The sequence below is a fragment of the Escherichia sp. 93.0816 genome (genome assembly GCF_013368855.2).
Taxonomy (GTDB): domain Bacteria; phylum Pseudomonadota; class Gammaproteobacteria; order Enterobacterales; family Enterobacteriaceae; genus Escherichia; species Escherichia ruysiae.
Genome location: NZ_JABWNC020000015.1, coordinates 1 through 57464 on the forward strand (window position 1 = coordinate 1; position 57464 = coordinate 57464).

The window sequence follows — 57464 nt, forward strand, 5'->3', positions numbered from 1 at the left end:
ATATATAACATCTATTCTTTTACTGGTATTTTATCTATAATTTTCTTTTATTTGGTGTTCAATACAGTATTTAAAAAAAGTGAAATTTCCTTCAACCATGTGATTTCAAAAGGTAAATTAAAAAGAATATCCAACATTACATTAATTCTATTTGTCGCTTTATTTGTTCTTCTTTCTTCAACGTCAGAAATAGGCATTTCCGGATGGTTAATGAATCCAAGGGACGGCTATCAAAACTATCGAGAAGGTAATGGATTTTTATATGCTTTTTCTTTAAGTACGCTTTCAGTATCTTATTTTACTAGAGCGTTAGCTTTACGTTCAGAAATGAAATTATTTATATGTGCTATATTATATTGTGTCTTGGTATTTTTTCTAGGCTCAAAAACTTTTATTCTTTCATTCGCGATTTTTTATCTTGCAGTGTTAAGCCTCAATCAATCTAAGTTTTTAAAATTTGGACTCATTTTAGTTACGCCTCTGGCAGCATGTGCCATTCTTTATAATTTGTTTTTAGCTATTGGTAATATGAATGTTGATGTCGTGTTGTCTTATTTTGATCAATATCAAAATAGTATTTATTTGCTTCAGGATCTTGATAAAGGCGTAGTTAGATTATTTAATGGTACAGTTTATTTCAGTCAATTTTGGTCTTATATACCGAGAAGTTTGTTTCCAGAGAAACCATTTGTGTATGGCTTCCTTCATGTAAATGAAATATATTATCCAGGTGCTGCGGAATCTGGTCATACTCCAGCCTTTTCAAAGGGGATGGATAATTTTGTTGATTATGGATATGTAGGATTGGTAATTTTAACATTCCTGACACCTATGAATATATTTTATGGCTATATTTTTGCTAAACTCAAAGTTTTCAATAAAAACGTAATGACAAACTCTGCTTCGTATTTGCTACTTTCTTTAATTCTTATTTCACCTTCATTTGGCACGTATTTTACTGGGCCTGCATATGTGTTGTTACTAATCTTCTTTATGATATTGTTCGTTCTAATCGAACGTATTACCTTACGGGGGCGATAATGGTAACTATTGATGGAATTATTTATAACCTCCAATCATTTGGTGGAATAAGTGTATATTTTAATGAGTTGATCCAGGGAATGGCGAAGTCAAACTACCAGGCTGAAATTTTGTTGTATAAAAATAAAGAGTTTGAGTTCGATACAAATAACTTAAAGTTACAATATCGTACGCCAAGAGTTTTAGAAAGATATAAAAATGTTTCTGATGTTAAAGGTGGCGTTTTTCACTCAAGTTATTATCGAGTACATAAAAATCCTTATTTAAATGTAAAAAATGTCACAACTGTTCATGATTTTACATATGAAAAATATAGAGGAGGAATGTCAAAATTCATTCATACACTTCAAAAATATCATGCTATCAAAAATAGTGATATCGTAATTTGTATTTCAAACAACACAGCCAGGGATTTACTCAAGTACTGTCCAATTAGTGAAGACAAAATTAGAGTGATTTATAATGGTGTATCTTCATCATATAAACATCTATCCAACCTATTGGATATAAGAGTCAATAACTCAGTCTTATTTGTCGGTGCTAGAGAGGGTTATAAAAATTTCGTTCTTGCAGTAAAAGCTGTGGGGAAGTTACATGACTTAAAGCTTACGATAGTAGGTGGAGGAGTACTTAAAAAATATGAAAAAGAACTCCTTGAGAAATATTTAAAAAACAGATATGAACATTTTTCTTTTTTGAGTAATGAAGATTTAAATATACAGTATAACACTGCATATGCTCTTGTTTATCCCTCCAGTTATGAGGGCTTTGGAATACCTGTCATAGAAGCTATGCAGGCCGGATGTCCAGTTATTTGTGCGAATACATCTTCATTGCCAGAAGTAGGGGGAGATGCGCCTATTTATATTGATGATATTAATGAGTTCACTTTAAAAGAAGCTTTAGAATTAGTTAATTTAAAAAGAAATGATATGGTCGAAAGAGGTTTACTTCAGGCGCGAAAATTTTCATGGTCAAAATGTGTTAACGAAACAATTAATGTTTATAACGAATTAAATATTTAGGAATATAAGATGATTAAAATGAAGAAAAAAGTTGCATTTATCACTGGCGTAACTGGGCAAGATGGTTCATATCTTGCCGAATTTCTCATTGAAAAAGGTTATGAAGTACATGGTATAAAACGGCGAGCATCGTCATTTAACACTGATAGAATTGATCATATTTATCAATCCCGATTCGTAGATGAGCCTAATTTTATATTACATTATGGAGATTTAACCGATACATCAAATCTGATCCGTTTAATTCAGGAGATTCAACCAGATGAAATTTATAACCTTGGTGCACAATCTCATGTAGCTGTGTCATTTGAGTCACCAGAATATACAGCAGATGTAGATGCAATAGGGACGTTGCGATTATTGGAAGCAATACGAATCTGTGGGTTGGAGAAAAAAACACGTTTCTATCAAGCATCTACTTCAGAACTTTTTGGTTTAGTTCAAGAGATTCCTCAACGTGAAACTACCCCATTCTATCCGCGTTCGCCATACGCTGTAGCGAAAATGTATGCTTATTGGATAACAGTTAACTACCGTGAGTCTTATGGCATATATGCGTGTAATGGAATTCTTTTTAACCATGAATCGCCACGCCGTGGAGAAACATTTGTCACTCGTAAGATTACTCGTGCAATAGCTAATATTTCACAGGGGATCGAACAATGCCTATATTTGGGTAATCTAGATTCGTTGCGTGACTGGGGACATGCTAAAGATTATGTTCGCATGCAATGGATGATGCTTCAGCAAGATCATCCAGAGGATTTCGTCATTGCCACAGGTAAACAGATTTCTGTGCGTGAATTTGTCCGTATGGCAGCTAAAGAAGTCGGTCTCGAACTTGAATTCTCTGGTGAAGGTGTGGATGAGATAGCTACAGTAGTAAATAAAATTTCCGATTGTGCTATTGGTGTAAATGTTGGGGATGTTATAGTTCGGGTTGATCCTCGTTATTTCCGTCCTGCTGAAGTTGAAACCCTCTTAGGTGATCCTGCAAAAGCAAAAAATATATTAGGATGGGAGCCAGAGATTACAGTTGAAGAGATGTGCGCGGAAATGGTTGCAAGCGATTTGTTAAAAGCAAAACAACATGCACTTCTTAAAAGCCATGGCTATGATGTTTCGGTTTCTCTGGAGCGTTAATACATGATAAAGAAAAGAGTTTATGTCGCAGGGCATCAAGGTATGGTGGGTTCTGCAATCTGTAGGCAATTATCAGTACGTAATGATATTGAATTAATTGTTAAAACACATAAAGAACTCGATTTGACGATTCAGGAAGATGTTAAACATTTTTTTGAAGAGGAATGTATTGATCAAGTTTATCTTGCCGCAGCAAAAGTTGGTGGGATCTATGCTAACAATACTTTTCCGGCAGAATTCATCTATCAGAATCTCATGATAGAGAGTAATATTATTCATTCAGCTCATAAAGTTGGAATTCAAAAATTACTATTCTTAGGTTCTAGCTGTATATATCCTAAGTTCGCAGATCAACCAATGAAAGAATCTGCGCTTTTAACTGGCATACTTGAACCAACAAATGAGCCGTACGCCATCGCAAAAATTGCGGGAATAAAATTATGTGAATCTTACAATCGGCAATATGGGCGTGATTATCGGAGCATAATGCCAACTAATTTGTATGGTATTAATGATAATTTTCATCCTGAAAATTCGCATGTTATTCCTGCCCTCATGCGTCGATTCCATGAGGCAAAAGAAAGCGGTGCACCAGAAGTTATTGTCTGGGGAACGGGAACTCCAATGCGTGAATTTTTATATGTTGATGATATGGCTGCAGCTTCGGTTTATGTTATGGAACTTGAAGACAAAATTTATCAAGAACATACACAGCCAATGCTATCCCATATTAATGTAGGCACAGGTGTTGATTGTTCTATACGTGAAATGGCTGAAACAATGGCCTCTGTAGTTGGCTATCAAGGGAAAATTGTTTTTGATGCTACAAAACCAGATGGTACACCACGTAAATTAATGGACGTTACTCGCTTAAAAAATTTAGGTTGGGAATATCGCTATAATTTACATGAAGGTTTATCATTGACATATCAATGGTTTCTCGAAAATAAAAATACTTTCCGAGGCTAATTGTGACTAAGAGATTAGAATTTGAGTTATTTAAAACAATAGTTGAGCATACTCCTCTAATCTCGATTGATCTCATAATTAGAAATGAGAAAGGTGAGGTGCTGCTTGGGCAGCGCCTGAATCGCCCTGCGAAAAATTATTGGTTTGTACCTGGTGGGCGAATTTTTAAGGATGAGTCATTCGAGATAGCTTTTAAAAGGATAACATTTGAAGAATTAGGCTACCAAATCAGTCTTGATCAGGCGAATTTTCTTGGGGTGTATGAACATTTCTATAATGATAATGTTTCTGGGACCGATTTTTCTACTCACTACATAGTGCATGGATACGAAACCCAACTTAATCCTCAGCAAATTCGACTACCAACGGCCCAGCATAATTCCTACAAGTGGTTTGATGTAGAAGCCTTACTTCATAGCACTATTGTTCATCAGTATACCAAAAATTATTTTATTCCAAGGTAATAAATATGCTACTTCCCGTTGTCATGGCCGGTGGTTCTGGGACCAGATTATGGCCTCTCTCACGTACACTTTATCCGAAACAGTTCCTGTCCTTAAATAGCCGGTTAACTATGTTGCAAGAGACTTTGCGACGGCTTGAAAAGGTTGAACACACTCCTGCTTTGATTATTTGTAATGAATCACATCGTTTTATCGTTGCTGAACAATTGCGTAAAGTAGGTTTAAAGCATAGTGGAATTTTGCTTGAGCCTGTTGGACGCAACACTGCACCTGCCGTTGCGCTTGCGGCACTTCAGGCAATGGTAACTGGAGAGGATCCTATACTCTTGGTTCTTGCTGCTGACCATGAAATTCAGGATGAAGAAAGTTTTATTGCAGCAGTTTTGGCTGCTAAGGATTTCGCGACGCAAGGTAAGTTGGTTACCTTTGGCATAGTTCCAACTGCTCCAGAGACCGGGTATGGTTATATTAAGTCAGGTGATTCACTTGGTGGGCAAGGTTATAAAGTCGCAGCTTTTGTTGAAAAGCCAGGGCTAGAATTAGCTCAGCGGTATTTGTCAGATGGTGGCTATCTTTGGAATAGTGGAATGTTTATGTTCAGAGCATCTGTCTTTATTGATGAACTGAAAAAATTCCGCCCAGATATTTTAGAGAGTTGCCAACAATCCTTAGCTTCCTCGACACAAGATTTAGATTTTATCCGCTTGGATAACTCTTCTTTTTCTTGCTGCCCTGAAGAGTCAATTGACTATGCCGTTATGGAAAAAACATCTGAAGCTGTCGTCGTTCCGTTAAATGCGCAATGGAGTGATGTTGGGTCATGGTCTGCGTTATGGGAAATAAGCTCAAAAGATCAAAGCGGTAATGCCATTCGTGGTGACGTACTGGTCGAAGATGCGACAGATAGTTATCTTTATTCGCAGCATAGACTTATTGGTGCAGTGGGCATAAAGGATTTGGTTGTCGTTGAAACGAAAGATGCTGTATTGGTTGCACATAAAGACAAAGTTCAGCAAGTTAAGAATATAGTTGCACAACTTAAAAAGAATAATCGAACAGAATATTTACAGCATCGGGAAATTTTTCGTCCTTGGGGTAGTCATGATACTATTGCTGAAGGGGAACGATTCCAGGTAAAGCATGTGATTGTATTACCTGGACACATTACGGCTAAACAGATCCATTATCATCGTACTGAACATTGGGTGGTTGTATCGGGGACAGCTAAAGTTCATCTTGAGGATAAGACCTATCTTGTTTCAGAAAATGAATCAACATATATTCCTGTTGGCGTTCCACATTCAATTGAAAATCCTGGCAAGATCCCACTTGAAATAATTGAAGTTAGATCCGGAGTCTACCTGGAAGAGGATGATGTTATAAGAGTTTCTTCATCAGGGGTTGGATACTAATGAGGATTTCTATTATTACAGCAACCTATAATAGTGAAAAAACTCTGCTTGATACATTGCTCTCTCTGGAAAAACAAACGCATCCAGATATAGAGTATATAATTATAGATGGGGCCTCTAACGATAATACAATTGAGCTAATTAAAAGTAATTGTACAAGAGTTTCAAAAATCATTTGCGAACCAGATAAAGGTATTTACGATGCACTGAATAAAGGTATTCAGGTAGCTACTGGTGATGTTATTGGATTTTTACATTCTGATGACTTACTTGCTTATGATGATGTTATTGCAGATATAGCAAAAACATTTGAAAATTCGGGGTGTGATGCTGTTTATGGTGATCTGGAATACGTTTCTCAGAATGATACGGCTAAACGTATTAGATTATGGAAAAGTGGCACGTTTAGCCGTGTGAGAATGAAATTAGGTTGGATGCCACCTCATCCATCATTTTATATGAAACGTGATTGTTATAATAAATTTGGTGATTTTTCATTAGATTATCGAATTTCTGCTGATTATGACTCATTATTGCGTTATATTCTAAAACAACGAGTTTCGGTAGCTTATTTACCTAAAGTATTAGTGAAGATGCGTGTTGGCGGAATTAGTAATCGCTCAATATCTTCAATGGTTAATAAGTCAATGGAAGATATTCGTGTTATGAGGAATAATGGTATTATCTGGCCATTAGCCTTAGCGTATAAAAATCTTTCAAAACTCCCTCAATTTATTAAAAAGTAATCATCATGTTAAATGCTAATAAAGTTATTGATCAAAGCAACATTGCTTTCGGCACTAGTGGTGCGCGCGGTTTAGTCGTTGATTTTACCCATGATGTATGTGCTGCGTTCACCCATGCTTTCCTTTCAGTTGTACAAAATAAATCTAACTTTAATACGGTTGCCTTAGCAATCGATAACCGTCCCAGTAGTTATAAAATTGCACAGGCATGCGCATATGCAATAAAACAACATGGGTTCAACGTTGAATATCATGGTGTCATTCCTACACCAGCGTTGGCATATTATTCGATGCAGAAAGGCATACCATGCATTATGGTTACCGGAAGTCATATCCCATTTGATCGCAATGGATTGAAATTCTATCGACCAGATGGAGAAATTACAAAAGAAGATGAAGTTGCGATAGCAAATAGTCAATATACGTTTTCTCCTGTAACTACATTACCTCATTTGGAAACTAGCTCTCAAGGTGCTAATTCATACATAACACGATATGTATCATTATTTGATAAAAATATTCTAAAAGGCAAAAAAATCGGTATTTACGAACACTCTAGTGCCGGTAGGGATTTATATGCCCCATTATTTAGTCAATTAGGTGCTGAAGTCGTATCTTTGGGCAGAAGTGATGAATTTGTTCCCATTGATACAGAGGCAGTTAGTGAGGAAGATCGAGTAAGAGCGCGTGAATGGTCGGAGAAATTTAAGCTGGACGCTATCTTTTCCACCGATGGAGATGGTGACCGACCGCTTGTAGCAGATGAAAAAGGTGAGTGGTTAAGAGGTGATATCCTGGGGCTTCTAACTGCTGATGCTTTAAAAATTCAGGCATTAGCGATTCCAGTCAGTTGTAATACCGCAGTTGAGCTATCAAACAAATTCACATGTATTCAACGTACAAAAATCGGTTCCCCGTATGTTATTGCTGCGTTTGAAGAACTTAAGAATCGATACGACGCTATTGCTGGTTTTGAGGCCAATGGTGGTTTTCTTCTGGCATCAGACCTGTTGATTAATGGAAAAACGTTAAAGGCGTTACCAACCCGCGACGCGATATTACCTGTATTAATGTTATTAACGACAGCCAGTAAAAGTAAAATATCAACATTAGTTGAAAGTCTTCCTCAGCGTTTTACTTGGTCCGATCGTGTAAAAGATTTCCCAAGCGTTGAAAGCAAAAAAATAATTAATGATGCGATTTCAGCGCCCGATGCTTTTTTAAATAAGTTGGGATTTTCAACACTGACTTGCATTGATATTGATGAAACAGATGGTGCAAGATTTACACTTTCAAACGGTGCTGTTATTCATCTTCGCCCATCAGGTAATGCGCCTGAGCTTCGTTGCTATACTGAAGCTAATGATGAGAGTCAGGCGAAAACATATGTCAATACAGTATTAAGTAATATTGTTCTTTTACGTAACTGACATAATCTTATGTAACAATGTATGCAAACGAGGGTATGCTCAACACTTAACAACCAACAGATATAAACAGTTTGTTGGGATAACTATGATATACAGCACTACACACATATATGTAACTTGAGTTAACATCTGTTTCATATTTCAAGCCGCGCAACCCCGCGGTGACCACCCCTGACAGGAGTAAACAATGTCAAAGCAACAGATTGGCGTCGTCGGTATGGCTGTGATGGGGCGCAACCTTGCGCTCAACATCGAAAGCCGTGGTTATACCGTCTCTATTTTCAACCGTTCCCGTGAAAAGACGGAAGAAGTTATTGCTGAAAATCCAGGCAAAAAACTGGTTCCTTACTATACGGTGAAAGAGTTTGTTGAATCTCTTGAAACGCCTCGTCGCATCCTGTTAATGGTGAAAGCAGGTGCAGGCACGGATGCTGCTATTGATTCCCTGAAACCATACCTCGATAAGGGCGACATCATCATTGATGGTGGTAATACTTTCTTCCAGGACACCATTCGTCGCAACCGTGAGCTTTCCGCAGAAGGTTTTAATTTCATCGGTACTGGTGTTTCCGGCGGTGAAGAGGGCGCGCTGAAAGGGCCTTCCATCATGCCTGGTGGTCAGAAAGAAGCCTATGAACTGGTTGCGCCAATCCTCACCAAAATTGCTGCCGTAGCTGAAGATGGTGAACCGTGTGTTACCTATATTGGTGCCGACGGTGCAGGTCACTACGTAAAAATGGTTCACAACGGTATTGAATACGGCGATATGCAGCTGATTGCGGAAGCCTATTCTCTGCTGAAAGGTGGCCTGAACCTTTCCAACGAAGAGCTGGCTCAGACTTTCACCGAGTGGAATAACGGTGAGCTGAGCAGCTATCTGATCGACATCACTAAAGATATCTTCACCAAAAAAGATGAAGACGGTAACTACCTGGTCGATGTGATTCTGGATGAGGCAGCTAACAAAGGTACTGGTAAGTGGACCAGCCAGAGTGCGCTGGATCTCGGTGAACCTCTGTCACTGATCACTGAATCAGTGTTTGCACGTTACATCTCTTCTCTCAAAGAGCAGCGTGTTGCGGCGTCTAAAGTACTGTCCGGTCCGCAAGCACAGCCAGCAGGCGATAAAGCTGAGTTCATTGAGAAAGTTCGTCGTGCGCTTTATCTGGGTAAGATTGTTTCTTACGCTCAGGGCTTCTCACAGCTACGTGCCGCGTCTGAAGAGTACAACTGGGATCTGAACTATGGTGAAATCGCGAAGATCTTCCGTGCTGGCTGTATCATCCGCGCTCAGTTCCTGCAGAAAATCACTGATGCTTACGCTGAAAATCCGAAGATCGCTAACCTGCTGCTGGCTCCTTACTTCAAACAAATTGCCGACGACTACCAGCAAGCTCTGCGTGATGTTGTAGCTTATGCGGTGCAAAACGGTATTCCGGTTCCAACCTTTGCCGCTGCGGTTGCCTATTACGACAGCTACCGTGCTGCAGTATTGCCTGCGAACCTGATTCAGGCACAGCGTGACTATTTCGGTGCACATACTTATAAACGCATTGATAAAGAAGGTGTATTCCACACCGAATGGTTGGATTAATCTGATTTAATCAGTAATAAACTAAGGCCCGGCATTTATCGCTGGGCTTTTTTTTGCCATAAATCTTATAGACTAAATTTCATTGCTTAATATTAACTTAATAAATATTAGCTATTTTTATAAAGAAAATCTGAATTGTTTTTCGTTGCGTTGACCACTCATCACCGTAGCGTTAAAACTTTTAACTCTTATCAGGATGCTAAAAACATCATGATTCATAGTTAAGTTAATTCTGAGAGCATGAAATGAAAATCACCATTTCCGGTACCGGTTATGTAGGCCTTTCAAATGGGCTTTTAATCGCACAAAATCATGAAGTTGTCGCATTAGATATTTTACCGTCACGAGTCGCAATGCTGAATGATAGGATATCTCCTATTGTTGACAAAGAGATTCAGCAGTATTTGCAATCAGGTAAAATATGCTTTAATGCCACTTTAGATAAAAATGAAGCTTACCGGAATACAGATTATGTGATTATCGCAACTCCGACTGACTATGATCCTAAAACTAATTATTTCAATACATCCAGCGTAGAATCAGTAATTAAAGATGTAACAGAGATAAATCCCCAGGCGGTAATGGTTATCAAATCCACGGTTCCGGTAGGTTTTACCGCCGCTATGCATAAGAAATACCACACCGAAAATATTATTTTCTCCCCCGAATTCCTTCGCGAAGGTAAAGCCCTTTACGATAATCTTCATCCTTCTCGTATCGTGATCGGCGAACGTTCTGAACGTGCAGAGCGTTTTGCCGCGTTATTACAGGAAGGGGCAATCAAACAAAATATTCCAACCCTGTTTACTGATTCAACAGAAGCTGAAGCAATTAAACTTTTTGCTAATACCTATCTCGCGATGCGTGTGGCGTACTTTAATGAATTGGATAGCTATGCAGAAAGTTTAGGACTGAACACACGTCAAATTATTGAAGGCGTTTGTCTTGATCCACGCATCGGCAACCACTACAACAATCCATCATTTGGTTACGGTGGCTACTGTCTACCGAAAGATACCAAGCAGCTGTTGGCAAACTATCAGTCTGTTCCCAATAATATTATCTCTGCCATCGTTGAGGCTAACCGTACCCGGAAAGACTTCATCGCCGATGCTATCTTGTCGCGCAAACCTAAAGTAGTTGGAATATATCGTCTGATAATGAAGAGCGGTTCGGATAACTTCCGCGCTTCGTCCATTCAGGGGATTATGAAACGGATCAAAGCTAAGGGTGTTGAAGTTATCATTTATGAACCAGTGATGAAGGAAGAATCGTTCTTCAACTCGCGACTGGAACGTGACCTTACAACGTTTAAGCAACAGGCTGATGTCATCATTTCTAATCGTATGTCTGAAGAGCTTAAGGATGTAGCAAATAAGGTCTATACCCGTGATCTTTTCGGTAGTGACTAACCTATTGTTACTATGATGGTTTTCTGTACGCACGTCATTTAATGCTCGTGGAGTAATTCAGTATTTTTATTGTTACTCCTATGGCATTCATACAGATTATCGCTAAACTATGGCGACCTGAAATTTTCCGTCTGTTAGGGTAATGATGAGAGTTGAAAATAATAATATTCCTGGGCATAACCATGACCCGGAACAGATTGATTTAATTGATTTACTGATGCAGTTGTGGCGTGGGAAGGTGACAATCTTCATCACTGTTATTGTGGCAATCGCTCTGGCTATCGGATATCTGGCGGTCGCGAAAGAGAAATGGACGTCGACAGCCATTGTTACTCAGCCAGATGTGGGGCAAATTGCTGGCTATAACAATGCCATGAATGTTATCTATGGTCCGGCTGCACCGAAAGTGTCGGATTTACAGGAGGCGTTAATTGGTCGCTTCAGTTCTGCCTTCTCTGCATTAGCCGAAACGCTGGATAATCAGGAAGAACCAGAAAAACTGACCATTGAACCTTCTGTTAAAAATCAGCCGTTGCCGTTAGCTGTTTCTTATGTCGGGCAAACTGCGGCGGACGCACAGAAGAAGCTGGCTGAATATATTCAACAGGTTGATGACCAGGTGAATAAAGAGCTGGAAAAGGACCTGAAAGATAATATTTCTTTGGGTATGAAAACCCTGAAAGACTCTTTGAAAACGCAAGAAGTGGTGGCACAGGAGCAAAAAGATCTGCGTATCCGCCAGATTCAGGAAGCGTTGCAATATGCGAATCAGGCGCAGTTGGCAAAGCCACAGATTCAACAGACCGAAGACGTAACGCAGGATACGTTGTTCCTTCTGGGGAGTGATGCACTGGAATCGATGATCAAGCATGAAGCGACCCGTCCGCTGGTTTTCTCTCCTGGCTACTACCAGACTCGTCAAAACCTTTTGGATATCGAAAGCCTGAAGGTTGATGATCTTGATATAAATGCCTACCGTTACGTTATGAAACCCACACTGCCAATTCGTCGCGATAGCCCGAAAAAGGCCATCACACTGATTCTGGCTGTGCTGCTGGGCGGTATGGTTGGAGCGGGGATTGTGCTTGGGCGTAATGCGCTGCGTAATTACAACGCGAAATAATCTTTTTAGCTTTAAAGAAAACGGGCAGGGTGGTGACACTATGCCCGTTTTTTGTTGCCGGATGCGACAAAAACATCACATCCAGTCAGCCCCAATTCACTGATGCCGCTTGCGTAAGTTCTCAATTATCGTCGTTAAATCCAGATCCTGATCCTGCAACAATACCAGCAGGTGATACATCAAATCAGATGCTTCGTTGGTCAGTTCAAAGCGGTCATGTACCGTCGCGGCCAGTGCGGTTTCCACGCCTTCTTCGCCAACTTTTTGTGCGATACGCTTGGTGCCGCTGGCATACAGTTTGGCGGTGTAGGAGGTTTCCGGATCGGCAGATTTGCGCTCGGCGAGCAGTTGTTCCAGTTGATACAGGAACAGCCACTGGTGAGCGGTATCGCCGAAGCAGCTATTTGTGCCTTTGTGGCAGGTTGGGCCGATTGGATTCGCCAGCACCAGCAGGGTGTCGTTGTCGCAGTCCGGTGCAATGCTCACTACGTTGAGGAAATTGCCCGACGTTTCGCCTTTGGTCCACAGTCGCTGTTTAGTGCGCGAGAAGAAGGTAACTTTGCCGCTTTCGATGGTTTTATCCAGAGCTTCCGGGTTCATGTAGCCCAGCATTAACACTTCGCCGGATACCGCGTGTTGCACAATTACTGGCATCATCCCGTCGGTTTTTTCCCAGTCCAGTTCGCGGCGTTGTTGTTCTGTTAACATATCCTGATCTCCACGCCCTGTGTTGCCAGGTACGCTTTTAATTCACCAATATTGATTATTTGTTTGTGGAACACGGAAGCCGCCAGCGCGCCGTCAACGTCGGCATCGCGGAAGGCTTCGAGGAAGTGTTCCATGGTGCCTGCGCCACCGGAGGCAATCAGCGGTACGTGACAGACTTCACGTACTTTTTTCAGTTGCTCGAGATCGTAACCGTTACGCACACCGTCCTGATTCATCATATTAAGAACGATTTCTCCGGCACCGCGTTTTTGTACTTCCTCTACCCAGTCGAGCGTTTCCCATTGAGTGACGCGGGTGCGGTTTTCATCGCCGGTATATTGATTAACGTGATACTTGCCGGTTTCTGCGTCGTACCAGGTATCAATGCCTACCACAATACACTGCACGCCAAAACGATCTGCCAGACGGGTGATCAATGTCGGATCTGCCAGCGCAGGGGAGTTGATGGATATTTTATCCGCACCAAAAGAAAGAATTTTGGCAGCGTCATCCAGGGACTTAATCCCGCCAGCTACGCAGAAGGGAATATCGATCACTTCCGCCACGCGAGATACCCAGCTTTTATCTACCACACGCCCATCGCTGGAAGCGGTGATATCGTAGAACACCAGCTCGTCAGCGCCTTCTTCGGCGTAGCGTTTTGCCAGCGGCACAATATCGCCAATGATTTCATGGTTGCGAAACTGTACGCCTTTCACCACCTGACCATCACGAACGTCGAGACATGGAATTATGCGTTTTGCCAGCATGCGATGGCCTCCTTCACGGTGAATTTACCTTCCAGTAATGCCCGACCAACTATTACGCCGCGCACACCAGTACCACGCAGGGCAGCGACATCATCAATGTCGCCAATGCCGCCGGAGGACTGAAACGCCACCTGCGGATATCTGGCGCATACTTCTTCATATAAAGAGACGTTTGAGCCTGCCAGCGTGCCGTCGCGCGAGATATCGGTACACAGCACATGTTTCAGGCCGACGGGCAGATAGGTTTCCACCAGTTGTTCCAGTGAAACGCCCGAGTTCTCTTGCCAGCCGCTCACTGCCACCTGTTTGCTGCCTTGCTCGTCAATGCGTACATCCAGCGCCAGCACCAGCGCATCGGCACCGAAGCGTTCAAACCAGCCTTTCACCATTTCGGGTGATTTCACTGCGGTGGAGCCGACTACGACGCGCGCAACGCCTGCTTCCAGTAATGCTGCCACGTCTTCTTCGCTACGCACGCCGCCGCCAACCTGCACAGGAACGTTAACGCCAGCGACCAGCGTTTTAATCAGGGGAATTTGGCGTTTAGCCGGATCTTTTGCCCCGGTCAGATCCACCAGGTGCAGCACTTCGGCACCCTGCGCGGCGTAATCCTGTAAGCGCGGCAGCGGGTCGTTACCGTAATCGCGTTGTTTGCCGTAATCGCCCTGATGGAGACGCACCACGGTGCCGTCGATTAAATCTAATGCTGGAATAATCATTACATCTCCAGGAAGTTTTTCAGCAACTTAGCGCCAGCGGTACCAGAACGCTCCGGGTGGAACTGCACGCCGTAGAAATTATCTTTTTGCACCGCAGCGGTGAACGGTTCGCCGTAGTTACACTGGGCGATGGTCCACGGATTGACCGGCATTGCGTAGCTGTGAACAAAGTAAAAGTACGCGCCGTCTTCAATTCCCTGAAAAAGACGGTTGCCCGCCTGCGGGTAAACGCGATTCCAGCCCATATGCGGCAGCGGCAGACCAAAGTCGGTCATTTTCGGTACATCTTCGTCGATGATGCCCAGTAAATCGACGCCGTTGCTCTCTTCGCTGCGTCGCCCCAGCAGTTGCATCCCTAAGCAGATGCCCAGCACCGGTTGGGTACAGGCCTTGATGAGATCAAACAGCTCGCGCTCGCGTACCTGGTCCATCGCCGCTTGCGCAGTGCCAACGCCAGGTAAAAACAGTTTATCGGCCAGCAACACCACGTCCGGGTCACGGCTGACTTTTGGTTCATAGCCGTGACGCGCAATGGCTGACTTCACTGAGTTCAGGTTGGCGCAGCCGGTATCAAGGATCACCACGTTCATCACAGCACTCCTTTCGACGAGGGCAGGGTGTCGCCTTCCACGCGGATGGCCTGGCGCAGGGTGCGACCGAAGGCTTTGAACAGGCTCTCTACACGGTGGTGATCGTTTTTACCTTTGGTTTTCAGGTGCAACGTCACGCCCATGGTATAAGAGAGCGAACGGAAGAAGTGTTCGATCATTTCGGTGCTGAGATCGCCCACGCGCTGGTAGGTAAACTCGGCTTTGTATTCCAGGTGCGGGCGACCAGAGATATCCAGCGCGCAGCGGGCAAGGCATTCATCCATCGGCAGGACAAAACCAAAGCGGCAAATACCGCGTTTGTCACCAAGAGCAATTTTTAATGCTTCGCCCAGCGCCAGGCCGGTATCTTCGACGGTGTGGTGATCGTCGATATAGAGGTCGCCTTTAACGTTGATTTCCATGCGGAAGCCGCCATGGGTGGCAATCTGATCCAGCATGTGATCAAAGAAGCCAACGCCGGTGTTAATCTTGCTGCCGCCTTCGCGATCCAGCCACACCTGAACGTCAATCTGCGTCTCTTTGGTGTTGCGTACTACGTGAGCGTAACGATCGCGTCTGGTGAGTTGTTCGCCAATCATCGGCCAGTTCAGGGTTTCGCGGTCGTAGCGTAAGCCATTAATACCCATGTTTTCTGCGAGTTGAATATCGGTCGCGCGATCGCCAATCACATAACTGTTGGCGCGATCTATCGCCTGTTCAGCGAGATAACGCTCCACCAGTTTTACTTTCGGCTTACGGCAGTCGCATTCATCGGCGGGCAGGTGCGGGCAAATCAGCACTTCATCAAACTGTACGCCTTGCGAGGTGAAGATCTGCATCATCAGGTTGTGCGGACCATCGAAATCTGCCTGCGGGAAGCTTTGTGTCCCCAGACCATCCTGATTAGTGATCATCACCAGTTTATAGCCCGCTTTTTGCAGCTTCAGCAGTTCCGGGATCACGCCTGGTTCAAAGGCGAGTTTGTCAAAACGGTCCACCTGAAAATCACTCGGCGGCTCGCTAATCAGGGTTCCATCGCGATCGATAAAAAGATACTTCTGACTCATCAAACTTGCTCCGCACGTAAGGCGTCAATGACGCGCTGGCTTTCTTCACGGGTTCCGACGGTAATTCGCAGGCAGCCGCTTAAAGAGGGTTGTTTATTCTGATCACGTAAGATAATGCCCTGATCCCACAAAGATTTAAACACCGCGCTGGAGGCTTTAAAGCGCGCCAGAATGTAGTTGGTTTCGGAGTCGAAAACCTGCTCCACGCAGGGGATTTCTTTCAGAGCGGCAATCAGATATTCGCGTTCTGCAATAATTTGCGCCACCCGCTCACGCATGGCGAGAATTCCCTGCGGGCTTAACGCCTGTGCGGCAATGTCGGCAACCGGCGTCGAGAGCGGGTAGGGGGCGATCACTTTCATTAACAGGTTGATGACTTCTTCGTTTGCCAGCGTAAACCCGCAACGAAGACCCGCCAGAGCGAAGGCTTTCGAAAGGGTACGCAAAATAGCCAGATGCGGATATTCCGCCAGCCAGCCCGCCAGCGATGCCTGCGGACAAAATTCAATATAGGCTTCATCAGCAACCACAATTGCCTTACCGCGAGTTAACTCCAGCAACGTGCGAAAATCCTGCGGGTTGATCAGTTGCCCGGTTGGGTTGTTGGGGCTGCAAACGTAGACCACTTTCACGCCGTCCAGCTTGTCGGAAATCCCCTGCAAATCCAGTTGCCAGTTTTCCAGCGTCGGCACCGTGCGGCACTCGACGCCAATGGTTTCGGCGCTGACGCTGTACATGCCGTACGTTGGCGGGCAGTAGAGGATGGCGTCTTTGCCCGGTTCGCAAAAGGCGCGAATCAGCAGTTCAATACCTTCGTCCGCGCCACGGCTAACCAGCACCTGTTCCGGTTTCACGCCTGCATACTGTGCATAATTTTCAATGACCGCTTTCGGCTGACATTCCGGGTAACGGTTGAGCGTTTGTTGCGTAAGCTGAAACTCCACAGCTGTAGGATATTCGTTGGCGTTCAGCCAGACATCGCCGTTACCGCCCAGACGACGCGCCGACTGATACGGCGTCAGGTTGCGGACGTTTTCACGCGCTAAATCGGTAATAGTCACGGTGCTCATGCTTGCTCCTTAAGGGCGTTAACACGCAAAGTAACGGCATTTTTGTGGGCACTCAGGCGTTCGGCGGCAGCCAGTGTTTCAATGGTTGAAGCCAGCGCGGAAAAACCTTCTTTTGACAGTTCCTGCACGGTCATACGCTTCTGGAAATCCGCCAGGCCGAGACTGGAACAGGTGGCGGTGTAACCGTAAGTCGGCAGCACGTGATTGGTGCCGGAGGCGTAGTCGCCCGCCGATTCCGGTGACCAGTCACCAAGAAATACCGAGCCGGCACTGGTGATGCTATCGACCAGTTCACGGGCGTTGCGGGTCTGAATGATCAGGTGCTCCGGGCCGTACTGGTTGGAGATCGCCACGCACTGCGCTAAATCGGTGGTCACAATCAGGCGGCTGGCGCTCAGTGCCTGGCGGGCGGTTTCAGCACGCGGCAGTTCTGCCAACTGGCGTTCGACGGCTTCGGCAACGCGACGCGCCATATCAACATCGGACGTCAGTAAAATCACCTGTGAATCCGGGCCGTGTTCTGCCTGGGAGAGCAAATCAGAGGCGACAAAATCCGGTGTTGCGCCGCTGTCAGCAATCACCAGCACTTCCGACGGGCCTGCGGGCATATCGATCGCCGCACCGTCCAGACGCTGGCTCACCAGGCGTTTCGCTTCGGTGACAAAGGCGTTACCAGGCCCGAAGATTTTGTCCACTTTCGGCACGGATTCCGTACCGAACGCCAGCGCGGCAATGGCCTGCGCTCCACCGACGTTAAACACGTCCTGCACGCCACACAGCTGCGCCGCGTAGAGGATCTCATCGGCAATCGGTGGCGGTGAGCACAGTACAACTTTATTACAGCCTGCAATACGCGCCGGAGTCGCCAGCATTAATACGGTTGAGAAGAGCGGGGCAGAGCCGCCAGGAATATACAAACCAACCGAAGCAACCGGGCGGGTGACCTGCTGGCAACGCACGCCTGGCTGAGTTTCAACATCTACCGGCGACAGTTTTTGCGCAGTGTGGAAGGTTTCAATATTCTTTACTGCCACTGCCATCGCCTGTTTCAGCTCGTCGCTCAGGCGTTCGCAGGCGTCGGCAATTTCCTCAGCAGTTACTTTCAGTGCGGTAACCGTGGTTTTATCAAACTTCGCGCTGTATTCCCGCAGGGCATCATCGCCGCGTGCTTTCACGTTATCTAAAATTTCACGGACGGTACAGGTAATGCTTTCAGAGGCGGAGATCGCCGGGCGCATTAACAGCTGGCGTTGTTGTTCCGCAGTACAGCTATTCCAGTCAATGATTGTGTTAAAGCTCATGGCTATTACTCCATCATCTTCTCAATTGGCAGAACCAGAATCGAGCTGGCGCCCAGCTCCTTCAATTTTTCCATGGTTTCCCAGAACAGAGTTTCGCTACTGACCATGTGCATCGCTACGCGCTGTTGATCACCCGCCAGCGGCAGAATAGTCGGGCGTTCGGCACCTGGCAGCAGGGCGATGACATCATCCAGACGTTCGGTCGGTGTGTGCATCATGATGTATTTTGATTCGCGCGCCTGGATCACTCCCTGAATACGGGTTAGCAGTTTGTCGATCAGTTGCTGTTTGGATTCTTCCATTTCGCCATCGCGCTGGATCAGGCAGGCTTTCGAGCGGTAGATAACTTCGACTTCGCGCAGGCCGTTAGCTTCCAGCGTGGCACCGGTGGAAACCAGATCGCAAATCGCATCCGCCAGTCCGGCGCGCGGAGCCACTTCGACAGAACCGTTCAGTAAGCAGGATTTAAAAGAGATACCTTTCTGGTCGAGATAACGTTTGAGCAGGTGAGGATAAGAGGTGGCAATACGTTTACCGTTTAAGGAGAGCGGGCCGTCCCAGGCTTCATCAACTGGCGTTGCCAGCGAAAGGCGGCAGCCGCCGAAATCGAGACGACGCAGGGTAAAGTAGCGCGGATCTTCACCCTGGGCGCGGCGGTTAAGCAACTCTTCTTCCAGTACGTTTTCGCCAATAATCCCGAGGTCAACTACGCCGTCCATTACCAGACCGGGAATGTCGTCGTCACGCACCCGCAGAATGTCAATCGGCATGTTTTCTGCCATCGCGATCAGGCGCTGGGTGTGAAGATTAATTTTAATGCCACAGCGCGCCAGCAATTCGCGTGAATCATCACTTAAACGCCCTGATTTCTGCATAGCTATGCGTAAACGAGTGTTGTCTGTCATTTTCTTCTTCCTCTTTAAACCTGTCTGAATCGTTATCAACCGCGCAATAAAAAAGCCCCCGGAAGATGATCTTCCGGGGGCTTTCTCATGCGTTCATGCACCACTGGAAGATCTGAATGTCTTCCAGCACACATCGCCTGAAAGACTAGTCAGGATGATGGTGATGATGGTGGTGTTTAAATTGAACGCGTGTCATAAAATTCTCTGTGAATGTTTATTCAACTGATGCCTTTTAACCTAAACCACTTTCACCTTAGAAAGCAAGGGCTTTTTTATATATTTTGTGACGATAGATTTGTTTAATGAATGAGCGGGGAAAGGAGGGGGCCAGGAGTGGCTACGTTAAAAAAGTAATCGTGAAAATATGTCTTTAAAACCCTCAAGAACATTGTGTTCTGTAACTAAAGTGGGCTTTGTTCCTGCCGGATGCGGCGTGAATGCCTTATCTGGTCTACAAATGTTGCCTAAATTCAATATATTGATGTTTTTGTAGGACTGATAAGCGGAGCGCATCAGGCAATTGTATATTTGCTAACAGTTTCGATTTCATTCATAGAATGAATTGTCAGTTTTGATACGCTGGCGTAGCCTTATAGATCTAAGGTGTATCAGGAGAAAACGGATGAAAAAGGTCGCAATTGTCGGGTTAGGGTGGTTAGGTATGCCGCTGGCGATGTCACTTTCAGCGCGCGGCTGGCAGGTCACCGGGAGTAAAACCACACAAGATGGCGTCGAAGCGGCCCGAATGAGCGGGATTGATAGCTATCTGCTTCGCATGGAGCCTGAGTTAGTTTGTGATTCTGACGATCTGGATGCCCTGATGGATGCCGATGCGCTGGTCATTACGCTTCCTGCACGTCGCAGTGGCCCCGGCGATGAGTTCTATTTACAAGCTGTGCAAGAGCTGGTGGATAGTGCGCTGGCTCATCGTATTCCCCGCATTATTTTTACCAGCTCAACGTCTGTCTATGGCGATGCACAAGGCACTGTGAAAGAAACTACCCCGCGTAATCCAGTGACCAACAGTGGACGAGTATTAGAAGAACTCGAAGACTGGCTGCACAATTTACCCGGTACTTCAGTCGATATTCTGCGTCTTGCGGGTCTGGTCGGACCAGGGCGCCATCCCGGACGCTTCTTTGCCGGAAAAACCGCGCCTGACGGTGAGCACGGTGTTAATTTAGTCCACCAGGAAGATGTTATTGGCGCTATCACCCTGTTGTTACAGGCACCTAAAGGCGGACACATCTATAATATATGTGCGCCAGCTCACCCTGCGCGCAATGTTTTCTATCCACAGATGGCTCGTTTACTGGGGCTGGAACCCCCGCAGTTCAGAAACAGTCTGGACAGCGGTAAGGGTAAAATTATTGATGGCAGTCGGATTTGCAATGAACTGGGATTTGAATACCAGTATCCCGATCCGCTGGTAATGCCGCTGGAGTAAACGATCACGCCAGCAGGACGCCGCATACACTGCAAGGGGGCGTGTATGAAACCACTGCTGGATGTGTTGATGATCCTCGATGCCTTAGAAAAGGAAGGCAGTTTTGCGGCGGCGTCGGCCAAACTCTACAAGACGCCGTCCGCTCTGAGTTATACCGTTCACAAGCTGGAAAGCGACCTTAATATTCAATTACTCGATCGTAGCGGACACCGCGCTAAATTCACCCGTACCGGAAAAATGCTATTAGAGAAAGGGCGGGAAATACTCCACACTGTTCATGAACTGGAAAAACAGGCGATCAAACTTCATGAAGGGTGGGAAAACGAGCTGGTGATTGGAGTAGACGACACTTTCCCTTTTTCTCTGCTTGCGCCGCTCATTGAAGTCTTTTATCAACATCACAGCGTAACGCGGTTGAAATTTATCAATGGCGTGCTCGGTGGTTCTTGGGAGGCGCTGACTCAGGGGAGGGCGGATATTATTGTCGGCGCGATGCATGAGCCGCCGTCCTCCAGCGAATTTGGCTTTTCTCGTCTGGGTGATCTGGAGCAAGTTTTCGCTGTGGCACCCCATCATCCATTAGCACTGGAAGAAGAACCGTTAAATCGACGAATTATTAAACGATACCGGGCAATAGTGGTAGGCGACACGGCACAGGCAGCCGCGTCCACAGCCTCGCAAATACTCGACGAACAAGAAGCCATAACCGTATTCGATTTTAAAACCAAGCTGGAGCTACAAATCAGCGGTCTTGGTTGTGGCTATTTACCCCGCTATCTGGCGCAACGTTTTCTCGATAGTGGCGCGTTAATTGAGAAGAAAGTGGTCGCCCAGACTCTTTTTGAACCGGTCTGGATTGGCTGGAACGAACAGACCGCAGGGCTTGCCAGCGCGTGGTGGCGGGATGAGATTTTAGCAAATAGTGCGATTGCTGGTGTTTATGCAAAATCTGATGACGGAAAATCAGCCATTTAAATAAAAAATTTTATGACAAGCCTCTCATTCTCTTGTCATTTACCCCCCATTTAGGCACAATGCGCCGCTGTCAAAAAATGACTAAAAACCGACGTTTTATCCGCGTCGGTTATTTTTTGCTTCAAACCAATCATTCATACCAAGAGGCCGGGCTTCGTACCGGATAGATATTTACTAAAAATCGACAGTTGTTGTCGCTGAGGAATCCAAAAAAATGGGGCAATTTTTTGCTTACGCGACGGTTTTCACCGTAAAGGAGAATGACCATGTCGCATAACGTTACTCCAAACACCTCTCGCGTGGAATTGCGTAAAACGCTTACGTTAGTTCCGGTTGTAATGATGGGTCTTGCCTATATGCAGCCGATGACGCTGTTTGATACTTTTGGTATCGTTTCAGGCCTCACGGATGGTCATGTGCCGACAGCCTATGCGTTCGCATTAATTGCGATCCTGTTTACGGCTCTGAGCTACGGGAAGCTGGTTCGCCGCTATCCTTCAGCTGGCTCTGCATACACTTACGCCCAGAAATCCATTAGCCCGACCGTTGGCTTTATGGTGGGTTGGTCTTCTCTGCTCGACTATTTGTTCGCGCCGATGATCAACATTCTGTTGGCGAAAATCTATTTTGAAGCCCTGGTGCCTTCCATCCCATCGTGGATGTTTGTGGTGGCGCTGGTGGCCTTTATGACCGCCTTTAACCTGCGTAGTCTGAAATCCGTAGCGAACTTCAACACGGTAATCGTAGTGTTGCAGGTTGTGCTGATCGCGGTGATTCTGGGCATGGTAGTTTACGGCGTATTTGAAGGTGAAGGCGCTGGTACGCTGGCGAGCACCCGTCCGTTCTGGTCTGGCGATGCGCATGTTATCCCAATGATTACCGGTGCGACGATCCTGTGCTTCTCCTTTACAGGTTTTGACGGCATCAGCAACCTGTCGGAAGAAACCAAAGATGCAGAGCGCGTGATCCCGCGTGCGATTTTCCTGACCGCGCTGATCGGCGGCATGATCTTCATCTTTGCAACTTACTTTCTGCAGCTGTACTTCCCGGATATCTCTCGCTTTAAAGATCCGGATGCGTCACAGCCTGAAATCATGCTGTACGTTGCGGGTAAAGCGTTCCAGGTTGGCGCGCTGATCTTCTCCACCATTACCGTACTGGCGTCCGGTATGGCGGCGCACGCAGGCGTAGCGCGTCTGATGTACGTAATGGGTCGTGACGGCGTGTTCCCGAAAAGCTTCTTCGGTTATGTACACCCGAAATGGCGTACCCCGGCGATGAACATTATCCTGGTTGGCGCGATTGCTCTGCTGGCAATCAACTTTGACCTGGTAATGGCAACGGCGCTGATTAACTTTGGTGCGCTGGTAGCATTTACCTTCGTTAACCTGTCGGTCATTTCGCAGTTCTGGATCCGTGAGAAGCGTAACAAAACGCTGAAAGATCACTTCCAGTATCTGTTCCTGCCGATGTGTGGTGCTCTGACTGTAGGTGCGCTGTGGGTTAACCTGGAAGAAAGCTCAATGGTTCTGGGGCTGATCTGGGCGGCAATCGGTCTGATTTATCTGGCTTGCGTGACGAAGAGCTTCCGCAACCCGGTTCCGCAGTACGAAGACGTTGCATAATCCTATCAAGCCGGATGGCATAACCATCCGGTAAGTCACTAAAAACCGGAGTTTATCGCTCCGGTTTTTTCTTTTCAGACGATCTCTTCCGCGTACTGCCAAAGCGCCTTTAACAGCGACACTTTCTCTTTATCATCGGCATATTGTTGTGCCAGCATTTGCAATTCATCAGCATAACCTTGCAAAAACTCTGGCGTGAAGACCTGACGACGGTGCTCCAGCCAGCGTTGCTGCTCGGCGTAATCCAGCGTTCCCGGAAAGTTACGCGCACGATAATTGAACAATAGCTTCTCAATGCGTTTATCGACAAAGGTGATATCCAGTGCTGGTAAATTACGCGGCTCGGTTTCCAGTACAATTTTCATTGCTGCGCGATCGGCGTCGCTGAAAAAGCCGTTATAAAGCTGGGCATCCACGTTATCTGAAGGCGTAAACGGTTCGGCTTCAGCGAATATCGCCACCACTTTTTCACGCACTTGCGGATTTTCACGCAGAATTTTCAGGTTATCGAGACAATGCTGGCGATTAATGCCCAGCCGATCGGCATCTTCCGGGCGAAGCGTATTCGCCTGTGCTAATACCGGACATTTATTAATATGCACCAGCTTAACCGGAACGGCGGCGTTATCGCCCAGATCGGCTTTCGCGGTATACAGGCGCTCGCGCAGCGTGTCGCTATCCAGTTCCAGCAATGGCGAAATATCTCCTGCTAAATCCATCATAATCATGGCATTGCGATTTTCAGGATGCCATGCCAGCGGCGCAACCCAACTGGTATTGCCGCGCCATGCACCAAACATACCGGAAACGTGTACCAGTGGTTTCATCTGTGGCACATCAATCAACGCCATCAATTTGTGCTTGTTGCGATGGCTGTAGAGATAATCAAACAGGCGTGGCTGACGCGTTTTCACCAGTTTTGCCATCGCAATAGTAGCGTACACATCGGCCATCGCATCGTGGGCGTTGCTATGTTCAATACCATTCGCTTTGGTTAAATGTTCAAGGCGAAAACTCGGTAGACCGTCATCATTTTCAGGCCAGTTAATCCCCTCTGGACGCAGGGCATAACAGGCACGCATGACGTCCAGCAGATCCCAGCGAGAGTTATCATGCTGCCAACTCCAGGCGTAGGGATCGTAGAAATTACGATAAAAAACGTTGCGTGTGACTTCGTCATCGAAACGTACATTGTTGTAGCCCAGAATACAGGTCTTCGGTACGGTAAAAAGCGAATGAATGCGAGCGGCAAACGCGGCTTCGTTTTCTCCTTTCGCCCGCGCTTCCTGCGGGGTAATACCAGTGATTAATACTGCTCCTGGCTGGGGTAAATAATCATCCGCAGGCTTGCAATAAAAAACCTCTGGTTCGCCGATGATATTGAATTCGCTATCGGTGCGAATGGCAGCGAACTGCGCAGGGCGATCTAACGCAGGGTGCGTGCCAAAGGTTTCATAATCGTGAAACAAAAAGGTAGATTGTTGCTTACCGTCATTCATCATTAGGTTAAATCCGTTATTTCTGCTGTGTGTCAGAGTATCAAATATCACCGTGCTAATCAGCTTTAGAGCGACAATTTGGCAGAGAGTAGCAACTGATAATGTCAGATTAAAAATGAGATAACTGTCACATTTTCTTGCACTTTATTCCAGCCAGTTCATCAGGATTTCCGTAAAAAGAACTGCTATTTGAAACTCCTGAGGATTTGCTGTTGAAACGCCGTCTTATTATTGCTGCTTCTTTGTTCGTTTTTAATTTATCGTCTGGTTTTGCGGCGGAAAATATTCCCTTTTCACCCCAGCCTCCAGAGATTCATGCGGGGTCATGGGTCTTGATGGATTACACAACCGGTCAGATCCTCACGGCGGGTAATGAGCATCAACAACGCAATCCTGCCAGCCTGACTAAGCTGATGACTGGCTATGTTGTTGATCGTGCAATCGATAGCCATCGCATTACGCCAGACGATATTGTCACTGTAGGACGCGATGCGTGGGCGAAAGATAATCCGGTATTTGTCGGGTCTTCACTGATGTTTTTGAAAGCGGGCGATCGCGTATCGGTACGTGATTTAAGCCGTGGTTTAATTGTGGACTCCGGAAATGACGCTTGTGTTGCACTGGCTGATTATATTGCCGGTGGGCAACGGCAGTTTGTCGATATGATGAACAATTATGCTGAGAGGTTGCATCTTCAGGATACGCATTTTGAAACAGTGCATGGTCTGGATGCACCCGGTCAGCACAGTTCGGCCTATGATTTAGCCGTGCTTTCTCGCGCTATCATCCACGGCGAGCCTGAGTTTTATCATATGTACAGCGAAAAAAGCCTCACCTGGAACGGTATCACCCAGCAAAACCGTAACGGATTATTGTGGGATAAAACCATGAATGTTGACGGCCTGAAAACCGGACATACTTCCGGTGCCGGGTTTAATCTCATTGCTTCGGCGGTGGATGGTCAGCGTCGTCTCATTGCGGTGGTGATGGGGGCTGACAGCGCAAAAGGTCGCGAAGAAGAAGCAAGGAAGCTGCTGCGTTGGGGGCAACAGAACTTTACTACGGTGCAAATTTTGCACCGGGGGAAAAAGGTTGGCACAGAACGAATCTGGTATGGCGATAAAGAAAACATCGCTCTGGGAACGGAACAAGAGTTCTGGATGGTGCTGCCAAAAGCGGAGATTCCTAATATCAAAGCAAAATATACCCTTGATGGTAAAGAACTGACCGCGCCAATTAGCGCCCATAAGCGGGTAGGGGAAATTGAACTTTATGACCGCGATAAACAGGTGGCGCACTGGCCGTTGGTCACCCTGGAATCTGTCGGGAAAGGCGGTGTGTTTTCCCGGCTGAGTGATTATTTCGAGCATAAAGCCTGACCTTTCTTACGCCGCAGACTGGCAGGAGTGCGAGTCTGCTCGCATAATCAACACTCATTCCTTGTGGTTTTTATATTACAAAGCATACTGTATATAAAACCAGTATAAGTGGAGGCGTCATGAACTACGAGATTAAGCAGGAAGATAAACGTACCGTTGCAGGTTTCCATCTCGTTGGCCCGTGGGAACAAACGGTAAAGCAAGGTTTTGAGCAGTTGATGATGTGGGTTGATAACAAAAATATTGTTCCGAAGGAGTGGGTGGCGGTCTATTACGATAATCCAGATGAAACACCTGCCGAAAAGTTACGTTGTGACACCGTAGTTTCGGTGGCAGATAATTTCACACTTCCCGAAAACAGTGAGGGCGTCATCCTTACAGAAATTTCGGGTGGTCAGTATGCGGTGGCGGTAGCTCGCGTAGTGGGTGATGATTTTGCGAAACCCTGGTATCAGTTCTTTAACAGCCTCTTGCAGGACAGTGCTTACGAAATGTTACCAAAGCCCTGCTTTGAGGTTTATCTGAACAATGGCGCGCAAGATGGTTATTGGGATATCGAAATGTATGTCGCGGTGCAGCCAAAACGGCGTTGATGAATGACGTCGGGTCAGAGGTTAACCTGATTGCCACGCTGTTTTTCGTTATGTAAAAGAGTAAGATCCGTCTTCAGTTTTCTGACAACCAAACCGGGAACGTCCGCTATTCCCGGTTTGCCGGACAGATTTGTTACATAGCGTTATTGCACCAGGTTTGTCAGATTGCATTATGATCGTTTTTTCCCTCTTTCACGGAGTGCCCGCGTGCGTGCCGATAAGTCCTTAAGCCCGTTCGAAATTCGAGTCTACCGTCATTACCGCATTGTTCATGGTACTCGGGTTGCGCTGGCGTTCTTGCTCACCTTTCTCATCATTCGCCTGTTTACTATCCCGGAAAGCACCTGGCCGTTGGTCACTATGGTAGTGATCATGGGACCAATTTCGTTCTGGGGTAATGTCGTCCCTCGTGCGTTTGAACGTATTGGCGGTACGGTGTTTGGCTCGATTTTAGGTCTTATTGCACTGCGACTGGAGTTAATCTCTTTACCGCTGATGTTAGTCTGGTGCGCGGCTGCCATGTTTCTTTGTGGCTGGCTGGCACTCGGCAAGAAACCGTATCAAGGCTTATTGATTGGTGTGACGCTGGCAATTGTTGTTGGCTCCCCAACAGGTGAAATTGATACGGCATTATGGCGAAGTGGCGATGTGATCCTCGGCTCTTTACTGGCAATGCTGTTTACCGGTATCTGGCCGCAACGGGCGTTCATCCACTGGCGCATTCAACTGGCGAAAAGTCTGACCGAGTATAATCGGGTCTATCAATCTGCATTCTCACCGAACTTACTTGAACGCCCACGTCTGGAAAGCCATCTGCAAAAACTCCTGACCGATGCCGTGAAAATGCGTGGGCTGATTGCGCCTGCCAGCAAAGAAACCCGTATTCCAAAATCGATATATGAAGGTATCCAGACTATTAACCGTAATCTGGTTTGTATGCTGGAGCTGCAAATCAATGCTTACTGGGCCACGCGCCCCAGCCATTTCGTGTTATTGAACGCGCAAAAACTGCGTGATACACAGCATATGATGCAGCAAATAGTGCTGAGCCTTGTTCATGCGCTGTACGAAGGTAATCCGCAGCCGGTTTTTGCCAATACGGAAAAATTGAACGATGCTGTGGAAGAGTTGCGACAGTTGCTCGATAACCACCATGAGCTGAAGGTCGTGGAAACACCGATTTATGGCTATGTGTGGCTGAACATGGAAACGGCACATCAACTTGAGTTGCTATCGAATCTGATTTGCCGGGCCTTGCGCAAATAATTCCTGAACTTCAGAATCATCTTGCAGCTGCTTCGATTCAGCAAGGATAAAGGGTATGATAGTGAAAAGGGATAAAAGCATTGTCATCTGCGGCAGCTATGAGTAATGTTGGCCCTAACGAATAGCGGTTGCTTAAACGAATCCGACTCTCACATTATCAGGGGTATAAAAATGGAAACTACCAAGCCTTCATTCCAGGACGTACTGGAATTTGTTCGTCTGTTCCGCCGTAAGAACAAACTGCAACGTGAAATCCAGGACGTTGAGAAAAAGATCCGTGACAACCAGAAGCGTGTCCTGCTGCTGGACAACCTGAGCGATTACATTAAGCCTGGTATGAGCGTAGAAGCAATCCAGGGCATCATCGCCAGTATGAAAGGTGACTATGAAGATCGCGTTGACGATTACATCATCAAAAATGCAGAGCTTTCCAAAGAACGCCGCGATATCTCTAAAAAGCTGAAAGCTATGGGTGAAATGAAAAACGGCGAAGCAAAGTAATTTCTGCTTTATTTGATGAGGGTTGCCCGGCAACCCTCATTATTCATTGACTCTTTTCTGTGTATCAAAAGTCATCATTCCCATCTGATAACATATCGAAATTAGCGACAGCCTTCTTCTGTATGCAGCAAGGCAAAAAGTTCTGCAACACCGATGTTATTAACCGCACTGGTCACTAACACGTTGCGCGCTCCAGCTTCCCGTAACCAACATTTCACCAAAGATAGTTGTGCCACGCTGGCTAAATCCGCTTTGGTTACTATCCCAATGACCGGGCGATTCATTGACATGGTAAAACCTGGCGAAAAAGGTGACCACGGTGCGTCCGCATTTAGCACCAGCGCGATAATGTCCGCTTCGCAGGCGCTGACCAGCAGTGCGCTGTAAAGGCTGCGGTTTTCGAGGTATTCGCCTGGTGTGTCAATCGTGGCCGGTGACCAGACGATTGCCTGCGTTTTCTGATACTGAAGATCTTCTCCGCGCAGACATTGCGTGAGTGACGTTTTTCCGCACTGACTGGGACCGATAAGCATCATACGTTGCATAACGTCAGGTCCGTGTAATGGGGCAGGCGGTAAAGTGCATCATTTCACCCAGCGTGCGGGTAACCTGATTAAGTGCATATTCGATAGCTGAAACATCACCAGTCAGTACTACGGCACCAGTGAAACGATCAAGAAAACCAATTTCTACTGCTCCTGACTTTGTGGCGATATCGCACGCGATAATAGACGCTTCGCTGGGGGTAATCGTCAGAATGCCAATGGCGGAAACGGTATCTGGTAAACCTAATTTCTTAAACAGCTCCTTCCCTGGATTAGCAATGACATGAGCCAGCGTGACCTGCTTACCAGGGACATATTCCTGAATCATCCGTTCAGTTGTGTGCAGAGTTGTCATTATCCCTCCACCATCTGACGCCACAAGGCTTCATGCGGACGGGCAATTACCGAGCGATAGACCAGCAATCCTTTTTCCCCCGCGCGCTCGCTGGCGACAGAGACCGCATTATTAACATCTGAAATATCGCCAGCAACCACCATGTAGCATTTACCGCCAATACCGAAGGCCATATGCACGCGAACGAGAGTGACATTCGCAGCTTTAACTGCGCAATCGGCTGCGTCAATGCAGGCTGCGACACTCCAGGTTTCGACCACACCGATAGCCTGACGCTGTTCAACATGGTTCAGTCCGCTGATTGCGGGCAGAATGCTGGGATGAATATTAGGGAGGATCAGGCTGTCGACCAGCATTTCACCTGCAAGGGATGCGCCGCTGCTGATGGCCTGTTGCACCGCACCGACATCGCCACCGAGCATCAGCAGAAATTTCCCGGGACATAGCGTTTTGCTGACCAGTAACTCAACATTGGCGCTTTTCAGCATGGCATCGCCGGTTTCCATCCCTTTTGCGATACTGCTAAGTTCTAAAATACCTACCGCTTTCGACATGGTTAACCTCTCACAACCGTAATAGCGTTTTCTGTCACATCGCTGACCGTGCCATTAATACTGGCATGAATGGGAGCACCTAATGTGCCGTGTGGAATTTGGCCTACACATTGCCCACGAACGACGCGATCGCCTTTTTGTACACATGCAATTGCGCTGGCACCGATATGCTGGCGTAACAATAGTGTCACTTTTTCGGGTTGAGGCACCTGTTCAGACAATGGCGCATCCTGATACCACGGGGTTAATCCCAGTCTGGTTACCAGCCGTTTTACTGGGATCAGCCGATAATTTGCCATGACATCCTCAGGATTTAAGGCACCTTCGTAGCGGAGATTTTGGGCGCGTAATTCCTGCTTAAGCAGGCGGTTTATGCGCATCGGCGAAATACCTACCGGACAGGCGACGCTGGCACAGACGTTGCACTCCGAACAGGTGAGAGCTGTCAGTAACAGTTGCGGCGTAGCGAGCTGTTGGTAGTTAACCGCACGTACTAACAAATGTGGCGACAGTTCGTGACCAATTAAATGACGTGGGCAGAGATCGGTACATAAGCGGCATTGCTCACAAACGGTTTTCGCGACGGCAAGTACGCTACGGTCATCCTGCATTCGACGTTGGATGAGTGAATGAGAATTGGGTAAAACCAGCAAGCCGCCAGTGGTTTTGCTGACTGGCGTGTCGAGCGATGTGATCAAACTACCCATCATCGGACCGCCATTGATAAAACCAGGATTATCCACTGTTGCGCCGCCCGCCAGCGCCAGTACTTCGCGTAAAGACATCCCGATGGGCACGGTCACTGTTATTGGTTTAGCCACTGCACCATTAACAGTAAGCGTGCGTCGCGTCACCGGATACTGTTGTTCAACGGCTCTGGCAATATTCAGTACGGTTTGCACATTATTGACCACCACACCGACGCTAACGGGTAACGCAGCGGGAGGAACGCGGCGACCTGTTGCCATCCAGATGGTCAGCACTTCGTCTCCTGCGGGGTAAACGTCGGGCAAAATATGCAGGCGGATATCCGTCGGAAGCAATGATGTGAGTGCGTTTATTGCTGGTTGATACTTCTCTTTCAGCGCGATAATTCCGCTACTGGCTCCGGTGGCTTTCATCGCATAGTGAACACCGCGAAGCAGGCGGCTGGCTTGCTGTGCCATTAACTGTTGATCTACTTTCAACATTGGTTCACATTCCGCCGCATTCACCAGGAAAGTGTCAACCCGCGCCTGCAGCTTAATATGTGTTGGAAAGCCTGCGCCACCAGCACCCACGACGCCTGCTGCCTGTACTCGCTCGCGGATCGTCTGTTCGTCAATGGACATTAACTCGCCGTTCATAACAACTCCTCAAGCAGTTCTGCTATAGCGATGGCATCAGCCGCTCGTGGATTGGTACGCAGTGTGGCATCCGCCAGCGTAGCCCGAACCATATCTGGAATACGTGATGACCATTCTGCTTTTTTTTCTTTCAGTGCATTGGCGAGAGTCGGCATTGAACAGGCTTTTTTTAGCTGTTCAATATGTTGAATGAGTGCATTCAGGCTTGCGGTGTCATTGGCATCGTCAGGGCATAAATGGCACGTTTTCGCCAGCCGGGCATAGCGTTTGGCAGCACGCGGATCGCCAGCATTAAAACGAATAACCGTCGTGAGCAGGAGTGCATTCGCCAGGCCGTGTGGCAGATGAAACTGCCCGCCGAGTTGATGGGCAATTGCATGATTTAACCCAAGCCCAGCCTGACTAAAGGCCATTCCTGCAAGAGTAGATGCATTATGCATTTTGCCGCGAGTAGCAAGACAATCGCCTTTATTCACTGCTGTGGGCAGGTAGTGAAAAACAATTTGCACGGCTTTTTCGGCCAGTGCATCCGTGAAGTCACTGGCACGGGGAGAAACATAAGCTTCAAGGGCATGGGTTAAAACATCCATTCCGGTATTGGCAGTTATCGCGGCTGGCACACTGACGACCAGCGAGGGATCAAGAACCGCTATATCCGGATAAAGCGCATTATCGAAAAGAGGATATTTAATCCCTTTATCGGGATCGCTGATGACACAGGCGCTGGTCACTTCCGAACCGGTGCCGCTGGTGGTGGGAATAGCAACGCAGGTTTCAATCTCAATAGCACACTGGCGACTAAACCAGACAATCGCTTTTGCGGCGTCCAGCGCAGAGCCGCCGCCAAAACCGATAACTACATCCGGGCGTAAAGTCTGCATTTGTGCAATGCCTTTTACCACGGTCTGGATCGTTGGATCGGGCGTTATTTCGCTAAAAATACTGATGCGGTTGCTATCAGGCAGCGACTGACGCAACGTGTCAATCAATGGCGAACCTGCAAGGAAGGCGTCGCAAATAATCCAGATGTGCTTATTGGTGAAACGGCTAAGGACTTTGAGACTTCCCAAACCGCTGTATAAACGCGTCTGCAGTGAAAAAGTATTCATTTCCGTTTCTCTAGCGAATGGAAAAGCCACTGGTTAACACGCAGCGTCGTGAGCGGGCAAAAGTCCGTGCTGACGTTGTTCCTTCTCCGGTCGGTGTAGCAATGGTGAAGGTCGTAAAGCCTTCGCCGCCGACGCCAATACCAGCCCAGGAGGGTCCGTTTTTGACAAAGATTGAGGTTTGCATAACGCGTGCAGCAAGGTTGAGTCGTGAGACGTTCTGCGAGTGCATAATTGCCGTGTGGTGCAAACCGTCTTCAACTTTCAGCGCCAGGGTGAGGGCGCTGTCAAAATCGCTGACTTTCACAATGGGTAGCATAGGCATCAGTTGTTCACAGGTAACCCAGTTATCATCGGCGTCAACAACGGCAATCAGTAATCGTGGCGTTTTCTGCGGTAGAGGAATTCCAGCCGCTTCCAGAAGATGGCATGGACTTTTGCCAACCAGTTTTTTATTGGCGACGCCGTCGGGCAGACAAACGGCGCGCAATTTTTCAGTTTGCTCATGGTTAAGAAGAAGGGCGCCAAAACTTTGCATCTGTTGAATTAAATACTCTGCCACTGACGCCACGACAATCAGGCTTTTTTCAGCGATGCACGGTAGGTTGTAATCAAAAGAAGCGCCGTTGATGATGTCTTCGGCGGCTTTCACAATATCCGCCGTTTCATCGACAATACACGGCGGGTTACCCGCACCGGCACCAATCACTTTCTTGCCACTTTTCATTCCCATAGCGACGATACCCGGACCGCCGGTAATCGCCAGAACGCTGATTTTAGGGTGCGCCATCATCTGTTCGGTGGCTGTAAAGGTTGGTTCAGATACGGTAACGATCAGGTTATGAATGCCACTACAGCGAAACGCGATGTCTTCGATTATGGCAATGAGTTTCAGCGATACGTTTTTGGCTCCCGGATGAGGACTGAAGTAGACGCTATTGCCTGCTGCCAACATGCTGATGCTGTTATTAATGACGGTTTCCGTGGGATTGGTACTCGGCGTGACCGAGCCAATAACACCAAACGGAGAGTATTCAAATAAAACCATGCCTCCATCACCGGTTAGTGCAGTGGTGGTTAAATCTTCAATTCCTGGCGTGTTATCAAGAGCCGCTTTGTTTTTCAGATACTTATCGTCTTTATTTCCCATCCCCGTTTCGCTGGCGCTTTCTTCTGCCAGTTCGGTAAGGCGGGGCGTTAATTCTTCGCGAATGGCGCTGATAATGGCGCTGCGGGTTTTAAGCGGACACTGTTGAAAGCGCAAAAAGGCCTGGTGTGCCGCGCAGACGGCCTCATCGACAGTCTGAAAAACACCATTTCTTTGCACTTGTGACGCACTGAGCATCAGTTGTTCGCGCAGGATATTGCGGATAATCGCTTCTAATTCAGTGGGATTCATAGGTTTGCTCCTGCGTTAATTGCTGCCATTGCGGTTTGGGCAATATCCATGTCTTGTTCAACGCTACCACCGCTGATGCCAAGTCCCCCAAGCAATATCCCGTCACGCCAGAGGGGAAAACCGCCTCCAAAAGTGACGACTTTGCCTTGCATATGGCTTTCGAGTCCGTAAAGTGGCGCTCCGGGTTGTACGGCGTCAGCAAGTTTGTGTGTTGCCGTTTTCATCGCCACGGCGGTCCAGGCTTTTTTCGGTGCCAGCTCACTGCTGACCAGCAGGGCATCGGGCATCCGCCAGGTAACACTTTCTGTCCCGTTGGCATCAACAATGCTGATGACAACGGGAATATGTAGTTCATCCGCGCGTATTGCCGCACTACGAATGAGCTGGTGAAGATCCTGAAAAGTGAGCGACATCGTGCGTTCCTTTAATGCTGGAGTGTGGTTGGCTTCGTGATAACGTTTTGTGATTTCCTGAATCATCAGGTTTTGATGAGCAACGTTGTCTTCCGCGCGGGCGAGGGCATACAAGCAATCGGAAAGTCGGTTGATATAGTGCAACAAAACATTCCGGACGGTGGTTTCCGTTGTCAGTTCAACCAGACGTCTTTCAGCCCGCCGGGCTACCGTGCGGGCGACATGCATACGGCTCGCGGCTTCACAACGACCAGGCAGAATGAAGCTGTGAACTGGAGGGACAGTGTTCATTGCACTATCGACCGCTTTTTCCAGCGCGGCAATGTCTTCTGTACCGATGTAACGCTGCTGTGCTGACGGCTTTTCGCATTCACTGGCGAGTTCGGCGCTAAACCAAAATATTTGTTGCTGAATGGCTTCCAGTAAGATGCGATGGCTTTCGATGGAGGTGGCGCAATAACACAGACTGAGCGTCGCGTTCAGTTCATCCAGCGTGCCATAGGCTTCGACACGTCGATGAGTTTTACTGACACGCTGTCCGGTAAATAGAGACGTACTTCCTGAATCACCTGTTCGGGTATAAATCGCCATCGTTAAAGTCCTTAGCGTGAAAGCGTATCGACAATGCCGACCACTGCCAGATCAATGGCTTCGTTGGGGCCGGAAAAAACATGTCTGGCGCTGGAGCCGTTGCTGAGGAGTACCAGTTCACCAACGCCTGCGCCGACTGAATCAACGGCAACTTCGTCGCCGGTTAACGGTGTGAGAGGCAATTCGCCGTCAGCACTGACCCGACGAACCAACAGCAGTTTTTTCCCGATAAGAGAAGGTGATTTTTGCGTGGATACCACCGCGCCAGTGACTCGAGCCAGATGCATGAGTTACTCCTGCCTGATTAACTGAATGTTTCGGGTAATTGCCGCGTCACGCGCAAGTGCGGTCACACAACATTTCCGCTGTAGTACCAGTATCCCCGCGCATAACGGTGCTACGTCGGCATAACTTAAAAGCCGACCACGATGAAGGTGGATTGGTTTTCCTTGTTCGTCGCACCAGGTTAGCGGTAGACGGGCGAGATTTTTCAACTTGATGGCGTTCAGGAAATGATGCTGCAACGATAATTGAATGTGCATTCCCCATGCTAACGCCTCGTGAAGGTGGATTACTGCCTCGTCTGACGTATTGTTCTCCGCAAGCTGTCGCAACAACGGCAGATCGACGTATCGAATTTGTAACGATGCATACTGATGAACTATCTTGTGAACGCTGGCTTCTCGCAGTTGCGAAACGGTGAGCGTGAGTGTTTTTTCCGCACGTTGTTTCAGGCGAAAAATCACTTCGTCAACAATGCGTTGCATCAGCACATGATTCATGGCAGCGACACCAGCATGGCAAAAACGTCAGGATTATCAGCGCCTGCAGCGTTGGCTTCGTCGGTATCAATATGCATTTCAAGACGCATATCCGGTGAGACGCGAACAGCGACGTTATCAAATATCAGTCGTCGCTCATCACCTTCAATGGCGACCGCCACTTTATCGCCTTGCGTAACGCCATAAATCAGGGCATCGAGCGGAGACATATGAATATGCCGTTGCGCGACAATAACGCCAGAAGCGATTTCTAGTTCTGCAAACGGACTTATCAGACGAATCCCCGGTGTGCCGTTGAGATCGCCAGACATGCGTAGCGGAGCGGTGATCCCCAACGTTCTGGCATCAGTCCGGGAAATTTCCACCTGGCTTGCATTGCGTAGTGGTCCCAACAAACGAACGTTGTGCAATTTGCCTTTTGGTCCCACCAGCGTAACAACTTGTTCAGCAGCGAACTGACCTGGTTGCAATAACGGCTTTTTCTCGCTGATCGGTTGTTCAGGAAAAAGGCGTACATAATCCGCAGTTGAAAGGTGAATATGACGACTGGAAACACCCAGAGGGATAGGGCGCTCGCGCATCTCATCCAGGACCTGGCTCACTGTTTCTTGCAAGGTTTGTTTGTCCATTGTTACTCCTCTCGCTTATCGGAGTGGAGGCAAAGTGAACGTGGCTCACCTTTTTGCCGTTGACACGCCGGATCAAGACACAAATTACAACTGATACTTTCTGAGGTGACTGTTGCTGCTGGTGTTTCGCTTGCTTCAACCCTTACATTCAGTGCTTCTGTTGTGCGGGACAGTATTCCCTCGCCTGGACGGGCAATCACTTTGTGCGCGACAAGGCCATTTCTCTGCCCGGCGAAACTGGCACCCGTCTCGATCGCTGCATTAACTGAGGCGACGTCACCGGTGATTTTAATAAGCGTCCAGCCTGAGCCATTGGTCTTCTCAAGGCCAACCAGCGTGATGGACGCGGCTTTTGCCATAACATCCGCGCAACTGATGGCGAGTGCCAGACCACTGACTTCAAGTAATCCCAGTGATTGCTTCACGCTGTGCTCCTTAGCGAATGGGGTTATGCAGATTTTGGTAAAATGGCCTCAACATCGCTGTGCGGCCGAGGGATGACATGGCAGGACTTCACTTCGCCAACGGCGCTTGCGGCGGCGCTCCCCGCGTCAACGGCGGCTTTTACTGCGCCAACATCGCCGCGCACCATCACTGTGATCAGACCTGAACCAATCTTTTCATAGCCGACCAGTTGTACGTTGGCGGATTTAACCATGGCATCTGCGGCTTCAATCGCGCCGACTAACCCTTTTGTTTCAACCAGTCCCAGTGCGTTATTCATACGGTGTTTCTCCTGTGGATTATGAGTGGTATTCCTTGAAGGGAATCCCTTTGACCAGCCGGGCTGCGTTATTGCCGGTGCTGCGCCGGGCATGGTTATCTTGTTGATGCATCAGCGTAAAGAGCGGTGCTGATGCAGCTAAATTTTTGTAATGCACAATCAGTTTTTCCTGGTCACAGGCTATGCCAACCAACAGGGGAGACTGACGAGCAGCCTGCCAGGCGCTACCGATGATTTCACCTGATGGAATGTGTTGAATGCGAAAGGGAATACCTTCCTCTTCAATGCCAAGAAGCACCTCATTCCATGTACTGATACAGTCACCGATTACTATGACGACAATGGCTGGTGCACGTTCTTTACTTTCCATGAACCGACTCCTTGTGCCAGGAGATGAGTAGCCCGGTAGCTACCGCATTGCGCGGACCCTCGCTACCACGGATATTCCCCCGCCCGGCGACCAGTCGATAATGTGCCAACGCATCGGTGACTAACTGCGGGACTTCAAAATCCAGTGAAGAGCCGCCCACCAGTACGACGAACGGAATGTCGCGAATATTTCCACCAGGACTTACCTGACGTAGTGCGCGCAGGGCATTTGTTACGAAGACTCGCTCTTTTGCACTGCGACGAATGGTTCGCACTTTTTCCAGCGTTATATCACCGGGAATGGGCACCAGTTCGTCGGGTTTCACCACACAAACACGGGCAAATACCTGGGGGGATAGTGGGGTAGGGAAGAACTGAACGCTGCCGTCTTCATGGCGTAAGTGGAACAGGCTTTCTACTTTTGCCAGTGGGTGTTTTTTGATCTCTTCTGCCAGATAGCGATCATTTAAGCCCAGTTCCCTGGCAATAATCATCGTCACCATGTCGCCCGCTCCCGCAAGGTGAGTGGCAATCATTTCCCCTTTTTGATTGATGATGGAGGCATCGGTAGAACCTGCGCCTAAGTCCAGAATTGCCAGGGGACGTGTAGTTCCTGGGGTAGTTAACGCTCCCTGAATGGCTGCCTCTGCTTCTGCGCCTCCGACCTGAACATCAACATGCAGTTTTTGCTTAATTTCGCTGGCAATCATCGCCATTTGCAGACGGTCGGATTTCACCATAGAGGCGATGCCCACTGCCTGTTCCAGTGAAAATTCGCCTGCCAGACCACCGGTTACGCTGACGGGAACTGATGTATCTATCGCCAGCAAATCCTGAATAAAAATTTCGTTGCTGGGTTTATTGGTCAGCTCCGCCATGGTCTGGCGAACATGTTCCAGCATTCCGCCGATGTTGGTGCCCGGTTCGCCCGTCACATTTTCCAGTTTTGGGCATTCACCGACCGCTTTCATAATGGCATCGGCCCCGGCAGCAACATCAACTCGAGTCGTGCGCCCGGCAGAAAGTAATTCGATATTTCCGGCGGGTATCGAACGGGCTTTAACGTCGCCAGAAGGTGTTTTCACGACCACTGCTGAACGGTTGCCGATTAGCGCCCGTGCGACTGGAACAATATTTTTAGTCTCTTCAGCATTGAGGGCGAAAACGGTGGCAATCCCATATGGGTTAGACAGGGTTTCGATAACTTTCCCGGGAACGGCGACTTCAATAGCAGCTAACATGCCGAGCGGAATACGATCGATGTAGAGGACTTCATCAACAATGGGTAAAGGGATTTCCAGTCGGTTACTGACCAGTACGCCATCGTCGCGTTGCAGAATAACGCCTGTCAGCTGATATCCGGCACGCACGGAGGCATTTATCATGGTTGCGATATCGGCAAAATCAAAAGCCGATGACACGACCAGAATGTACGGTGTGTCCGCCGGGCGTGTTAACAACTCTTGCGGAGTGATGGTGAGTCCTACACCCAGCCCCACTCCGCCTGGAGTTTTCGGGTTATGACCGATCATGGTTGATTCAGTGATAATGGTTTCCGTAATGGTTTCCATCGCCACATCGCCAATGACCGGGGTTGCTTCGTTGATACGAATAAGCGAAATATCGCTGACATTGATGCCGACTTTTTTCGTTGCCTGTGCGAGCGCCTCCTGAATGCCATGTACGTTACGCAACGTACCTTTGATTCCGGTGGTTTCTGCCAGGGCGCTGCTCACGAACGACATTTCGCCAGACGCATTGAGCATTGCCAGCGCAACCTCTGTGGATGAGTTGCCGATATCAATGCCTGCTATATATCGCATAGTTCGTCCTTAATCGTTGCCTTTCAGTTTTTTACGCTCGACATAGAGTTCCGCAGCTTCACGGACAAATGCGGCACAAATTTTGGCCTGATAACGACGTTCAAGATCGTCGGCAATGGCAATGAGTTCTTGCTTAGTCGAACGATAAGGGCGTAACGCATTGTAGATTTCGAGGATGCGATCATCCGGCACTGAGGTAAGCTCGGCGGCGCGTTCAAAATTCATCGCCAGGCGATCGCGTCCAGCATCTCTGGCAATCGCGGCCTGAATACGCAACGTTTCCGGGGTTATGCGCATGTCCTGGGCGGTGACTTTATCGCTGAGTACATTTTCCAGAGTGAAATCGTCGAGCGTTTTATTAGTCGCCGTTTTGACCCATTCTGGATGTTTATTTGCCAGCGGGTAATCACTCACTTTGGCGTTCAGTGTTGATGAGTTGGATGGCGCAGAGACAGGAGCTGTATCCTGGAGACTGTTCATTCGGTTCAACACGTCCCTGACCATCGACTCAATTGCATCGGTATTCATGAAGGTTTCCTTTGTTAAAACGTCACGCGCAGTTCTTGCGGTTTTTTGCCAGTGACCACGTACTTAGTCTCTTTGATATGTAAGATGGCGGACTTGGCCTGGTATTTCGGTCGTGCCATTTGATCATTGAGGGTCGGAACAGGTTGTGGAGACTCGCGCTTCGCATAACGTGCGGCGTTTTTGCCAATCTGGCGATACGTTTCCAGCGTCAACAAAGGTGCTTGTGGGAAAAGTTCCAGGTTAGACAAAGGAGGAAGACCTTGCTGGTGGATAACCGTGGTGCCTTTCGACTGAATACCAATAGCAATGCCGGAACCGCTAAGACGATCGCCTTCAACCGCCACGAAGGCGACATCAGACGATTTAAAGCAGCGAATCACACGGGCTTTAATACCTTCTTCTTCGATACCGGCAATCACCTCGCGCAATATGTTTTTATGCGGAATGCCGATAATATTGACGGTCTGCGCCAGACCAAACGCCGGGCCTACAGCGATAATGACTTCATCTTGCTGAGTACCTTGTTGGGCTTCGCCAATTTCGGTCAGAAAACTTTCGCTATCCGGCGCGGAAGAGACCGGTGCGCGAAATGAAACGGACTTATCGCTGGTTTGCATTTCTGCCAGCACATCTTCGATTATCTGACGTAGTAATTTTTCGTTAATTTCCATTTCTCACCCTTAGTCAATTTCGTTGGGATCAAGTGCACCGGGAATATTTTTGATCTCTTCCCAGCGTTCCCCTTGCAGGCGATAACCCGTAGCCGGTCCGGCGTAATCATTGACGTCATTGACCGCAGAGAGCACTTGTCCGTCATCGACGATAATGGCTGAGGTATGGAGATAGTCGCCGGTCAGTTTTGCTTTTTGCATGTTGAGCATGTCCTGGGCGACATCGGTAAAACCGCCTTGCGCCAGGGCTTTCACCACTTCCAGGCTGTTACGGTTTTTATTGATAATTTCCTGGGCGAACTTGATGTCTTCCACGATGTTGCGCTCTGGCATATCTTTCGAACCGTGGGCATAGGTTGCCGCTTCGACCTCTTCATCAGTGATAGGCGGTAATCCCATACCGGCAAAGACAGCCTGTAAAGCACGTGCGGCTTTATTGCGGATAGCGATAACATCTTCTTCGCGCACCGGTCGCAGGCCGCCATCAACCTTCAGGTCACGTTGAATTACGTTGTAATCATCGAAGTCTTCGGCATCTTCGTTTGAACCGGCAAACATGTTGTCGTAGTTCGGCACAGCGGAAAAACCGGAAGAGATAAAGTCGGTGCCCGGCAGAAACTGCATCAGAAAACGTGCGGTACGGCGCATATCTGAGTGAGTAAAGGTCTGGTCATTACTGGAGGCGCATTCCAGATCCAGCGATGAACAAATTAAGTTTTCTGCCAGTACTGCGCGGATGCCTGACGGCACTGCCGATGGAACGCCGATGCAGCTTACGGAACCATTCTGTAGACCCTGAACGCCAGCAGCTTTGGTGATGTAAATGCAACGAGCCTCGAGATAAAGCATTGATTTGCCTTCAGCGTAGCCCATCTGCACTTCAGAGCCAGAGCCGGAAGTAAAGCGCATTTTTAAGCCGCGAGAAGCATAAGATGACGCGAGAAATCCTTTTGACCACGGTGTATCGTCGCCGTCGGTGAAAACGGGTTCTGTGCCGTAGACAGAAATCGTTTCGGCGTAGCAGGTATGGCCTAACATACCGAGTTTCAGTTCGGTGGCTTCCTCCAGTGAACACTGGGTCAACACGCCCGGGCGTCCCACCTGTGAACCGACCAGCAGAGCGATGGCGTTGAACGGTGCATAGCGAGCAACGGCAACGGTGGTTTCCTGTTCGTCAAATCCGCGCCATGCGCCTTCAGCCGCATCGGCAGCAATTTGTACCGGATTATCTTTGATGTTGGTGACGTGAGCCTGTTGCGATGGTGTTCGACGAGCGCGCATTTTCTGCATCGCCATCATCATCTCTACCACGTTCATCTGTGAAACCACTTCGACGATTTTGGCGGGCGTCATCGCGGTGGTCAGGGGAACAATATCGCTACGTTTGACATTTGGATCGCACAACATATTGGCAAGTTTGACCGAATCCATCGCGATGACTTCTTCAGCGCGCGCGAGATTGATACCGTAGCGAGCGATAAAGTGGTCGATCAGGTCAAACTGGCTGGCGGGTTTTCCATCCAGTTCGGTAACGACGCCGTTAACAATTTTGATTGACGGTTTAGGATCGTTCGGGCTTTCCATCGCAATGAAGCCTTCTTCAATCCACTCTTTAACGAAACCGTCCTGGTTGACCGGGCGTTTTGCCAGTGCTTCAAATCTTTTCGATCTCATGAATCTGCCTCAGGGAATTCAGATGTAGGAAGGGCGATCGTTTTTCGGTGTATCGCCGAGAGTCGAAAGTACGGTTTTACCGATTTCGCGTGCGGAGATGACCGCCTGGCGGACTGCGCCGGAGTCACCCGAGATAATCAGAATGACTTCATTGCTGTAGCTGGTGCCATGAGCAGGGGAGCTGTATGCCACGACATCCACATTGGCGGACTTCAGCGCGGTGTCGGCCATCAGAACACCCACAGCAGCAGGAGCGCCGACAATAACGCCACAAGCGCGACCCAGTGGTGCGCCAAACGCTTTTTCCAGTGCATAGCTGGCGCGGGCGGTGTATTGCAGTTCAAGATGCCCGGCTTCGTTGGCATAGACATCACCGAAGGTCCGGTCGAGTTCTTTCAGGGCAACTTCAATACCGCGTTTCACGTCGGACACATCATTGCCACCTAAGAGGATTAATGAGCCGTGTCCGGCACCGCCTTTGGTATCGCGAGGAAGTTCAATGCTAATAACTTCGGTGTTGGTGGCTTTTACTGCTTCATCAGCGGCCATAATGTGTGGCCCTGCACCAATACGTGCGCCCAGAATGCCAATGGAGCGATAGCGTTTTTCAAGTTTCATCGCATCCAATAGGGCGCTATCAACGTTCGCAATGACCAGGCCTACCGTGTCGCCAATAGCGGTGCCAACAAATTCCGTTAATGTGCAGCTTTTTTCTGCCATAGCCGTCTCTCGTGTTTGATGATTGGTTTCCGGGAGAACCCCATGCTCCGGTATCGCTACGCGTGCGATGACCTGCGCCATGATCTGTTCGACCAGTTCATTGCTGCTCATGGGTTAATTCCCTTTGGTAAGATTTTTTCGACATCGGTATGTGGGCGGGGGATAACGTGTACGGCTTTCACTTCGCCGACATTACGCGCAGCGGCGGCACCTGCATCTGTTGCCGCTTTAACCGCCCCGACATCACCACGAACGATGACGGTCACCAGCCCGGAACCAATTTTTTCGTAGCCGACCAGCAATACATTTGCCGACTTCACCATGGCGTCTGCGGCCTCTATGGCGGCAGTTAATCCTTTGGTTTCTACCATTCCTAACGCTTCTTGTTGCATAAAGACCTCGCCTGGATTTTTTGTCGATATGACTATAAAAAAAAGCGAGGAAAAAGAATGGCTGACTTAATCGCTAATGAGAAAAATTAATAGAGTGCAAATGTTATAAAATTGCTTTCAGAGAATATATGTTATTCATTTATTGGTTGTTTTTGGCGTGGTTTGATGTGAATTAATTGCATTGAGACAGCGATTTTAATTTGAAATAATATTTCGTCGAGTTTGGTTTGCTAAAATTAACTGTGATATTTGTTTAAATTTTATTATGCAGGTTTGGCAATTTTTTATTGTGTCAGTTTGGCGATATTCATAACTACAATAGTGATGATTGCTGTGGTGAATGCTATGGCGATGACAATAATTTGCTATAGCAACACGATTTTTCCACGAATCTGGCATGCATGTTGGCAATATTTTTTTCAGCACAATTTTTATAGTTGCGTTCGATATACACAACAATCAGCGCATTGTTGGCTGATAAAGAAAAAGACTCTGTGAAAAAGGTGTCGCTATGAATGATTCACTCAAGGCGCAATGCGTTGCCGAGTTTTTGGGCACCGGACTGTTCCTCTTTTTTGGCATTGGTTGTTTGTGCGCCCTAAAACTTTCCGGTGCAAGTCTGGGACTGTGGGAAATTTGTATTATTTGGGGGTTAGGTATTTCACTTGCTGTTTACCTTACGGCAGGCATTTCCGGCGCTCATCTTAACCCGGCGGTTACTATTGCTCTGTGGTTGTTTGCCGCTTTTCCTGGTCGTAAAGTGCTGCCATTTTGTGTGGCACAATTAGCGGGAGCCTTTGGTGGTGCGGTTCTGGCATATTTTTTATACAGCAATTTGTTTGCCGATTTTGAATCTGCTCACAATATGGTTCGTGGTAGTGCAGAAAGTTTACAACTCGCCAGTATCTTCAGTACTTACCCGGCAGCGGCGATAAATGTATGGCAGGCTGCATTGGTTGAAGTGGTCATAACGTCCATGTTAATGGGGTTGATTATGGCGTTGACCGATGACGGTAATGGCGTACCCAAAGGACCGCTTGCGCCTTTACTTATTGGTATTCTGGTCGCTGTTATTGGTGCTTCTACCGGACCATTAACCGGTTTTGCCATGAATCCAGCGCGTGATTTTGGGCCAAAAATTTTCACCTGGCTTGCTGGTTGGGGGGAAATTGCAATGACTGGCGGGCGCAATATTCCTTATTTTATTGTACCCATTATTGCTCCGGTCATTGGAGCCTGTGTGGGTGCGGCGATTTATCGCTTTCTTATTGCACAAAATTTACCTGTCAATAGTGTTACGCCTAAAGATATCAGCGAATAGTGAAATAACCTGGCGGTTATAAACGTTTATTTTTTTAGTGTTTGTGATCTGCTTTCCGAACTTATTAAAAAGTCTCCCGCTTCATGGAGGCTTTTGTTATTGTCCGTTGTGCTTCTCGTCAGTAAATCATTAAGGATGATGTGAAGATTAAATGTAAAACAATTGTTTTGCTATAACAATAAATTAACTGGGAGGTTTTATCATGATTTCTGCGGCGACACTTAATTCAGAACTCATTAATAAAATCGCACAGGATTTTGCGCAGGCGACTAGTCTTGCGGTTGTCGTGGTCAATATCCACGGTGATGAAATCTCCGAGCTGTTTAACTTCACCCCATTTTGTCAGATGATGCGCCAACACCCTCAGCTTAGCACTCGCTGTCGCATGAGCGATCGTTGTGGTGGTCTGGAAGCCTCTAAATCCGATCAGCCTTGTATTTACCGCTGTCATGCAGGGTTAACCGATTTCTCTATTCCTCTGGTGATTGCCGGGCATTTAGTCGGCTTTGTGTTGTGTGGACAAGTTCGCCTGCGTAATGATGATGTTGACTTGATCGATATTCTGAATGTCGATGATTGTTGGCAAGCCGACCCAGAATTACTTAATGAGTTTCGCAAAGTTCCTGAAATGGATTACTCGCGGGTTATGGCCTCTGCTGATTTGTTGAAGTTGATTGTGGAAAATTGCCTCAAAAAGCAACTCAATTTTGTCGTTATTAAAGAGAATAAACCTCATTCGGGGTCAGTTCGTCAGACCCGTGCGCCTAATCCCCATGATAATAAAATGAAAAAAGCATTGCGCTATATCGATGCGCATTTATCAGACGATTTGCGTCTGGAAGATGTTGCCTCACATGTTTATCTAAGCCCTTATTATTTCAGTAAGTTGTTTAAGAAATATCATGGGATTGGTTTTAATGCGTGGGTAAACCAACAACGAATGGCCAGCGCGCGTGAGCTGCTGTGCCATAGTGACTGGAGTATCGCCAGTATCGCGCGTAATTTAGGCTTCTCACAAACCAGTTATTTCTGCAAAGTTTTTCGCCAGACGTATCAGGTGACTCCGCAGGTATATCGTCAGCAAATTAGTGAAAATGTAGCAGCGGAAACAGCATAAATTTAATGTGGAAAATGAGGGATGATTAAATAGACTCTGGCAATATTAATTAACGTTATTTACGTGTTATGGGATAAGTGAGATCAGCTCATAACATACGCTGACAGGTTCGGCACATTTGTGCCTGGGAAGAGGGTGAAAATCCCTCGCAGCCCCCGCTGCTGTAATGCTGACAACCCCGAAAATACCACTGATCGCGAGATTGGGAAGGCCGGGGAAGGATGATGCGAAGCCAGAAGACCAGCCTGTCAGTCAATACCAACAACTTCGGTGGGAAGTGGGTTGTCCGGAAGCGCCCGGTTGAGTATTGGCGCGTCTTTATACCCCTACCACCCTGAGAGGATCAGGGTATGGCGGCATCATTTAGTTCATTCATTGTAGTGCCGACAGGCACCTGCGCTGCTCTCAATGTGCGGCAATCGTTTTTCATGGTATATCAGCCTAACCGTCATTACAGGAAACGAAGCGGAGGACGGGGGATATGAAAACGATAAAACCCGAATCGATAGCCCTTTTTTGCCTCTCCTCTGGCGATATTAATCTGGCGAAATATCTGGCTGAAATGTTGCCAATGACCTGCTTTGTTGGTGAGGACTGGCAGCAAGGTTTCTTGCCTTTTAAAGGTGGAGCAGTTCAATCGTTATCAGACGCGTATACCGATTATTCAGTGCTGTTATTGATTGCTGAAAACGGGGTCTCCATACCAGAAAGTTTCTCTCATCCTGATGGCGCAACGGTAATCTTAATCACACGGCATAATGCTCGTTTGCTGGCTGGTCCGGCTGGTGGGGCGGTAGCATTAATCCATTATCTGAATGAAATGTGTCAATGCAGAGAAAATGTTGCCAATGGCACATTCTGTCAGACGTTTACACAGGGAAAGCGGACTATTTCACAACACCGCCTTCATTCGTAATGGATTGAGAACGCTGGATTTTTATTTTCATTACGCGCAGTATTAATTGCGGAAATGTTATTACGATCAGCAACGATGGCGCATCCATAGTTCTGGTCAATAAATACCATCATACAATTGAACCAGGAGTCCGTATGATGATTTTGGTGACGGGTGGTGCACGGAGCGGGAAGAGTCGGCACGCCGAGACGCTTATTGGGGATACTCCACAGGTTCTGTATATCGCCACTTCGCAAATCCTTGATGATGAGATGGCAGCACGGATTGAGCATCATCGGCAGGGGCGTCCGGCGCACTGGCGCACGGTGGAACGCTGGCAACAGCTTGATGAGTTAATTAATGCCGACATTAATCCGCAGAATGCAGTGTTGCTGGAATGCATTACGACAATGGTGACTAATCTGTTGTTTGATTATGGCGGCAATAAAGACCCTGAAGAATGGGATTATGTGGCGATGGAGCAAGCGATAAATGGCGAGATTCAGTCGTTGATTGCGGCCTGTCAACGTTGCCCTGCAAAGGTCGTATTAGTGACCAATGAAGTGGGAATGGGTATTGTGCCGGAGAATCGTCTGGCGCGACATTTTCGTGATATTGCCGGGCGAGTGAATCAGCAACTGGCCGCTGCGGCAGATGAAGTATGGCTGGTGGTTTCGGGTATTGGAGTAAAAATCAAATGAGTAAATTATTTTGGGCGATGCTCTCTTTCATTACGCGTCTGCCTGTACCGCGTCGTTGGTCCCAGGGACTGGATTTCGAACATTATTCTCGTGGCATCATTACTTTTCCCTTAATTGGTTTATTGCTTGGCGCGATTAGCGGGCTGGTCTTCATGGTGTTGCAGGCATGGTGTGGCGTACCGCTGGCGGCACTGTTTAGCGTGCTGGTTCTGGCGCTGATGACCGGAGGATTCCACCTGGACGGCCTTGCCGATACCTGTGATGGCGTATTTTCTGCACGTAGCCGAGATCGTATGTTGGAAATCATGCGTGATAGCCGTTTAGGCACCCACGGCGGTCTGGCATTGATTTTTGTTGTGCTGGGAAAGATTTTGATTTTGAGCGAGCTGGCTCTACGTGGTGAGCCGATTCTGGCATCGCTGGCAGCAGCATGTGCTGTCAGCCGAGGGACTGCCGCATTATTGATGTATCGTCATCGTTATGCCCGGGAAGAAGGGCTTGGCAATGTGTTCATTGGCAAAATTGATGGGCGACAAACCTGTGTAACCCTCGGTTTAGCCGTGATTTTTGCTGCTGTATTACTGCCAGGTATGCATGGTGTGGCTGCTATGGTGGTGACGATGGTGGCAATTTTCGTCCTCGGTCAGCTTCTCAAACGTACTCTGGGCGGGCAAACCGGCGATACGCTGGGAGCTGCCATAGAGCTTGGTGAGCTGGTATTTCTGCTGGCGCTGCTATAAAGAGAAGCAACATGCAAACACTTGCCGATTTACTGAATACGATCCCGGCCATCGATCATGCTGCTATGTCACGCGCACAACGGCATATTGACGGGTTACTCAAACCCGTCGGTAGTCTGGGAAGGCTGGAGGCGCTTGCCGTACAACTGGCAGGAATGCCGGGGTTGAATGGTGTTCCTCATGTGGGCAAAAAAGCGGTAGTGGTTATGTGCGCCGATCACGGCGTCTGGGATGAAGGTGTCACTATTTCCCCGAAAGCGGTGACAGCCATTCAGGCCGAAAATATGCTACGCGGAACAACCGGCGTGTGTGTTCTGGCAGCACAGGCGGGGGCTAAAGTTCATGTAATTGATGTAGGGATAGATACTGCGGAGCCAATACCCGGACTTATCAATATGCGTGTCGCTCGAGGTAGCGGCAATATTGCTTCAGGTTCTGCAATGAGCCGCTGTCAGGCTGAAGAGTTGCTTCTGGAAGTCATTCGTTATACGCGTGAACTGGCGAAAAATGGCGTCACGCTGTTTGGCGTGGGTGAGCTGGGAATGGCAAACACGACGCCGGCTGCGGCAATAGTCAGCACAATTACGGGACGCGATCCCGAAGAAGTGGTTGGTATTGGCGCAAACCTGCCGACAGATAAACTGGCAAACAAAGTTGATGTTGTTCGTCGGGCAATTATGTTGAATCAACCGAATCCGCTGGATGGTATTGATGTACTGGCAAAAGTCGGTGGATTTGATTTGGTCGGAATGGCTGGCGTGATCTCAGGAGCCGCTTCCTGTGGTTTACCCGTGTTGCTGGATGGCTTTCTTTCTTATGCCGCCGCGCTTGCTGCGTGTCAGATGTCGTCTGCAATCAAACCGTATCTTATTCCTTCCCATTTGTCGGCAGAAAAAGGGGCGCGTATTGCGCTGGCACATTTGGAGCTGGAGCCGTATATCAATATGGAAATGCGTTTAGGTGAGGGGAGTGGTGCGGCGCTGGCGATGCCCATCATTGACGCTGCTTGCACGATATACAACAACATGGGCGAACTTGCTGCCAGCAATATTATTCTACCGGGGAATACAACTTCAGAATTGAACAGTTAAAAACGAAAAGTCTGATAAAAGCTATACTTATCGGATGGCTTTCGCGACTTAGGAAAGGGATATGATGCGTCGTGTAAATATTCTTTGTTCATTTGCTCTGCTTTTTGCCAGCCATAATAGCCTGGCGGTAACTTATCCATTACCCCCAGAGGGGAGTCGTTTAGTGGGGCAGCCACTTACAGTAACGGTTCCCGATCACAATACCCAGCCGCTGGAAACTTTTGCCGCGCAGTACGGACAAGGGCTGAGCAATATGCTGGAAGCGAATCCGGGGGCTGATGTTTTCTTGCCGAAGTCTGGTTCGCAACTCACCATTCCGCAGCAACTGATTTTACCCGCCACTGTGCGAAAAGGGATTGTGGTTAACGTCGCCGAGATGCGTCTGTATTACTACCCACCAGACAGTAATACTGTGGAAGTGTTTCCTATTGGTATTGGTCAGGCTGGACGAGAAACCCCGCGTAATTGGGTGACTGCCGTTGAACGCAAACAAGATGCACCAACCTGGACGCCAACCCCTAACACTCGTCGTGAATATGCAAAGCGTGGGGAGAGCCTGCCTGTATTTGTCCCAGCCGGACCCGATAATCCTATGGGGCTGTACGCGATTTATATCGGCAGGTTATATGCCATTCACGGTACTAATGCCAATTTTGGGATTGGCCTACGGGTAAGTCAGGGTTGTATTCGTCTGCGCAATGACGATATCAAATATCTGTTTGATAATGTTCCGGTAGGGACGCGCGTGCAACTTATTGATCAGCCAGTGAAATACACAACGGAGCCGGATGGTTCAAAGTGGCTGGAAGTTCATGAGCCGCTGTCGCGCAATCGTGCAGAATATGAGTCCGACAGAAAAGTGCCATTGCCGATGACGCCTTCCTTGCGGGCGTTTATCAACGGGCAAGAAGTTGATGTGAATCGTGCGAATGCTGTACTGGAACGCCGTTCGGGAATGCCTGTGCAAATTAGTTCTGGTTCAAAGCAGATGTTTTAAAATAGCTGTCGTATAAAAAGCAAAAAGCCTGCTCGAAAGCAGGCTTTTTTTGAATCTGGCTCCTCTGACTGGGATCGCCGTAGCCATTAACTAGCTGATTGGTAAGCTAAACCTAAAAATCGGGTTTGTCAAGACCACCAGAATGACCACCTTTAGACCGCCTGCCTATAGTAACATATTAGAAGAACCTACCTATTCCAGGTGGAAATATGATTAATGATGAATTCAATCATCTCCGATAGATTCAAGCCTGAGTTATAGCTTCCCTTAAACTCAGTGACGGTATTTTCAAAATAGGCTGCAACTTCCATTTTCGCTTTACCGCTTTTCAATCTGGTTTTATCCGCTGTTACATCAAAAAACTTACTAAACGCTGGTTCGGGTAAGTAGTTTTCCATTGTGTAACCCTGTGTAATCCATGTGGGTAGATTTTGCCGGATTGCTTCTTTTGCCGTTTTAGCACTTAATAAAATGGGATTCGCAGGCGTGGTCATATCATAATCATTATCACGGTCAGCGATAAAAATGCAGTTCTTGTTGATCATCAGTGTTTGAATGGTATCAGTACTTTCCGCCGAGTAGTGTTTTAACATTGCGCCTCCATAGGGAATGAACACATAGTGAACGTTTTCAATAGGAGTATCGAGGCCGTTTTCCTCACAATACAGTTTCAGCCAGTGTCGGATATAAATGCGATCACTAACGCCCTCGACCCAGATTACTCCATTGGCTTGAAAAATCTCACTTGGCCGTATCCCCATAACAGAAAGAAAAGCTGCGGACCGGGTGAAGTTTTTGACACCATACCCATCAGCCTCATACAGACTGACTTGTATGTTGTCCCAAATTCCATATTCAAGAAAAACGGTTGAGTGCGTGCTAATAAATAGCTGGAGGCGTTTTTCAGCTGTAATTTCTTTTATTCTTTTAACGAGAATACGCTGAAGGTGAGGATGAATATGTACTTCTGGCTCTTCTATGACACAGATTGTGAGTGGAGCCTGCAGAGAAAGCCAGGTGAGAAGCCCGGCGAATGCTTTCCAGCCGGCTGGTATATCCTCAATGCTTATGATATTAGACTGAAGCTCATCATCGTTCAGCCAGACACTGAGTGCATTCGGGCCGCTATCTGAAACAGAAAAGCAGCGTTCGAGGATATACTCTGAAAAGCTTTGTTGTCCGGGGGGCCGTTGGTAGCGAAAGGCGTTCTCTTTTAATCCTGATGCAGCAGTGCCCGGAAGATAGCGTGCATCTTTATTGAGATACATAACGACTTTTTCCAGTGGGAGGCCGGTAATATCATGACCAGAGCGGTAAGATACATTCTGCTGTAGCTCTTTCATGCATTGCGCGTAGCCAGAAGGAAATGGCTGTGGCGAATGAGAGTTGATGGTGTCCTCATGTATCAGTTCCCCGGTAGAATGCTTCGCCATCACACCCACATGCGATTTACCGATACCCTGAGAAGTGAATAGGGCAACAAGAATGGTATTGTTGTCAAACTCTAACCGAAAAAATCCTGTGGTATCACTTCGCATGTTCTCTCTGCCGAGCGAAACCAATTTAGTGGGATCCGAAATGGTACGTAGGATATCAAGAACCGTTGATTTACCACTTCCGTTGGGGCCTGAAATAATATTGATTTGAGCTGGCTGAAGGATATTCCCATCTGGCAGAGGGGTATGATGCGAGTTGGTGAAGGCTACTTTTCTGAGATTTGCGAATGATAAATAGGTCACCGGCATAGTATTCTTCCTTGAAGGGCAACTAGTTAATGTGTATGAGGTTTATAATACCTCGCTTGAAGTCCTACTGGTCTCTTCTGCTTGTCATGGGCCATGTCGCGTATCAAGAGCCGCGACATCATGGCAGTAATGATTAGCTTTTCAGCACCAGGGATAGGCTATGTGGTCGTACCTCAACCTCAGATTTGGTGCACATGCCTGATTATGGATACAGCCCTACTAGAAAAACAGATATGCAGGAAATCATAACATGTTAAACAGACGAGTCAGGCAAATTCACCCCCAAGAGGATAAAGATAGCCAAACTAAGACATTTGACGATTATTCGGAGTTTCCAAACATTGTTCTGCTTGGCGACCCTGGCGCTGGAAAAACTCATCTTTTCAGACAATTTGCGGGATTAGGTGAGTCAAACTATCTGACGGTACGGCATTTTTTAAGTGGTGTTCCGATAGATAATCAAAAAGCCTTATTTATTGATGCATTAGATGAAAAAAGGAGCAGTCATAACAGTAGCGATGTTGTAGATGACATAGTCCAGAGGCTTTTTTCCCAAACTCCGCAAAAGGTCAGAATCTCCTGTCGCTCTCAGGACTGGCTGGGTGAATCAGACCTTTCAGCATTTTTACCCTATTTTGAGCGAACAGGGGGATATGTCGTTTTACATTTGCAGCAGTTATCAAGGGAAGAACAGAAAGCGATTCTGCATGTTCATGGCATAGAGCATCCCGAGAAATTTCTGGAGGAGGCAGAAAAACACTCTGCCTATGAGTTTCTTCACAACCCACAAAACCTGCTTATGCTGGCTGAGGCTGTCAAAGAAGGAAATTGGCCCCGGACGAGGTCTGAGCTTTTCCACTCAGCGACACAGCTTCTTTTAACTGAACATAGTAGAGAGCACACGCGGCAAGATTCAGGAATTTATACCAGCGACGAGTTAGAGCACCCTGCTGGGTCTATCTGTGCGTTGCGTATACTGAGTGATGTTTCCGGGATTTCTCTGCTTCCGAATGATATCCGACCAGAATATCCTGGCTATAGAACCATTCCGTTTTTCTCACATGAAATAATCAGAGCGACGCTATCCCGACGCATTTTTTCCACCGGGGATGAAGTTGAGACAGTTGATTACAGCCACAGGACAATTGCCGAGTATTTAGCAGCAAAATGGTTAGCCAGTATTGTTGAGAAGGGATTACCCTTGGGACGTTTGAGAAGCCTTCTGGGGTTTGAGGGCTATCCGTCTTCAGAATTAAGGGGATTGCACGCATGGTTGGCGGTCTTTTTACCACAACACGGCCAGGCCTTCATTGAAGCTGACCCTTATGGTGTACTGACTTATGGTGATGCAGCTTCGTTATCTACTGTAGATAAACAAAGTTTACTTACGGCACTGGCCAAACTTTCGGAAAGCGATCCTTGGTTTAGAAACCACGGCTTTTCTTCTAATTTGAATGGCTTCGTGAGCGAGGAGATGGAAGCACATTTGCGCCTGATTATTCATGATCCCAAATCGCGATTTTCATTGCGTATGCTTATCCTCGAATCTCTATCTGTTGCAACCCCAATATTATCATTGAATGAGGATTTAGTTGATATTGTTAAATCTGAACGTCATTCATATGCCGAAAAAGAAGAAGCGACAACAGCATTAATACACTCGGGGCCATCAGGTATTAAAGAAGTCGTCGAAATTTATTCTGAATTGAAAGAGATAAATCACGACAATATTCGGTTGCGCAACCACATTATTCAATTGCTTTGTAAGGATTATTTTTCTGCATTGGATGTCGCAAAACTCTTGATTGATACTTTAAGTATTACTAAGGAAAGTTTACCGGTAGGATCTCTATGGGGAATAATTGATGTTGTTCCTGCCGAGGAGATAATGACAATATTTGAATGCCTATCTCAATACCAAAATAAAAATATAGATAACTGGTATTCATCACCAAGAAATCGTCACGAGGTTTTGTATTATATTGAAAGTGGTCTGGAGATTATTCTTAATGCGAAAGAGCAGTATACTGCTGAACAGATATGGATGTGTCTGCATGTTCATCACTGGTATAAAGAGCATTATAGTACTTTTGAGAATAAAACAGCCCAGATTGTCCAGTTGCTAAAAGAACGTGATTGGCAATATGAAGATATTATAGATGCGGCAATAACATCTTTTACTAGATATAACACAGGATATCTGTTTTTACATGAGTTTAGACAAAGTACATTTGGCGTTATTCCACATGAACTTCTTTTGTCTCGGTTTATACACTATCTGTCAAGTAATGGAAACGTTTCAGACAAGACGAAATTCATTTATCGATTAGCATTTTCTGTTCTTTGGGACTGTGCTAAACCGTCACAGCAGGTATTTGAACTTCTTATTGCTTATGCTGATTTGAATAATGAACTTTATTCTATTTTAGAAGCAACATCAGTTTGTGGGATTGATGAATGGCGGGTGAAGTTCAATATCAGCAGGATAGAAAGTGAGAGAGAAAAAAGAAATATTATAGATTCAAATAAACTGGAGTTTCATCAATTAAGAGAACAGATTGTCTCGGGTGATCATTTAGGATGGCTTAAGCATATTGCGTATATTTATTATGCATTATATAGCGATGTAGATGAAAAGCTATCCTGCTTTGAGCGTCTGTCATCAAATCTTGGGGATAAAAGTGCTATAGACGCCATTTCTGGTCTTGTGGCTCTATTAGGCAACGCAGATCTCCCGTCTATAGATGATATTAATAACTCTTTAATAAAAGGTGAATATTATGAATGGTGGTATGCTATATTGGCGGGAAGTGACGAACTATGGAAACAGAAAGATGACATAACTCTTTGGGATAATGAATTGCTAAAAATGTTAATAACTTTGGATGCAAGATTATCAATCCATGTTAAAGAAGACAATGTTATTACGACCTATTCATTGCCATGGAAAAAGTATGTAATACTTTATCGAGAAGATCTATTCATAGAAACATATAGTTATATAATAGACTTTTGTATGAAAAATAAAATTCAACATATTGTGGCATTGAACTATATATTACATGAGAAATCCTTACGAGATTTTTACGTCATCCCTTTAGTTATGTATTTTGCTAAAAAATATCCTGATGATATTAATCACACGCAAAGCTTAGTCGAATGGCTACTGGCACATCCACAGATACATGAAGAATTGCTGGAACTATCTCAAATTATGGTTAAACGACGAGGTGTATTAAAGAAGGTTAACTATCATAGTTGGTTATCGTGTTGTTATTTGCTAGCCCCCGAACAGGTTTCTGATTTATTTATCTCTGAAGCGAAGTCAGATTCTGAGATCATTTGGATTGTGCGTGAATTAACTGGTAATGCCAGAAGACGGAGAGAAAATAATAATCAAGAACTTTCTTTAATTCAATTAGAAACCATCATTAGGGTTTCAGCAACACATTTCCCTAATGCTTATCATCCAGTAGATGGAAGTCATGGTTCAAGGAATAGCTGGGATTATGCAGAATTTATCAGAGTATTGATTAGCGAAGTTTCTTCTATTTCTTCATACGATGCCAGTGAAGCACTTGAGCGTTTATTACTGCTGCCTGAATGTGAAAGTTATCGGGATCATCTTTCACATGCCCAAAGCAATCAGAAAATTCGTTATAGAGAATCACAGTTCCATCATGCCGACTGGAAGCAGGCTGTAAGTACATTGATGAATGAAACACCTGCCAACGTAATGGATCTTTACTCATTGTTGCTCGATCATATACGAGATATTTCTAACCGAATTGCCAATGAAAATACCGATATTTATAAACAATTCTGGAATGAAGACAGTTATGGCCGTACCCTAACGCCTAAACCTGAAGAGAGTTGCCGTAATGTTTTTCTGGATTTACTCCGTGTCCGGCTTAATCCATTAAAAATAAGCTGTGAACCAGAAGGACACATGGTTTCTGATAAAAGGGCAGATATCATTGTTTCACTACCGGGGATAAAAATACCTGTAGAGATAAAGCGTGATTATCATCGTGATGTCTGGACTGCGCTCAATGGGCAATTGGACAAGCTTTATACTAAAAACCCCGATGCTGCTGGTCACGGTATCTATCTGGTTTTTTGGTTTGGTTCTGCTCGACCGAATTCCCTGCCTCGTTGGGCGAAAACTATGGCTCAACCTGAAAATGCCAGTGCAATGGAAAATATGCTTAATGAAACTGTGCCGGTTGAAAGAAGAGATCGCTTATCAGCGATAGTTATTGATGTGTCCGGTGAGGATATACATTCTGTTGAAGCACCGAATTCTTCTATATAAGGAAAATTTATCATGATAACAAAAGAGCTTGTCGATGAAAGCAATTTTATTCGCCAACTGGTTGATATCGGAAGATTTGAAGAATCTTATCAACAGTCAGTTGCGTTTCTGAATAAACTGGAAAGAATAACAATCAGGATCGATAACTACTTTATAGTATTGGCGAACATTGCGGGTGCTCTTGTTGATATCGGGCAGATGCAAAACAATAAAGGTGCATCAGAACTTGGTTTCAACCTGATGGAAGATAACAAGGAAACATTTATATCATTATTGGGAGAGTGCCATTACTATTATAATTATGGCAATGCGCTATCTAATCTGGTGAATATCACAAACCCCAATGAGCATACATTCAAATCGATAGAAGAATTGGTTTCTTTAAAAAATATCTACTGGCGCTCTTTTAATCTATCTGCTGAGGAGCAAGAGGACTTTCAGGCTGAACTTTCAGTTAATTTGGCGAATTCGCTAAGAAGTCAATTTCGGCTCAGTGAGGCATTGAGATATTATGATCTTACCAATCATAAGGGATTAGATATACCACAGGCTTGGGTCAATCGTTCGATGTCACTTATGGTACTTAATCTTATTTCATCTACATTTTCAATTAAGTTATTAAAAGAAGTGAGAGCAGGATATATTAAAGCCTCAGTATCAAAAAATATCCCACCACAATGGGATTCATTCTATTTAGAACGCATAGCGCAAACTAACGATAAAATCGCAGAATATGCAGTTGATGCTGAAACTGATGAACACGATGAAGCACTTACACAACAAGAGTTCGAAGCATTAAGCCCATATCGACAGTTTTGTCTTAGAAATCATCTGACTTTATCAGAACATGGTCTGTATTGCCCATGTGTAGGAAGTGCTACAGATGATCTTGTGATTGCTTCGGGAGGCGGCGTAACAGGTGATTTTATCATTCCTATGGAGATGGTATTAAATCGCCTTAAATCGGAATTTTCACTCGCACGCCATCTTTATTTTGATTATCTTCATCCACAAAACACGGATTACATTAAGTACGAAAGTCATTTTCTGGAATTGTATAATGACGAAGTTTTAGGGATAGAAATTGAAAAGATCAGGACGGCATTTCGTCTTTGCTTTGGTATTCTCGATAAAATTGCAGTAGCCA

58 protein-coding genes, 1 riboswitch and 1 other annotated feature (1 of these 60 running past the window's edge) are annotated in these 57464 nt (G+C 46.8%); of the genes, 28 read left to right on the top strand and 30 right to left on the bottom strand.

The genetic code is table 11. The annotated features are described in order from the left end of the window. The 11 genes from HEM79_RS15450 to wzzB all read left to right on the top strand — a co-directional run. Positions 1-1041: hypothetical protein (locus HEM79_RS15450; protein WP_286178597.1), on the top strand; the 1041-nt coding region annotated here is incomplete at its 5' end. Continuing rightward, a complete protein-coding gene (locus HEM79_RS15455; RefSeq protein ID WP_000256237.1) occupies positions 1041-2066 on the top strand; it encodes a glycosyltransferase family 4 protein in 1026 nt (341 codons plus the stop codon). The genes HEM79_RS15450 and HEM79_RS15455, both read left to right, overlap by 1 nt. 18 nt (positions 2067-2084) lie before the next feature. Beyond that, positions 2085-3209 (top strand): GDP-mannose 4,6-dehydratase, encoded by a 1125-nt coding sequence (gene gmd / locus HEM79_RS15460; protein WP_024165189.1) that lies wholly within the window; start codon positions 2085-2087, stop codon positions 3207-3209. A gap of 3 nt (positions 3210-3212) precedes the next feature. Further along, complete coding sequence (gene fcl, locus HEM79_RS15465; RefSeq protein WP_010353186.1) at positions 3213-4178, top strand: GDP-L-fucose synthase; 966 nt, start codon at positions 3213-3215, stop codon at positions 4176-4178. Between the two features lie 2 nt (positions 4179-4180). Next, entirely contained in the window at positions 4181-4642 is a 462-nt protein-coding gene (locus HEM79_RS15470) for a GDP-mannose mannosyl hydrolase (protein WP_000166826.1), read from the top strand. Positions 4643-4647: 5 nt separating this feature from the next. Beyond that, positions 4648-6054 (top strand): mannose-1-phosphate guanylyltransferase/mannose-6-phosphate isomerase, encoded by a 1407-nt coding sequence (locus HEM79_RS15475; protein WP_000926414.1) that lies wholly within the window; start codon positions 4648-4650, stop codon positions 6052-6054. Continuing rightward, positions 6054-6800, top strand: a complete 747-nt coding sequence (locus HEM79_RS15480) for a glycosyltransferase family 2 protein (protein WP_001222849.1) — start codon at positions 6054-6056, stop codon at positions 6798-6800. The genes HEM79_RS15475 and HEM79_RS15480 overlap by 1 nt, the downstream gene beginning before the upstream one ends. Positions 6801-6805: 5 nt before the next feature. Beyond that, positions 6806-8230 carry a phosphomannomutase gene (locus HEM79_RS15485; protein ID WP_176242951.1) on the top strand — a complete coding sequence of 475 codons (1425 nt, stop codon included), beginning with the start codon at positions 6806-6808 and terminating at the stop codon, positions 8228-8230. 187 nt (positions 8231-8417) lie between these two features. Next, entirely contained in the window at positions 8418-9824 is a 1407-nt protein-coding gene (gene gndA / locus HEM79_RS15490) for an NADP-dependent phosphogluconate dehydrogenase (RefSeq protein ID WP_000043468.1), read from the top strand. A gap of 245 nt (positions 9825-10069) precedes the next feature. After that, complete coding sequence (ugd, locus tag HEM79_RS15495) at positions 10070-11236, top strand: UDP-glucose 6-dehydrogenase (protein WP_176242950.1); 1167 nt, start codon at positions 10070-10072, stop codon at positions 11234-11236. A gap of 145 nt (positions 11237-11381) precedes the next feature. Further along, positions 11382-12359 carry an LPS O-antigen chain length determinant protein WzzB gene (gene wzzB, locus HEM79_RS15500; RefSeq protein WP_176242955.1) on the top strand — a complete coding sequence of 326 codons (978 nt, stop codon included), beginning with the start codon at positions 11382-11384 and terminating at the stop codon, positions 12357-12359. Positions 12360-12455: 96 nt separating this feature from the next. Here wzzB and hisIE read toward each other — a convergent pair whose 3' ends face one another. The 9 genes from hisIE to hisL form a co-directional block, all read right to left on the bottom strand. After that, the gene (gene hisIE / locus HEM79_RS15505; protein ID WP_176242949.1) at positions 12456-13067 is read right to left on the bottom strand and encodes a bifunctional phosphoribosyl-AMP cyclohydrolase/phosphoribosyl-ATP diphosphatase HisIE; all 612 of its coding nucleotides are present in this window, start codon (positions 13065-13067) and stop codon (positions 12456-12458) included. Continuing rightward, positions 13061-13837 (bottom strand): imidazole glycerol phosphate synthase subunit HisF, encoded by a 777-nt coding sequence (gene hisF, locus HEM79_RS15510; RefSeq protein WP_176242948.1) that lies wholly within the window; start codon positions 13835-13837, stop codon positions 13061-13063. Before hisF ends, hisIE begins: the two co-directional genes overlap by 7 nt. Then, positions 13819-14556, bottom strand: coding sequence for a 1-(5-phosphoribosyl)-5-[(5-phosphoribosylamino)methylideneamino]imidazole-4-carboxamide isomerase (gene hisA / locus HEM79_RS15515; protein WP_004016705.1), 738 nt, complete (start codon positions 14554-14556; stop codon positions 13819-13821). Before hisA ends, hisF begins: the two co-directional genes overlap by 19 nt. Then, entirely contained in the window at positions 14556-15146 is a 591-nt protein-coding gene (gene hisH, locus HEM79_RS15520) for an imidazole glycerol phosphate synthase subunit HisH (protein WP_001607649.1), read from the bottom strand. The genes hisA and hisH overlap by 1 nt, the downstream gene beginning before the upstream one ends. Beyond that, positions 15146-16213: a bifunctional histidinol-phosphatase/imidazoleglycerol-phosphate dehydratase HisB gene (gene hisB, locus HEM79_RS15525; protein ID WP_176242947.1), complete on the bottom strand. Its 1068-nt coding sequence runs from the start codon at positions 16211-16213 to the stop codon at positions 15146-15148. The genes hisH and hisB overlap by 1 nt, the downstream gene beginning before the upstream one ends. Then, positions 16213-17283, bottom strand: coding sequence for a histidinol-phosphate transaminase (hisC, locus tag HEM79_RS15530; protein ID WP_176242946.1), 1071 nt, complete (start codon positions 17281-17283; stop codon positions 16213-16215). The genes hisB and hisC overlap by 1 nt, the downstream gene beginning before the upstream one ends. Next, the gene (gene hisD, locus HEM79_RS15535) at positions 17280-18584 is read right to left on the bottom strand and encodes a histidinol dehydrogenase (protein ID WP_176242945.1); all 1305 of its coding nucleotides are present in this window, start codon (positions 18582-18584) and stop codon (positions 17280-17282) included. Before hisD ends, hisC begins: the two co-directional genes overlap by 4 nt. 5 nt (positions 18585-18589) lie before the next feature. Then, positions 18590-19489, bottom strand: coding sequence for an ATP phosphoribosyltransferase (gene hisG, locus HEM79_RS15540; RefSeq protein WP_176242944.1), 900 nt, complete (start codon positions 19487-19489; stop codon positions 18590-18592). Between the two features lie 46 nt (positions 19490-19535). Beyond that, positions 19536-19659: a sequence feature (His leader region), on the bottom strand. Beyond that, positions 19635-19685, bottom strand: a complete 51-nt coding sequence (gene hisL / locus HEM79_RS15545; protein ID WP_001364200.1) for a his operon leader peptide — start codon at positions 19683-19685, stop codon at positions 19635-19637. It overlaps the preceding feature by 25 nt. Before the next feature lie 426 nt (positions 19686-20111). Here hisL and HEM79_RS15550 point away from each other — a divergent pair, with 426 nt between their 5' ends. The 4 genes from HEM79_RS15550 to plaP all read left to right on the top strand — a co-directional run bounded on the left by HEM79_RS15550 (position 20112) and on the right by plaP (position 23536). Further along, positions 20112-20936 carry an SDR family oxidoreductase gene (locus HEM79_RS15550; protein ID WP_000754742.1) on the top strand — a complete coding sequence of 275 codons (825 nt, stop codon included), beginning with the start codon at positions 20112-20114 and terminating at the stop codon, positions 20934-20936. A 45-nt stretch (positions 20937-20981) separates the two neighbouring features. After that, positions 20982-21911: a LysR substrate-binding domain-containing protein gene (locus HEM79_RS15555; RefSeq protein ID WP_000803330.1), complete on the top strand. Its 930-nt coding sequence runs from the start codon at positions 20982-20984 to the stop codon at positions 21909-21911. Between the two features lie 214 nt (positions 21912-22125). Beyond that, the gene (gene yoeI, locus HEM79_RS15560) at positions 22126-22188 is read left to right on the top strand and encodes a membrane protein YoeI (protein ID WP_105279388.1); all 63 of its coding nucleotides are present in this window, start codon (positions 22126-22128) and stop codon (positions 22186-22188) included. After that, positions 22178-23536 carry a putrescine/proton symporter PlaP gene (plaP, locus tag HEM79_RS15565; protein ID WP_000019197.1) on the top strand — a complete coding sequence of 453 codons (1359 nt, stop codon included), beginning with the start codon at positions 22178-22180 and terminating at the stop codon, positions 23534-23536. The genes yoeI and plaP overlap by 11 nt, the downstream gene beginning before the upstream one ends. Positions 23537-23610: 74 nt before the next feature. Here plaP and sbcB read toward each other — a convergent pair whose 3' ends face one another. After that, complete coding sequence (sbcB, locus tag HEM79_RS15570) at positions 23611-25038, bottom strand: exodeoxyribonuclease I (RefSeq protein ID WP_176242954.1); 1428 nt, start codon at positions 25036-25038, stop codon at positions 23611-23613. 209 nt (positions 25039-25247) lie between these two features. Here sbcB and dacD point away from each other — a divergent pair, with 209 nt between their 5' ends. From dacD to HEM79_RS15590, 4 genes are all read left to right on the top strand, one after another. Then, positions 25248-26414, top strand: coding sequence for a serine-type D-Ala-D-Ala carboxypeptidase DacD (gene dacD, locus HEM79_RS15575; protein ID WP_176242943.1), 1167 nt, complete (start codon positions 25248-25250; stop codon positions 26412-26414). Positions 26415-26533: 119 nt separating this feature from the next. After that, a complete protein-coding gene (gene sbmC / locus HEM79_RS15580) occupies positions 26534-27007 on the top strand; it encodes a DNA gyrase inhibitor SbmC (protein WP_001105400.1) in 474 nt (157 codons plus the stop codon). A gap of 207 nt (positions 27008-27214) precedes the next feature. Further along, positions 27215-28273 (top strand): FUSC family protein, encoded by a 1059-nt coding sequence (locus HEM79_RS15585; protein ID WP_001200874.1) that lies wholly within the window; start codon positions 27215-27217, stop codon positions 28271-28273. A gap of 171 nt (positions 28274-28444) precedes the next feature. After that, positions 28445-28774 carry a DUF496 family protein gene (locus HEM79_RS15590; RefSeq protein WP_000450409.1) on the top strand — a complete coding sequence of 110 codons (330 nt, stop codon included), beginning with the start codon at positions 28445-28447 and terminating at the stop codon, positions 28772-28774. 101 nt (positions 28775-28875) lie between these two features. Here the strand turns inward: HEM79_RS15590 and pduV are convergent, their stop codons facing one another. The 19 genes from pduV to pduA are packed head-to-tail and all read right to left on the bottom strand — an operon-like array spanning position 28876 to position 43395. Next, positions 28876-29319 carry a propanediol utilization protein PduV gene (gene pduV, locus HEM79_RS15595; protein ID WP_176242942.1) on the bottom strand — a complete coding sequence of 148 codons (444 nt, stop codon included), beginning with the start codon at positions 29317-29319 and terminating at the stop codon, positions 28876-28878. A gap of 4 nt (positions 29320-29323) precedes the next feature. Beyond that, a complete protein-coding gene (gene pduU / locus HEM79_RS15600) occupies positions 29324-29674 on the bottom strand; it encodes a propanediol utilization microcompartment protein PduU (RefSeq protein WP_176242941.1) in 351 nt (116 codons plus the stop codon). Beyond that, entirely contained in the window at positions 29674-30228 is a 555-nt protein-coding gene (pduT, locus tag HEM79_RS15605) for a propanediol utilization microcompartment protein PduT (protein ID WP_000030732.1), read from the bottom strand. Before pduT ends, pduU begins: the two co-directional genes overlap by 1 nt. A gap of 2 nt (positions 30229-30230) precedes the next feature. Beyond that, positions 30231-31574, bottom strand: coding sequence for a 4Fe-4S dicluster domain-containing protein (locus HEM79_RS15610; RefSeq protein WP_176242940.1), 1344 nt, complete (start codon positions 31572-31574; stop codon positions 30231-30233). Continuing rightward, complete coding sequence (locus tag HEM79_RS15615) at positions 31571-32683, bottom strand: 1-propanol dehydrogenase PduQ (protein WP_176242939.1); 1113 nt, start codon at positions 32681-32683, stop codon at positions 31571-31573. Before HEM79_RS15615 ends, HEM79_RS15610 begins: the two co-directional genes overlap by 4 nt. A gap of 10 nt (positions 32684-32693) precedes the next feature. Then, positions 32694-34079, bottom strand: a complete 1386-nt coding sequence (gene pduP / locus HEM79_RS15620) for a CoA-acylating propionaldehyde dehydrogenase PduP (protein WP_176242938.1) — start codon at positions 34077-34079, stop codon at positions 32694-32696. Next, complete coding sequence (pduO, locus tag HEM79_RS15625) at positions 34076-35083, bottom strand: two-domain cob(I)yrinic acid a,c-diamide adenosyltransferase PduO (protein ID WP_176242937.1); 1008 nt, start codon at positions 35081-35083, stop codon at positions 34076-34078. The genes pduP and pduO overlap by 4 nt, the downstream gene beginning before the upstream one ends. An 11-nt stretch (positions 35084-35094) precedes the next feature. Further along, positions 35095-35370 (bottom strand): propanediol utilization microcompartment protein PduN, encoded by a 276-nt coding sequence (pduN, locus tag HEM79_RS15630; protein ID WP_176242936.1) that lies wholly within the window; start codon positions 35368-35370, stop codon positions 35095-35097. Positions 35371-35373: 3 nt separating this feature from the next. Further along, complete coding sequence (pduM, locus tag HEM79_RS15635) at positions 35374-35865, bottom strand: microcompartment protein PduM (RefSeq protein WP_176242935.1); 492 nt, start codon at positions 35863-35865, stop codon at positions 35374-35376. After that, positions 35862-36494 (bottom strand): phosphate propanoyltransferase, encoded by a 633-nt coding sequence (locus HEM79_RS15640; protein WP_000361048.1) that lies wholly within the window; start codon positions 36492-36494, stop codon positions 35862-35864. Before HEM79_RS15640 ends, pduM begins: the two co-directional genes overlap by 4 nt. Before the next feature lie 2 nt (positions 36495-36496). Further along, positions 36497-36946, bottom strand: a complete 450-nt coding sequence (locus HEM79_RS15645; RefSeq protein ID WP_148722809.1) for a BMC domain-containing protein — start codon at positions 36944-36946, stop codon at positions 36497-36499. Beyond that, positions 36943-37218 (bottom strand): propanediol utilization microcompartment protein PduJ, encoded by a 276-nt coding sequence (gene pduJ, locus HEM79_RS15650; RefSeq protein ID WP_001057752.1) that lies wholly within the window; start codon positions 37216-37218, stop codon positions 36943-36945. The genes HEM79_RS15645 and pduJ overlap by 4 nt, the downstream gene beginning before the upstream one ends. Before the next feature lie 19 nt (positions 37219-37237). Next, on the bottom strand, positions 37238-37588 hold the full coding sequence (locus tag HEM79_RS15655) for a glycerol dehydratase reactivase beta/small subunit family protein (protein ID WP_176242934.1): 351 nt from the start codon (positions 37586-37588) through the stop codon (positions 37238-37240). Continuing rightward, entirely contained in the window at positions 37578-39410 is a 1833-nt protein-coding gene (locus tag HEM79_RS15660) for a diol dehydratase reactivase subunit alpha (RefSeq protein WP_176242933.1), read from the bottom strand. The genes HEM79_RS15655 and HEM79_RS15660 overlap by 11 nt, the downstream gene beginning before the upstream one ends. Before the next feature lie 9 nt (positions 39411-39419). Further along, on the bottom strand, positions 39420-39938 hold the full coding sequence (gene pduE / locus HEM79_RS15665) for a propanediol dehydratase small subunit PduE (protein ID WP_021550970.1): 519 nt from the start codon (positions 39936-39938) through the stop codon (positions 39420-39422). A gap of 14 nt (positions 39939-39952) precedes the next feature. After that, positions 39953-40609: a propanediol/glycerol family dehydratase medium subunit gene (locus HEM79_RS15670; protein ID WP_000405043.1), complete on the bottom strand. Its 657-nt coding sequence runs from the start codon at positions 40607-40609 to the stop codon at positions 39953-39955. Between the two features lie 9 nt (positions 40610-40618). Continuing rightward, positions 40619-42283, bottom strand: a complete 1665-nt coding sequence (gene pduC, locus HEM79_RS15675; RefSeq protein ID WP_001256911.1) for a propanediol dehydratase large subunit PduC — start codon at positions 42281-42283, stop codon at positions 40619-40621. A gap of 18 nt (positions 42284-42301) precedes the next feature. Further along, a complete protein-coding gene (pduB, locus tag HEM79_RS15680; RefSeq protein WP_176242932.1) occupies positions 42302-43114 on the bottom strand; it encodes a propanediol utilization microcompartment protein PduB in 813 nt (270 codons plus the stop codon). Then, entirely contained in the window at positions 43111-43395 is a 285-nt protein-coding gene (pduA, locus tag HEM79_RS15685; protein WP_001183614.1) for a propanediol utilization microcompartment protein PduA, read from the bottom strand. The genes pduB and pduA overlap by 4 nt, the downstream gene beginning before the upstream one ends. 511 nt (positions 43396-43906) lie before the next feature. Here pduA and pduF point away from each other — a divergent pair. From pduF to ldtA, 7 genes are all read left to right on the top strand, one after another. Next, the gene (gene pduF / locus HEM79_RS15690) at positions 43907-44716 is read left to right on the top strand and encodes a propanediol diffusion facilitator PduF (RefSeq protein WP_176242931.1); all 810 of its coding nucleotides are present in this window, start codon (positions 43907-43909) and stop codon (positions 44714-44716) included. A gap of 202 nt (positions 44717-44918) precedes the next feature. Beyond that, positions 44919-45833: a transcriptional regulator PocR gene (gene pocR / locus HEM79_RS15695; RefSeq protein ID WP_000622041.1), complete on the top strand. Its 915-nt coding sequence runs from the start codon at positions 44919-44921 to the stop codon at positions 45831-45833. Between the two features lie 88 nt (positions 45834-45921). Continuing rightward, a riboswitch (cobalamin riboswitch) is annotated at positions 45922-46096 on the top strand. Positions 46097-46314: 218 nt separating this feature from the next. After that, a complete protein-coding gene (locus HEM79_RS15700; protein ID WP_000849059.1) occupies positions 46315-46749 on the top strand; it encodes a hypothetical protein in 435 nt (144 codons plus the stop codon). A 134-nt stretch (positions 46750-46883) separates the two neighbouring features. Further along, entirely contained in the window at positions 46884-47429 is a 546-nt protein-coding gene (gene cobU, locus HEM79_RS15705; RefSeq protein WP_176242930.1) for a bifunctional adenosylcobinamide kinase/adenosylcobinamide-phosphate guanylyltransferase, read from the top strand. Then, the gene (gene cobS / locus HEM79_RS15710; RefSeq protein ID WP_010348811.1) at positions 47426-48169 is read left to right on the top strand and encodes an adenosylcobinamide-GDP ribazoletransferase; all 744 of its coding nucleotides are present in this window, start codon (positions 47426-47428) and stop codon (positions 48167-48169) included. Before cobU ends, cobS begins: the two co-directional genes overlap by 4 nt. Positions 48170-48180: 11 nt before the next feature. Then, a complete protein-coding gene (gene cobT, locus HEM79_RS15715; RefSeq protein WP_176242929.1) occupies positions 48181-49260 on the top strand; it encodes a nicotinate-nucleotide--dimethylbenzimidazole phosphoribosyltransferase in 1080 nt (359 codons plus the stop codon). 61 nt (positions 49261-49321) lie between these two features. Continuing rightward, positions 49322-50257: a L,D-transpeptidase gene (ldtA, locus tag HEM79_RS15720; protein WP_176242928.1), complete on the top strand. Its 936-nt coding sequence runs from the start codon at positions 49322-49324 to the stop codon at positions 50255-50257. A 188-nt stretch (positions 50258-50445) separates the two neighbouring features. Here the strand turns inward: ldtA and HEM79_RS15725 are convergent, their stop codons facing one another. After that, positions 50446-52002 (bottom strand): AAA family ATPase, encoded by a 1557-nt coding sequence (locus HEM79_RS15725; protein WP_176242927.1) that lies wholly within the window; start codon positions 52000-52002, stop codon positions 50446-50448. 250 nt (positions 52003-52252) lie between these two features. Here HEM79_RS15725 and HEM79_RS15730 point away from each other — a divergent pair, with 250 nt between their 5' ends. Together HEM79_RS15730 and HEM79_RS15735 are read left to right on the top strand one after the other, a co-directional pair. Next, positions 52253-56317 (top strand): NACHT domain-containing protein, encoded by a 4065-nt coding sequence (locus tag HEM79_RS15730; protein ID WP_176242926.1) that lies wholly within the window; start codon positions 52253-52255, stop codon positions 56315-56317. 12 nt (positions 56318-56329) lie between these two features. Then, a protein-coding gene (locus tag HEM79_RS15735; protein WP_176242925.1) for an LA2681 family HEPN domain-containing protein crosses the window boundary here: on the top strand, positions 56330-57464 show its 5' portion. The gene runs 470 nt beyond the window's last position; the window shows 1135 of its 1605 coding nt (coding positions 1-1135); its start codon is at positions 56330-56332; the stop codon falls past the right edge of the window.

Excerpts from the sequence above, each read along its gene's own strand:
- HEM79_RS15455 (WP_000256237.1), top strand. The coding sequence starts at position 1,041 with ATGGTAACTATTGATGGAATTATTTATAACCTCCAATCATTTGGTGGA.
- gmd (WP_024165189.1), top strand. The coding sequence starts at position 2,085 with ATGAAGAAAAAAGTTGCATTTATCACTGGCGTAACTGGGCAAGATGGT.
- fcl (WP_010353186.1), top strand. The coding sequence starts at position 3,213 with ATGATAAAGAAAAGAGTTTATGTCGCAGGGCATCAAGGTATGGTGGGT.
- HEM79_RS15475 (WP_000926414.1), top strand. The coding sequence starts at position 4,648 with ATGCTACTTCCCGTTGTCATGGCCGGTGGTTCTGGGACCAGATTATGG.
- HEM79_RS15480 (WP_001222849.1), top strand. The coding sequence starts at position 6,054 with ATGAGGATTTCTATTATTACAGCAACCTATAATAGTGAAAAAACTCTG.
- HEM79_RS15485 (WP_176242951.1), top strand. The coding sequence starts at position 6,806 with ATGTTAAATGCTAATAAAGTTATTGATCAAAGCAACATTGCTTTCGGC.
- gndA (WP_000043468.1), top strand. The coding sequence starts at position 8,418 with ATGTCAAAGCAACAGATTGGCGTCGTCGGTATGGCTGTGATGGGGCGC.
- ugd (WP_176242950.1), top strand. The coding sequence starts at position 10,070 with ATGAAAATCACCATTTCCGGTACCGGTTATGTAGGCCTTTCAAATGGG.
- wzzB (WP_176242955.1), top strand. The coding sequence starts at position 11,382 with ATGAGAGTTGAAAATAATAATATTCCTGGGCATAACCATGACCCGGAA.
- hisIE (WP_176242949.1), bottom strand. The coding sequence starts at position 13,067 with ATGTTAACAGAACAACAACGCCGCGAACTGGACTGGGAAAAAACCGAC.
- hisF (WP_176242948.1), bottom strand. The coding sequence starts at position 13,837 with ATGCTGGCAAAACGCATAATTCCATGTCTCGACGTTCGTGATGGTCAG.
- hisA (WP_004016705.1), bottom strand. The coding sequence starts at position 14,556 with ATGATTATTCCAGCATTAGATTTAATCGACGGCACCGTGGTGCGTCTC.
- hisH (WP_001607649.1), bottom strand. The coding sequence starts at position 15,146 with ATGAACGTGGTGATCCTTGATACCGGCTGCGCCAACCTGAACTCAGTG.
- hisB (WP_176242947.1), bottom strand. The coding sequence starts at position 16,213 with ATGAGTCAGAAGTATCTTTTTATCGATCGCGATGGAACCCTGATTAGC.
- hisC (WP_176242946.1), bottom strand. The coding sequence starts at position 17,283 with ATGAGCACCGTGACTATTACCGATTTAGCGCGTGAAAACGTCCGCAAC.
- hisD (WP_176242945.1), bottom strand. The coding sequence starts at position 18,584 with ATGAGCTTTAACACAATCATTGACTGGAATAGCTGTACTGCGGAACAA.
- hisG (WP_176242944.1), bottom strand. The coding sequence starts at position 19,489 with ATGACAGACAACACTCGTTTACGCATAGCTATGCAGAAATCAGGGCGT.
- HEM79_RS15550 (WP_000754742.1), top strand. The coding sequence starts at position 20,112 with ATGAAAAAGGTCGCAATTGTCGGGTTAGGGTGGTTAGGTATGCCGCTG.
- HEM79_RS15555 (WP_000803330.1), top strand. The coding sequence starts at position 20,982 with ATGAAACCACTGCTGGATGTGTTGATGATCCTCGATGCCTTAGAAAAG.
- plaP (WP_000019197.1), top strand. The coding sequence starts at position 22,178 with ATGTCGCATAACGTTACTCCAAACACCTCTCGCGTGGAATTGCGTAAA.
- sbcB (WP_176242954.1), bottom strand. The coding sequence starts at position 25,038 with ATGATGAATGACGGTAAGCAACAATCTACCTTTTTGTTTCACGATTAT.
- sbmC (WP_001105400.1), top strand. The coding sequence starts at position 26,534 with ATGAACTACGAGATTAAGCAGGAAGATAAACGTACCGTTGCAGGTTTC.
- HEM79_RS15590 (WP_000450409.1), top strand. The coding sequence starts at position 28,445 with ATGGAAACTACCAAGCCTTCATTCCAGGACGTACTGGAATTTGTTCGT.
- pduV (WP_176242942.1), bottom strand. The coding sequence starts at position 29,319 with ATGCAACGTATGATGCTTATCGGTCCCAGTCAGTGCGGAAAAACGTCA.
- pduU (WP_176242941.1), bottom strand. The coding sequence starts at position 29,674 with ATGACAACTCTGCACACAACTGAACGGATGATTCAGGAATATGTCCCT.
- pduT (WP_000030732.1), bottom strand. The coding sequence starts at position 30,228 with ATGTCGAAAGCGGTAGGTATTTTAGAACTTAGCAGTATCGCAAAAGGG.
- HEM79_RS15610 (WP_176242940.1), bottom strand. The coding sequence starts at position 31,574 with ATGAACGGCGAGTTAATGTCCATTGACGAACAGACGATCCGCGAGCGA.
- HEM79_RS15615 (WP_176242939.1), bottom strand. The coding sequence starts at position 32,683 with ATGAATACTTTTTCACTGCAGACGCGTTTATACAGCGGTTTGGGAAGT.
- pduP (WP_176242938.1), bottom strand. The coding sequence starts at position 34,079 with ATGAATCCCACTGAATTAGAAGCGATTATCCGCAATATCCTGCGCGAA.
- pduO (WP_176242937.1), bottom strand. The coding sequence starts at position 35,083 with ATGGCGATTTATACCCGAACAGGTGATTCAGGAAGTACGTCTCTATTT.
- pduN (WP_176242936.1), bottom strand. The coding sequence starts at position 35,370 with ATGCATCTGGCTCGAGTCACTGGCGCGGTGGTATCCACGCAAAAATCA.
- pduM (WP_176242935.1), bottom strand. The coding sequence starts at position 35,865 with ATGAATCATGTGCTGATGCAACGCATTGTTGACGAAGTGATTTTTCGC.
- HEM79_RS15640 (WP_000361048.1), bottom strand. The coding sequence starts at position 36,494 with ATGGACAAACAAACCTTGCAAGAAACAGTGAGCCAGGTCCTGGATGAG.
- pduJ (WP_001057752.1), bottom strand. The coding sequence starts at position 37,218 with ATGAATAACGCACTGGGACTGGTTGAAACAAAAGGGTTAGTCGGCGCG.
- HEM79_RS15655 (WP_176242934.1), bottom strand. The coding sequence starts at position 37,588 with ATGGAAAGTAAAGAACGTGCACCAGCCATTGTCGTCATAGTAATCGGT.
- HEM79_RS15660 (WP_176242933.1), bottom strand. The coding sequence starts at position 39,410 with ATGCGATATATAGCAGGCATTGATATCGGCAACTCATCCACAGAGGTT.
- pduE (WP_021550970.1), bottom strand. The coding sequence starts at position 39,938 with ATGAATACCGATGCAATTGAGTCGATGGTCAGGGACGTGTTGAACCGA.
- HEM79_RS15670 (WP_000405043.1), bottom strand. The coding sequence starts at position 40,609 with ATGGAAATTAACGAAAAATTACTACGTCAGATAATCGAAGATGTGCTG.
- pduC (WP_001256911.1), bottom strand. The coding sequence starts at position 42,283 with ATGAGATCGAAAAGATTTGAAGCACTGGCAAAACGCCCGGTCAACCAG.
- pduB (WP_176242932.1), bottom strand. The coding sequence starts at position 43,114 with ATGAGCAGCAATGAACTGGTCGAACAGATCATGGCGCAGGTCATCGCA.
- pduA (WP_001183614.1), bottom strand. The coding sequence starts at position 43,395 with ATGCAACAAGAAGCGTTAGGAATGGTAGAAACCAAAGGATTAACTGCC.
- pduF (WP_176242931.1), top strand. The coding sequence starts at position 43,907 with ATGAATGATTCACTCAAGGCGCAATGCGTTGCCGAGTTTTTGGGCACC.
- pocR (WP_000622041.1), top strand. The coding sequence starts at position 44,919 with ATGATTTCTGCGGCGACACTTAATTCAGAACTCATTAATAAAATCGCA.
- HEM79_RS15700 (WP_000849059.1), top strand. The coding sequence starts at position 46,315 with ATGAAAACGATAAAACCCGAATCGATAGCCCTTTTTTGCCTCTCCTCT.
- cobU (WP_176242930.1), top strand. The coding sequence starts at position 46,884 with ATGATGATTTTGGTGACGGGTGGTGCACGGAGCGGGAAGAGTCGGCAC.
- cobS (WP_010348811.1), top strand. The coding sequence starts at position 47,426 with ATGAGTAAATTATTTTGGGCGATGCTCTCTTTCATTACGCGTCTGCCT.
- cobT (WP_176242929.1), top strand. The coding sequence starts at position 48,181 with ATGCAAACACTTGCCGATTTACTGAATACGATCCCGGCCATCGATCAT.
- ldtA (WP_176242928.1), top strand. The coding sequence starts at position 49,322 with ATGATGCGTCGTGTAAATATTCTTTGTTCATTTGCTCTGCTTTTTGCC.
- HEM79_RS15725 (WP_176242927.1), bottom strand. The coding sequence starts at position 52,002 with ATGCCGGTGACCTATTTATCATTCGCAAATCTCAGAAAAGTAGCCTTC.
- HEM79_RS15730 (WP_176242926.1), top strand. The coding sequence starts at position 52,253 with ATGTTAAACAGACGAGTCAGGCAAATTCACCCCCAAGAGGATAAAGAT.